At 59.2% G+C, this 57,671-nt stretch carries 49 protein-coding genes and 1 tRNA gene (2 of these 50 cut by a window edge); 28 read left to right on the plus strand and 22 right to left on the minus strand.

The window, feature by feature from the left end:
- The 4 genes in view from DQW91_RS06390 to DQW91_RS06405 are tightly spaced (each overlapping or abutting the next) and all read left to right on the plus strand, a layout consistent with a single transcriptional unit that may run on beyond the window.
- Positions 1–197: the end of an efflux transporter outer membrane subunit gene (locus DQW91_RS06390; protein ID WP_112662750.1), read on the plus strand. It extends 1,225 nt beyond the left edge of the window; 197 of the gene's 1,422 nt are visible here — the last part of the coding sequence; its start codon lies off the left edge, out of view; its stop codon occupies positions 195–197.
- A complete protein-coding gene (locus DQW91_RS06395; protein WP_245410923.1) occupies positions 194–1,435 on the plus strand; it encodes an efflux RND transporter periplasmic adaptor subunit in 1,242 nt (413 codons plus the stop codon). The genes DQW91_RS06390 and DQW91_RS06395 overlap by 4 nt, the downstream gene beginning before the upstream one ends.
- Entirely contained in the window at positions 1,432–4,560 is a 3,129-nt protein-coding gene (locus DQW91_RS06400) for an efflux RND transporter permease subunit (RefSeq protein ID WP_112662752.1), read from the plus strand. Before DQW91_RS06395 ends, DQW91_RS06400 begins: the two co-directional genes overlap by 4 nt.
- Positions 4,557–7,652, plus strand: a complete 3,096-nt coding sequence (locus DQW91_RS06405) for an efflux RND transporter permease subunit (protein WP_112662753.1) — start codon at positions 4,557–4,559, stop codon at positions 7,650–7,652. Before DQW91_RS06400 ends, DQW91_RS06405 begins: the two co-directional genes overlap by 4 nt.
- 3 nt (positions 7,653–7,655) lie before the next feature.
- Here DQW91_RS06405 and DQW91_RS06410 read toward each other — a convergent pair whose 3' ends face one another.
- Both DQW91_RS06410 and DQW91_RS06415 read right to left on the minus strand, forming a co-directional pair.
- Positions 7,656–8,540, minus strand: a complete 885-nt coding sequence (locus tag DQW91_RS06410; protein ID WP_112662754.1) for a DMT family transporter — start codon at positions 8,538–8,540, stop codon at positions 7,656–7,658.
- Positions 8,541–8,643: 103 nt separating this feature from the next.
- Positions 8,644–9,063 (minus strand): MerR family transcriptional regulator, encoded by a 420-nt coding sequence (locus DQW91_RS06415; protein WP_112662755.1) that lies wholly within the window; start codon positions 9,061–9,063, stop codon positions 8,644–8,646.
- Between the two features lie 68 nt (positions 9,064–9,131).
- Here DQW91_RS06415 and DQW91_RS06420 point away from each other — a divergent pair, with 68 nt between their 5' ends.
- Positions 9,132–11,423 carry a heavy metal translocating P-type ATPase gene (locus DQW91_RS06420; RefSeq protein ID WP_157961356.1) on the plus strand — a complete coding sequence of 764 codons (2,292 nt, stop codon included), beginning with the start codon at positions 9,132–9,134 and terminating at the stop codon, positions 11,421–11,423.
- A 48-nt stretch (positions 11,424–11,471) separates the two neighbouring features.
- On the opposite strand, the gene DQW91_RS06425 is transcribed toward DQW91_RS06420, so the two are convergent.
- Positions 11,472–13,976: a heavy metal translocating P-type ATPase gene (locus DQW91_RS06425; protein WP_112662756.1), complete on the minus strand. Its 2,505-nt coding sequence runs from the start codon at positions 13,974–13,976 to the stop codon at positions 11,472–11,474.
- Between the two features lie 146 nt (positions 13,977–14,122).
- Between DQW91_RS06425 and DQW91_RS06430 the strand changes: the two genes are divergently transcribed.
- Entirely contained in the window at positions 14,123–14,326 is a 204-nt protein-coding gene (locus DQW91_RS06430; protein ID WP_245410924.1) for a heavy-metal-associated domain-containing protein, read from the plus strand.
- Between the two features lie 73 nt (positions 14,327–14,399).
- Here the strand turns inward: DQW91_RS06430 and DQW91_RS06435 are convergent, their stop codons facing one another.
- Complete coding sequence (locus tag DQW91_RS06435; protein WP_112662757.1) at positions 14,400–15,665, minus strand: alpha/beta hydrolase; 1,266 nt, start codon at positions 15,663–15,665, stop codon at positions 14,400–14,402.
- A gap of 220 nt (positions 15,666–15,885) precedes the next feature.
- Here DQW91_RS06435 and DQW91_RS06440 point away from each other — a divergent pair, with 220 nt between their 5' ends.
- From DQW91_RS06440 to solA, 3 genes are all read left to right on the plus strand, one after another.
- Positions 15,886–16,626 (plus strand): CBS domain-containing protein, encoded by a 741-nt coding sequence (locus tag DQW91_RS06440; RefSeq protein ID WP_112662758.1) that lies wholly within the window; start codon positions 15,886–15,888, stop codon positions 16,624–16,626.
- Positions 16,627–16,677: 51 nt separating this feature from the next.
- Positions 16,678–17,526, plus strand: a complete 849-nt coding sequence (locus tag DQW91_RS06445) for a universal stress protein (protein WP_157961357.1) — start codon at positions 16,678–16,680, stop codon at positions 17,524–17,526.
- A gap of 126 nt (positions 17,527–17,652) precedes the next feature.
- Complete coding sequence (solA, locus tag DQW91_RS06450) at positions 17,653–18,846, plus strand: N-methyl-L-tryptophan oxidase (RefSeq protein WP_112662760.1); 1,194 nt, start codon at positions 17,653–17,655, stop codon at positions 18,844–18,846.
- A 142-nt stretch (positions 18,847–18,988) separates the two neighbouring features.
- Here the strand turns inward: solA and DQW91_RS06455 are convergent, their stop codons facing one another.
- The 8 genes from DQW91_RS06455 to hemP all read right to left on the minus strand — a co-directional run bounded on the left by DQW91_RS06455 (position 18,989) and on the right by hemP (position 25,815).
- Positions 18,989–19,171, minus strand: coding sequence for a hypothetical protein (locus DQW91_RS06455; RefSeq protein WP_112662761.1), 183 nt, complete (start codon positions 19,169–19,171; stop codon positions 18,989–18,991).
- 736 nt (positions 19,172–19,907) lie between these two features.
- The gene (locus DQW91_RS06465) at positions 19,908–20,738 is read right to left on the minus strand and encodes a MipA/OmpV family protein (protein WP_245410925.1); all 831 of its coding nucleotides are present in this window, start codon (positions 20,736–20,738) and stop codon (positions 19,908–19,910) included.
- Between the two features lie 98 nt (positions 20,739–20,836).
- The gene (locus DQW91_RS06470) at positions 20,837–21,610 is read right to left on the minus strand and encodes a L,D-transpeptidase (protein ID WP_425373379.1); all 774 of its coding nucleotides are present in this window, start codon (positions 21,608–21,610) and stop codon (positions 20,837–20,839) included.
- Positions 21,611–21,970: 360 nt separating this feature from the next.
- Positions 21,971–22,762, minus strand: a complete 792-nt coding sequence (locus DQW91_RS06475) for a pentapeptide repeat-containing protein (RefSeq protein WP_198411804.1) — start codon at positions 22,760–22,762, stop codon at positions 21,971–21,973.
- A gap of 131 nt (positions 22,763–22,893) precedes the next feature.
- A complete protein-coding gene (locus tag DQW91_RS06480; RefSeq protein ID WP_245410926.1) occupies positions 22,894–23,667 on the minus strand; it encodes a heme ABC transporter ATP-binding protein in 774 nt (257 codons plus the stop codon).
- A 5-nt stretch (positions 23,668–23,672) separates the two neighbouring features.
- Positions 23,673–24,755 carry a FecCD family ABC transporter permease gene (locus tag DQW91_RS06485; RefSeq protein WP_112662765.1) on the minus strand — a complete coding sequence of 361 codons (1,083 nt, stop codon included), beginning with the start codon at positions 24,753–24,755 and terminating at the stop codon, positions 23,673–23,675.
- Positions 24,752–25,630 (minus strand): heme/hemin ABC transporter substrate-binding protein, encoded by an 879-nt coding sequence (locus tag DQW91_RS06490; RefSeq protein WP_112662766.1) that lies wholly within the window; start codon positions 25,628–25,630, stop codon positions 24,752–24,754. Before DQW91_RS06490 ends, DQW91_RS06485 begins: the two co-directional genes overlap by 4 nt.
- A gap of 14 nt (positions 25,631–25,644) precedes the next feature.
- A complete protein-coding gene (hemP, locus tag DQW91_RS06495; protein ID WP_245410927.1) occupies positions 25,645–25,815 on the minus strand; it encodes a hemin uptake protein HemP in 171 nt (56 codons plus the stop codon).
- Between the two features lie 376 nt (positions 25,816–26,191).
- Here hemP and hmuQ point away from each other — a divergent pair, with 376 nt between their 5' ends.
- Both hmuQ and hutX read left to right on the plus strand, forming a co-directional pair.
- On the plus strand, positions 26,192–26,524 hold the full coding sequence (hmuQ, locus tag DQW91_RS06500) for a heme-degrading protein HmuQ (protein ID WP_112662767.1): 333 nt from the start codon (positions 26,192–26,194) through the stop codon (positions 26,522–26,524).
- A gap of 10 nt (positions 26,525–26,534) precedes the next feature.
- Positions 26,535–27,062 carry a heme utilization cystosolic carrier protein HutX gene (gene hutX, locus DQW91_RS06505; RefSeq protein WP_112662768.1) on the plus strand — a complete coding sequence of 176 codons (528 nt, stop codon included), beginning with the start codon at positions 26,535–26,537 and terminating at the stop codon, positions 27,060–27,062.
- A gap of 1 nt (position 27,063) precedes the next feature.
- Here hutX and DQW91_RS06510 read toward each other — a convergent pair whose 3' ends face one another.
- Positions 27,064–27,432 carry a DUF488 domain-containing protein gene (locus DQW91_RS06510; RefSeq protein ID WP_112662769.1) on the minus strand — a complete coding sequence of 123 codons (369 nt, stop codon included), beginning with the start codon at positions 27,430–27,432 and terminating at the stop codon, positions 27,064–27,066.
- A gap of 335 nt (positions 27,433–27,767) precedes the next feature.
- Between DQW91_RS06510 and DQW91_RS06520 the strand changes: the two genes are divergently transcribed.
- The 13 genes from DQW91_RS06520 (at position 27,768) to DQW91_RS06580 (ending at position 42,117) form a co-directional block, all read left to right on the plus strand.
- The gene (locus tag DQW91_RS06520; protein WP_112662771.1) at positions 27,768–28,745 is read left to right on the plus strand and encodes a phosphate acetyltransferase; all 978 of its coding nucleotides are present in this window, start codon (positions 27,768–27,770) and stop codon (positions 28,743–28,745) included.
- 3 nt (positions 28,746–28,748) lie between these two features.
- Positions 28,749–29,957, plus strand: coding sequence for an acetate/propionate family kinase (locus DQW91_RS06525; protein ID WP_112662772.1), 1,209 nt, complete (start codon positions 28,749–28,751; stop codon positions 29,955–29,957).
- 15 nt (positions 29,958–29,972) lie between these two features.
- Positions 29,973–30,488: a hypothetical protein gene (locus DQW91_RS06530; protein ID WP_112662773.1), complete on the plus strand. Its 516-nt coding sequence runs from the start codon at positions 29,973–29,975 to the stop codon at positions 30,486–30,488.
- A gap of 33 nt (positions 30,489–30,521) precedes the next feature.
- Entirely contained in the window at positions 30,522–32,876 is a 2,355-nt protein-coding gene (locus tag DQW91_RS06535) for a DUF3141 domain-containing protein (protein WP_112662774.1), read from the plus strand.
- Complete coding sequence (fabI, locus tag DQW91_RS06540; RefSeq protein WP_112662775.1) at positions 32,873–33,679, plus strand: enoyl-ACP reductase FabI; 807 nt, start codon at positions 32,873–32,875, stop codon at positions 33,677–33,679. The genes DQW91_RS06535 and fabI overlap by 4 nt, the downstream gene beginning before the upstream one ends.
- A 42-nt stretch (positions 33,680–33,721) precedes the next feature.
- Positions 33,722–34,369, plus strand: coding sequence for a CoA transferase subunit A (locus tag DQW91_RS06545; protein WP_112662776.1), 648 nt, complete (start codon positions 33,722–33,724; stop codon positions 34,367–34,369).
- A 3-nt stretch (positions 34,370–34,372) separates the two neighbouring features.
- Positions 34,373–35,041: a 3-oxoacid CoA-transferase subunit B gene (locus DQW91_RS06550; RefSeq protein WP_112662777.1), complete on the plus strand. Its 669-nt coding sequence runs from the start codon at positions 34,373–34,375 to the stop codon at positions 35,039–35,041.
- A complete protein-coding gene (locus tag DQW91_RS06555; RefSeq protein ID WP_112662778.1) occupies positions 35,041–35,892 on the plus strand; it encodes a bile acid:sodium symporter family protein in 852 nt (283 codons plus the stop codon). Before DQW91_RS06550 ends, DQW91_RS06555 begins: the two co-directional genes overlap by 1 nt.
- A 100-nt stretch (positions 35,893–35,992) precedes the next feature.
- Complete coding sequence (gene ppk2, locus DQW91_RS06560; RefSeq protein ID WP_112662779.1) at positions 35,993–36,826, plus strand: polyphosphate kinase 2; 834 nt, start codon at positions 35,993–35,995, stop codon at positions 36,824–36,826.
- A gap of 35 nt (positions 36,827–36,861) precedes the next feature.
- A complete protein-coding gene (atpC, locus tag DQW91_RS06565; protein WP_112662780.1) occupies positions 36,862–37,263 on the plus strand; it encodes an ATP synthase F1 subunit epsilon in 402 nt (133 codons plus the stop codon).
- Positions 37,264–37,346: 83 nt separating this feature from the next.
- The gene (locus tag DQW91_RS06570) at positions 37,347–38,450 is read left to right on the plus strand and encodes an efflux RND transporter periplasmic adaptor subunit (RefSeq protein WP_112662946.1); all 1,104 of its coding nucleotides are present in this window, start codon (positions 37,347–37,349) and stop codon (positions 38,448–38,450) included.
- A 4-nt stretch (positions 38,451–38,454) separates the two neighbouring features.
- Positions 38,455–41,637 (plus strand): efflux RND transporter permease subunit, encoded by a 3,183-nt coding sequence (locus tag DQW91_RS06575; protein ID WP_112662781.1) that lies wholly within the window; start codon positions 38,455–38,457, stop codon positions 41,635–41,637.
- Between the two features lie 51 nt (positions 41,638–41,688).
- Positions 41,689–42,117, plus strand: coding sequence for a hypothetical protein (locus DQW91_RS06580; RefSeq protein WP_112662782.1), 429 nt, complete (start codon positions 41,689–41,691; stop codon positions 42,115–42,117).
- A gap of 188 nt (positions 42,118–42,305) precedes the next feature.
- On the opposite strand, the gene DQW91_RS06585 is transcribed toward DQW91_RS06580, so the two are convergent.
- The 3 genes from DQW91_RS06585 to DQW91_RS06595 form a co-directional block, all read right to left on the minus strand.
- Entirely contained in the window at positions 42,306–44,315 is a 2,010-nt protein-coding gene (locus DQW91_RS06585) for a M10 family metallopeptidase C-terminal domain-containing protein (protein WP_157961358.1), read from the minus strand.
- Between the two features lie 331 nt (positions 44,316–44,646).
- Positions 44,647–46,281: a recombinase family protein gene (locus DQW91_RS06590; protein WP_112662784.1), complete on the minus strand. Its 1,635-nt coding sequence runs from the start codon at positions 46,279–46,281 to the stop codon at positions 44,647–44,649.
- Positions 46,282–46,501: 220 nt separating this feature from the next.
- On the minus strand, positions 46,502–48,934 hold the full coding sequence (locus DQW91_RS06595) for a DEAD/DEAH box helicase family protein (RefSeq protein ID WP_112662785.1): 2,433 nt from the start codon (positions 48,932–48,934) through the stop codon (positions 46,502–46,504).
- 519 nt (positions 48,935–49,453) lie between these two features.
- Here DQW91_RS06595 and DQW91_RS06600 point away from each other — a divergent pair.
- The gene (locus DQW91_RS06600; protein WP_112662786.1) at positions 49,454–50,047 is read left to right on the plus strand and encodes a recombinase family protein; all 594 of its coding nucleotides are present in this window, start codon (positions 49,454–49,456) and stop codon (positions 50,045–50,047) included.
- Positions 50,048–50,145: 98 nt separating this feature from the next.
- Here the strand turns inward: DQW91_RS06600 and DQW91_RS06605 are convergent, their stop codons facing one another.
- On the minus strand, positions 50,146–50,358 hold the full coding sequence (locus tag DQW91_RS06605; protein WP_157961359.1) for a hypothetical protein: 213 nt from the start codon (positions 50,356–50,358) through the stop codon (positions 50,146–50,148).
- Between the two features lie 110 nt (positions 50,359–50,468).
- Between DQW91_RS06605 and DQW91_RS06610 the strand changes: the two genes are divergently transcribed.
- Both DQW91_RS06610 and DQW91_RS06615 read left to right on the plus strand, forming a co-directional pair.
- Positions 50,469–52,103 carry an anti-phage dCTP deaminase gene (locus DQW91_RS06610; protein ID WP_198411805.1) on the plus strand — a complete coding sequence of 545 codons (1,635 nt, stop codon included), beginning with the start codon at positions 50,469–50,471 and terminating at the stop codon, positions 52,101–52,103.
- Between the two features lie 26 nt (positions 52,104–52,129).
- A complete protein-coding gene (locus DQW91_RS06615) occupies positions 52,130–52,867 on the plus strand; it encodes a hypothetical protein (RefSeq protein ID WP_112662788.1) in 738 nt (245 codons plus the stop codon).
- Positions 52,868–52,954: 87 nt separating this feature from the next.
- On the opposite strand, the gene DQW91_RS06620 is transcribed toward DQW91_RS06615, so the two are convergent.
- Positions 52,955–53,329: a YbhB/YbcL family Raf kinase inhibitor-like protein gene (locus DQW91_RS06620; protein WP_245410928.1), complete on the minus strand. Its 375-nt coding sequence runs from the start codon at positions 53,327–53,329 to the stop codon at positions 52,955–52,957.
- Between the two features lie 61 nt (positions 53,330–53,390).
- Positions 53,391–53,978 (minus strand): hypothetical protein, encoded by a 588-nt coding sequence (locus tag DQW91_RS06625; protein ID WP_157961360.1) that lies wholly within the window; start codon positions 53,976–53,978, stop codon positions 53,391–53,393.
- Between the two features lie 107 nt (positions 53,979–54,085).
- Here DQW91_RS06625 and DQW91_RS17345 point away from each other — a divergent pair, with 107 nt between their 5' ends.
- Positions 54,086–54,433: a helix-turn-helix domain-containing protein gene (locus DQW91_RS17345; RefSeq protein WP_112662790.1), complete on the plus strand. Its 348-nt coding sequence runs from the start codon at positions 54,086–54,088 to the stop codon at positions 54,431–54,433.
- A 1,663-nt stretch (positions 54,434–56,096) separates the two neighbouring features.
- Here the strand turns inward: DQW91_RS17345 and DQW91_RS06650 are convergent.
- The 3 genes from DQW91_RS06650 to mnmA all read right to left on the minus strand — a co-directional run.
- Positions 56,097–56,173: transfer RNA gene (locus tag DQW91_RS06650), tRNA-Met, on the minus strand.
- Positions 56,174–56,326: 153 nt separating this feature from the next.
- On the minus strand, positions 56,327–56,968 hold the full coding sequence (locus tag DQW91_RS06655; protein ID WP_112662794.1) for a class I SAM-dependent methyltransferase: 642 nt from the start codon (positions 56,966–56,968) through the stop codon (positions 56,327–56,329).
- Between the two features lie 26 nt (positions 56,969–56,994).
- Positions 56,995–57,671, minus strand: partial view of a tRNA 2-thiouridine(34) synthase MnmA gene (gene mnmA, locus DQW91_RS06660; protein ID WP_112662795.1) — the 3' portion only. Its footprint extends 478 nt past the window's final position; only the last 677 of its 1,155 coding nucleotides appear in the window; its start codon lies beyond the right edge, outside the window; the stop codon is at positions 56,995–56,997.

The following is a 57,671-nucleotide window of genomic DNA, read 5'->3' on the forward strand; positions in this document are numbered from 1 at the left end:
ATATCTCGGTGGAGCAGTTGCGGGCGGGTATCATCGACCGTACAACCCTCCTCAATGCGGAGCAGACCTTGTTTTCGGCACAGAACAATCTCGTTCAGGTCCGCCTGTCGCGGCTGCAATCGGTCATCGACCTCTACCGCGCGCTTGGCGGCGGCTGGGAGCGCGGCCCCGCCCTCGATGTGGCGCGCGTGCCATGAAGCGCAAGACCGTCATAGCCATCGCCTGCGTTGCGGCTGTTGCAGCAGCTGGTCTCTACTGGCGCGGAACCTTTCAGGCCAGCCCTCAATCCGCGCAGGAGGCGAGAGGCCCTGCCAGCGGTCCTGGCAGGCAAGGCCCGGGTCCAGGCCGTCGCAACATGGTCGTTCCGGTCCTCGTGGAGAGTGTGAAGAACGCCGATGTGCCGGTTTATCTCGATGGCGTCGGCAGTGTGCGGGCCTACAAGACCGTCACCGTGCAGCCGCAGGTGAGCGGACGTCTGACCAGCGTCAACTTCAAAGAGGGGCAGGATGTCCGCAAGGGCGATGTCCTCGCCCGCATCGACCCCGTCACGTATCAGGCCGCCTACGATCAGGCCGTCGCCAAGAAGGCGATGGATCAGGCGGCCCTCGAAAATGCGCGCCGCGATCTCGATCGCTATACGGGGCTCGCCAAATCAGACTACGCCTCGCAGCAGCAGGCCGACACGCAGCGTGCGGCGGTGGCACAGGCCGAGGCGCTGGTGCGCCAGGATCAGGCCGCCATCGACAACGCGAAGGCCAATCTCGATTACACCACCATCGTCGCACCCATCGACGGACGCACCGGCATCCGGCAGGTGGACGAAGGGAACCTTGTCACGCCGAGCGATGCGGCGGGCATCGTCGTCATTACGCAGGTAAAGCCGATTTCGGTGCTGTTCACCTTGCCCGAGACCAAGGTTTCCGATGTCGCCGCAGCGGCCTCGGCGCGCTCGATCCCCGTCACCGCGAGCACCGGTTCGCAGATGCTCGATCAAGGCGCTCTCGATGTCATCGACAACCAGGTGGACCAGACGACCGGCACCGTGAAGATGAAAGCGACGTTTGAGAACCTCGCGGGCCGCCTCTGGCCAGGGCAGTTCGTGAACGTTCGCCTGCTCCTGAAGACCCTCACTAACGCTGTCGTTGTTCCGGCGGCGGCGGTGCAGCAGGGCTCCATCGGCAGTTATGTGTACGTGGTGCAGGATGACAGCACCGTCAAACTCACCAAGGTCGAGATAACACAGCAGGATGAGGCGCAGGCCGTGATCGCCAAGGGAGTCTCTCCCGGCGAGCAAGTGGTGACGAGCGGCTTCGCTAGCCTGCAGGACCGCTCGCGGATCACTGTCTCCAACGGCAACAGCCCGCAAGTCAGCGAGGAACCCGCGACGCGCCGTCCGCGGCGCGCTTCCTCCGCCGAGCCGACGCGGGCTCCATGAACGTTTCCGCGCCCTTCATCGCGCGCCCCATCGCGACAGCCCTTCTCGCTGTCGCGATCCTTCTCGGCAGTATTCTCGGCTATCGCCTTCTGCCGATCTCCTCCCTGCCTCAGGTCGATTTCCCGACCATCCAGATCACGACGCAGCTTCCGGGCGCGAGCGCCGACACGGTCGCCGCGCTGGTGACGGCGCCGCTCGAGCGGCAACTGAGTCAGATTTCCGGCTTGCAGACCTTGAGCTCCATGAGTTCATACGGCTGGAGCCAGATCACGCTGCAATTCCTCCTCGACCGGGATATCGACGCCGCCTCGCAGGATGTGCAATCGGCCATCTCCGCCGCCAACTCCACCCTGCCGAACGATCTGCCCTACCCGCCGACCTACGCCAAGGTGAACCCGGCCGATCCTCCTATCGTGACGCTGGCGATCACCTCCGACACCGTCACCCTGCCGCAATTGAGCGATATCGCCGACACGCTGACCGGCCAGCGCCTGAGCCAGATCTCCGGCGTCGGGCGTGTGACGGTTCAAGGCCGCGTGCGCCCGGCCGTCCGCATTCAGGTCGACATTCCGCGCCTTGCCTCCTACGGCATTTCTCTTTCGACATTGCGTTCAGCAATCGCCAACGCGAACCTGTCGAGTTCGAAAGGCTCCCTCGACGGCGCGCAGAAAGCGCTTTCGATTTCCGCCAACGATCAGCTTGAAAGCGCCAAAGCCTATGAGAGCATTGTCGTCGCCTCGCCGAACGGCACGCCGGTTTTTCTGAAGGACGTCGCAAAAGTCGTCGGCGGGCTGGAGAACAACAAGGTCGCAGGCTACTACAACGGTAAGCCTGCCATCATCATCGATGTTCAGCGCCAGCCCGGCGCGAATATCGTGCAGACGGTCGAGCTGATTCAAAAACAGCTTCCGTCCCTCTCCCAGTCGATGCCGGCAAGCGCGAGCCTGTCCATCGTCAGCGACCGCACGGGGACGATCCGCGCCTCAGTACAGGAAGTGCAGCTGACCCTCGTTTTGAGCGTCGGCCTCGTCATTCTCGTGGTGCTTTTGTTCCTGCGCACGTTCAGCGCCACGCTCGTCGCCGGCATCACGCTGCCACTCTCGATCATGGCGAGCTTCGGGGTGATGTATTTCGCCGGATTCAGCATCGACAACCTTTCCCTTATGGCACTCACCATCGCCGCGGGTTTTGTGGTGGACGATGCCATCGTGATGATCGAGAACATCACGCGCTATATCGAAAAGGGGCTCTCGCCACTTGAAGCCGCCTACAAGGGCGCGGGCGAGATCGGCTTCACCATCATCTCGCTCACCATGTCGCTCATCGCGGTCTTCATACCGCTCCTGTTCATGACTGGCATCGTTGGCCGCCTGTTTCGCGAGTTCGCACTCACTCTCACCATCGCAGTCGTCGTCTCGGCGGTCATCTCGCTGACCTTGACGCCGATGATGTCGGCGCGCCTGCTCAAGGCCCCGCGCCATCACGGGCACTTCTTCCTCATCCGCTGGAGCGAGAGAGCGCTCGATTCCCTTCTGCATTTCTACCGCATCACGCTCGACGTCGTTTTGCGCCACCGAACGCTGACGCTGATCTCCGCCATCGTCACGCTGGTGACAACGGTCGCACTTTACATCGTCATCCCGAAAGGCTTCATGCCGCAGCAGGACAGCGGATTCCTGACGGTGACGACGGAAGCCGCGCAGGATGTCTCCTTCGAGCGCATGCAGGATCTGCAGGCGAAAGTCGAGGCCGTCATCCGCCGCGATCCCGATGTCGCGGGCGTCGTCTCGCTTGTCGGCATCGGCGCGGCGAACCCGACGCTCAACGCGGGACACCTCGCCGTCTCTCTTAAGCCGCTCTCGCAACGCGGCAGCGCGAAATCCGTCGTCACTCGGCTTCAGTCCGAGTTGGCCACCGTTCCCGGCATCAATGCCAGTTTCCAGATCGTGCAGGACATCCAGATCGGCACGAGGGGAGGCCGCACGCCTTATCAATACATGCTGGTCGGCGCGGACCCGCAGACATTTCCGGAATGGGCCGCGCGCGTCAACGACGCGTTGCTGAACCTGCCTTCGCTTGCAAGCGTCTCTTCCGACCTGCAGAACAATGGCCAGCGCGTTCTCATTAATGTTGACCGCGTGGCGGCAGGCAGGCTCGGCGTCACCATGCAGGCCATCAACGAAGTGCTTTACGACGCCTTCGGGCAGCGCCAGATCTCGACGATCTACGGCCAGGCCAACCAATATCGTGTGGTGCTGGAGGCTGACCCGAAATATCAGACCGACCCGGCCGCCCTGGCGCAGCTTTATGTTGCGGGCGCAGGCGGCGCACAGGTGCCGCTTCTTGCCATTGCGGAAGTCAAGCGCGTCGCTGCTCCGCTCATCGTCAATCACGTCCAGCAATTTCCGGCTGTGACGTTCAGTTTCGATCTTGCGCCGGGCGCATCCCTCGATCAGGCGATCCGCGACATCAAGGCGGCGGAGGCAAGCCTCAACCTCCCCTCGAACTTCGTCGGAAGCTTCTCGGGCGATGCGCAGGAGTTCGCACTGGCTCTTGCGAGTCAGCCCTGGCTCATCCTCGCCGCCATCGTCGTCATCTATATCGTTCTCGGCGTGCTCTATGAGAGCCTCGTACATCCGTTCACGATCTTGACCACCCTTCCCTCCGCCGGCGTCGGCGCGCTTTTGGCGCTCATGCTGTTCGGCATGGAATTGTCACTGATCGGCATTATCGGCATCATTCTTCTCATGGGCATCGTGAAGAAGAATGCGATCATCATGATCGATTTCGCCATCGATGCGGAGCGCAAGCGCGGCCTGTCGCCCGAGGCTGCTATCCGCGAAGCCTGCCTTCTGCGTTTCCGCCCGATCATGATGACGACGGTCGCCGCCCTCCTCGGCGCGCTGCCTCTCGCACTCGGTCACGGGGCGGGCGCGGAGTTGCGTGTGCCGCTCGGCGTCACAATCGTCGGCGGCCTCATCCTCAGCCAGATCCTGACGCTCTACACGACGCCCGTGATCTATCTCGCGATGGACGGCCTTCGTCGCCACGTCATTCAACGGGTCGGCGAATTGCCCGGCCTCGAGCCGGATCCGGAAGCGGAGGCACCGGAGCGGCGGCCATGAATTTTTCAGAGCCCTTCATCCGCAGACCCATCGGCACGTTGCTTTTGTCTGTCGGGCTTCTTCTCATGGGCGCGGTGGCTTACGGTTTCTTGCCCGTCGCCAGCCTTCCGAGCGTCGATTTTCCGACGATCCGCGTATCGGCGAGCCTGCCCGGCGCAAACCCCGAGACGATGGCGGCCACCGTCGCCGCGCCGCTTGAGCGGCATCTGGGAACGATTGCGGGCGTCACCGAACTCACGTCTACAAGCTCCCTAGGCTCGACCAACATCGCCGTGCAGTTTGCCTTAAGCCGCAATGTGGACGATGCCGCGCGCGACGTTCAGGCTGCGATCACCGCCGCGCGCGCCGATTTGCCGAGCAGCCTCTCGCGCGCGCCGACCGTGCGCAAGCTCAACCCCGCGTCCATTCCCGTCATGATGCTCATCATGACCTCGAAGACGCGCGCAGCGAGCGAGCTTTATGACATCGCCGATCTTGTTGTCGGCACCCGCATCGCACAGGTGCCGGGCGTTGCCGATGTCAATGTCGGCGGTTCGGAGCAGCCCGCCTTCCGCGTGGCGGTCGATCCGGGCGCGCTGCAGGCGCGAGGCATCGGGCTGGAGGCCGTTCGCACGGCTATCGTCAATTCCTCAGCGCTTTCGCCGATGGGACGCTTCGATGGCCCCGACACCAGCGTCCTCATCGGCACGAACAGCCAGGTTCAGACCGTTGAGGATTTCAACACCATCGTCCTGAAGGCGAGCGAGGGCCGCATCGTCCGTCTCACCGATGTGGCGAACGTGCAAGCGGCGACGCGCAATCGCCTGAGCGCGGGCGGCTACAACAAACAGCCCGCCGTGATGCTGACGATCCAAAAGACATCCGAGGCGAACGTCATCGAAACCGTCGCGGGCATCAACAAGCTTCTTCCCGAACTCCAGAGCCTCATCCCGGCGGACGTGACGCTTTTTGTCATGAATGACCGGACGAAGATGATCCATGCGAGCATCGACGAGTTGCAGTTCACATTGGGTGCAAGCATCGTCCTCGTGATGTTCGTCGTTTTCGTCTTTCTCCGTCGCGGCGCCGCCATCGTCGCCGCAGGTATCACCGTTCCTCTCTCGCTTGCCGGAACGCTCGCCCTGATGTGGGCCTCGGGCTTCAGCCTCAACAACATGTCGCTTCTGGCGCTCACGATCTCCGTCGGCTTCGTCGTCGACGATGCTATCGTCATGATCGAGAATTGCTATCGCAACATGGAGGCGGGCCTCCGCCCCTATCAGGCCGCCCTTGCCGGAGCGAAGCAAATCGGCTTCACGGTGCTCTCGATCAGCATATCGCTCATCGCGGCTTTCATCCCGATCCTGTTCATGGGCGGCATCACGGGCCGCATCCTGCGCGAATTCTCGCTCACGCTGACTTACGCCGTCGCGGTCTCCGCCGTCGTTTCACTGACCGTCACGCCGATGATCTGCGGAAGGTTCATCAAGCGGCTGCCGAAGCCGCGCGAAACGGCGACGGACCGCATCATCGAGCCCTTCCTCGACGCCGTGACAAGGCTCTACGCCGCAAGCCTGAACAGAGCTTTCAGCCATCGCTGGCTGATGCTTCTCGTTACGCTCGGCGCTATCGGGCTCACCGGCTATCTTTATGTGACGCTACCCAAGTCGCTCATGCCGCAAAGCGACACCGGCCTCATCACGGGCTTTGCGCGCGCCTCGCCCGACACCTCCTTCCAGGCCATGAGCCGTATCGGCGAGCGCGTCACGGACATTCTGATGGCGGATCCAGGCGTCGAAGGCGTCAGCTATTCCGTGGGCGGCTCGGGATTTGGCGCGAACAACCAGGTCCGCTTCTTCCTCAATCTGAAGCCCTTGGAGGAACGTGGCGCCAGCACCTTCGAGATCATCGCGCGCCTGCGGCCGAAACTCGCTGACGTGGTTGAGGCTCAGGTGACGCTTTTCCCGCCGCAGGAAATCATGATCGGCGCGCGCAGCGCGCGCTCGCAATACCAGGTCACGCTCTGGAGCACGAACCTTGACGATCTGACCCGCTGGGTGCCGCAGGCCCAGCAGCGCATCCGGTCGATCACCGGCATTCTCGATGTGAATACGGATCGCGAGCAGGGCGGGCCAGAGGTGTTCGTGCGCATCGACCGCGTGCAGGCTGCCCGGCTCGGCGTCGCCGTGCGCGACATCAATAATGTCCTGAACGATGCTTTCTCGCAGCGCCAGATCGTGACGCTTTACGGCGAGCGCAACCAATACAAGATCGTCCTCGAGGTCGATCCGCGCCTGCAGCGGGAGGCGGCGGGCCTCAACCGGCTCTACGTGACGGCAGGCGACGGCAGGCAGATCCCGCTCTCCACTGTCGCAAGTCTGGAAAACTCTTCCGCCCCCCTCGTCGTCAATCATCAGGGGCAGTTCCCGTCCGTCACCATCAGCTACAACCTTGCCGAGGACATGGCGCTGGGCGAAGCCTCGGACCAGATCGCGCTGGCCCTCGCCGGTCTTCACATGCCCGAAAGCGTGCATGTGCAGTTCGCAGGCGATGCCGCAACGCTGGCGCAGAACCAGGGCAGCCAGGTTCTTCTCATCCTTGCCGCCATCGTCGCGGTCTATCTCGTTCTCGGCATTCTCTACGAGAACCTGATTCACCCGCTGACGATCCTCTCCACCCTGCCGTCGGCGGGCCTCGGCGCGCTCCTTGCCTTGAAGATCACCGGCACGAGCCTGTCGCTGCTCGCCCTGATCGGCATCATGCTCCTCATCGGCATCGTGAAGAAAAACGGCATCATGCTGATCGACTTCGCATTGGAACTCGAACGCAATAATGGCATGCCGCCGGAAGCCGCAATCCGCGAGGCCTGCATCGAACGCTTCCGCCCCATCACCATGACGACGCTGGCTGCGCTTCTTGGCGCGCTGCCGCTGATCCTCACCTCCGGTGCAGGCTCGGAAATTCGCGCGCCGCTCGGCATCACCATCATCGGCGGGCTCATCATGTCGCAGGTTTTGACGATCTACACGACGCCGATCATCTATCTCATGCTCGACCGGCTGCGCCTGCGGCGGAGGACGAACCCGGCTCGCGGGGCCGTCACAAGCGCTTAAATCTCAAGAGACCCCGCGAATCCGCTCGCGATGGGCAGTGTAGAGACCGCTCGCGACGATCACGCCCGCTCCGACCACGGTCCAGAAATCCGGCACGCTGCCGAAGAAGAAGAAGCCCAGCACCGAGGAGGAGACCAGCTGCATATAGGAAAACGGCGCAAGCACGGACGCCTTGGCATGCTGGAACGAGAGTACGACGAGAAACTGCCCGACCGTCGACGTAATGCCGGTGATGAGGGCCAAACTGATCTCGTGCCAGCCGAGCGGCGCCCAGTAGAACGGAACAATAAAGGAGAGGACGACAAGGCCGGTGACAGCCGCATAGGTCAGCGGCACGATCGGATCGTCGGCGGCGCTCACCTTGCGAGTGACAGTCAACGCCACAGCCCAGCTCAGGGCGGACAGAACCGGGAAGAAGGCCGAAAGGTCGAACGCGCCGGTGCCGGGGCGAATGACGATCAAAACGCCGATCAGGCCGACGAACACCGCCGCCCAACGCCTGATGCCTACCGTCTCATTGAGGAGGACAATCGACAGGCCCGTGACGAAAATCGGGGAAATGAAGGAAATCGCCGTCGCCTCGGCCATCGGCAGATAGCGCAGGCCCATCACGAAAAAGGTGGAGGAACCGAGAACGCCGAACCCACGCACGATCTGCAGAAGCGGGCGCTTCGAGCGCAGCGGATTGCCCTTGCCCAGGATCGCAGCGGCGGAAAACATGAGAACCGTGAAGATCACGAACCGCAGCCAAACCGCTTGCACGGCGGGGATCGTCGCCGTCATGCCCTTGGACGCGGCGTCCGAGCAGGAAAAAAAGATCAGCGCGACGAGGAGCAGCGCGATGCCGCGAAGCGGATTGTCTTTGGAAGGCGGATTGGCAGGGGGCATGGCAGCCACGAATCGTTTCACCACATGCGCTTTAGCAGCTTAATCTCTCCCCGTGACCTGCAAAGGTTGCAGGACCACGCTGCATTAGGCCCCCAACATAGAGCTAATGGTGCTCGTGCAGGCATTTCCCGTGCTCGGCGAGAACATCGAGCACCCGGCATTCGCTTATGGTGCCGTGCGCATCGCTGTCGAGCATGCGCCGAATTTCGGTCCGCAGAGCCGTGAGCCGATCAATTTTGGAGTCGATGTTCGCCAGGTGCCGCCGGGCAATGCTGTCCACCTCCTGGCACGGCTTGCTGGGATGGTCGGACATTTGCAGCAGTTGCCGAATGGCATCGACCTCAAAGCCAAGGTCGCGCGCATGGCGGATGAAGCGGAGCCGGCTGACATCCCCCGGCCCATAGGTACGCCGGTTGCTCACCGTTCGGTCGGCCTCGGGTAGAAGCCCCACATCCTCGTAATATCGGATGGTGGGAACTTTTACCCCGGTTTCCCGGCTCAATGCGCCAATCGACAGATTCATCTCAGCAGCCCCTTGATCCTCTAGTGACTAGAGATCGTAACCTGACCTCACGAATCAAGAGGCTTGTCATGTCGACCCACGAAAAGAAAACCGAAGGGGCAACCGCCACCCTGAGCTGGGCTGTCGGTGGCATGGATTGCGCCAGCTGCGCGGCCAAGATCGAGACGGCTCTGGCCCGCATGCCGGGCCTTTCCGACATTTCGGTGAACTTCTCGGGCGAGCGCGTGACCCTCAGGCTTGCCGGGAACGCCGCAACGACACCGGACGAGATCGAGAAGAAAATCCGGGCCCTCGGCTTCGATGCGTCGCGGGCACCCAGCCCGTCCACGCGCCCTTCGTCCGGACATGGACACGAGCACGGTCCATCCTGCAGTCACGATCACGGCGCGCACGAGCATGGACATCATGGGCATGATCATAACCATGACCACGGCCACGTGCATCACGACACGTTGCCAGTGGCGGGCACGGGGAAGCTCGACGCCCCCGAATGGTGGCAGAGCCGGAAGGGAAAGCTTGTCCTTGGCCTTAGCCTGTTGATGGGCATCGCCTACGGCGTCGCGCAATTCTTTCCGGCTTATGCGATCTGGATTTTCGGAGCGGCCGTCGTCGCAGGCGTCATTCCTTTCGCGCAACAGGCTATTGTTCTCGCGTTTTCGGGCTCTCCCTTTTCCATCCAGATGCTGATGAGCGTTGCGGCGCTGGGAGCGCTCACCATCGGCGCGGCGGAGGAAGCCGCCGCCGTTGTCTTTCTGTTCGCGGTAGGAGAACTTCTGGAAAGCGTCGCAGCGACGCGGGCGCGGGCCGGCATCAAGGCATTGTCTTCGCTCGTGCCAAAGACAGCCCTTGTGATCGACCCAAGCGGCGCCTCGCGAAGCGTCCCCGCAGAGGCGCTGCGCGTGGGCGATATCGTTCTGGTGCGCCCCGGCGATCGCGTCCCGGCGGATGGCGTCGTCATCGAAGGATCGACCAGCCTCGATGAATCGCCGATCACAGGCGAATCCATTCCGCGTATTCGCAACAAGGGTGATGACGTATTCGCCGGTTCGATCAACGCCGACGGCGCGGTCCGTGTGCGGGTCACCAAGGTCGCATCCGACAACACCATCGCGCGCATCATTCATCTTGTCGAGGAAGCGCAGGCGTCCAAGGCTCCGACCGCTCGCTTCATCGAGCGTTTCAGCCGCGTCTACACGCCCGCCGTCATGCTCGTCGCCGGTCTTGTGATTGCCGTCCCGCCACTTCTCGCCGGAGCGGAATGGTCCGTCTGGTTCTACCGCGGGCTTGCCCTTCTTCTCATCGCATGCCCCTGCGCTCTTGTTCTCTCGACACCCGCCGCCATCGCTTCCGGCCTGGCTGCGGGCGCGCGGCGCGGACTTCTCATCAAGGGCGGCCATGCGCTCGAAATGATCGGCACCCTCAAGACCATCGCCTTCGACAAGACGGGAACGCTGACAATCGGGCGGCCTACCGTGACGGATATCATCGCCGCCGCCAGTCAAACCGAGCGTGACGTGATCGCCCTCGCAGCCGCCGTCGAGTCCGGATCGAGCCATCCGCTTGCGAAGGCTATCCTCGCCCGCGCGCAGGCCGACGGCATTACAATTCCCGCCGCAGCGCAGTCCTCAGCCGTGCCGGGCAAGGCCATGAAGGCCGTCGTCGAAGGTAGAACTCTTGCGGTCGGCTCTCCGCTTTATGCACAAAGCCTCTCCGCGCTCTCAAGCGAACTTGTTGAGAGCGCCACCACGCTGGAGGAAGCGGGCAAGACCGTGACGGTTCTCCTCGACACTGACCGCTGCGCGGCGCTTGGACTCATCGCGATGCGCGACGAACCGCGCGAGGATGCGCACCGGAGCGTCGTGAAGCTCCGTGATCTCGGCCTGCGTCCGATCATGCTGACGGGCGACAACAAGCGCACGGCAAAGGCTATTGCGGAAAAGCTCGATCTCGATTGGCAGGCGGAGCTTCTGCCCGCCGACAAACTGCGCACCATCGAAGGCATGCGCCGTGACGGCAAGGTCGCAATGGTCGGCGATGGCATCAACGATGCCCCCGCCCTTGCGGCGGCCGATGTCGGCATCGCCATGGGCGGCGGTACGGATGTCGCGCTTGAAACGGCGGATGCCGCCTTGCTGAAGAACAGCATGACGGATCTCGTGCACCTCATCCACCTGTCCCGCGCGACGATGCGGAACATCCATCAGAACATCGTCATCGCGCTTGGACTGAAGGGCCTCTTCCTCGTGACGAGCGTAATCGGCATCACAGGATTGTGGGTCGCGGTTCTCGCGGATACCGGCGCCACCGCCATCGTCACCCTCAACGCCATTCGCCTCCTGCGCTTTCGCGGCGAGCGGTAAGGGACGCGTCAGCGGAACCTCGCGCCACGAGGTTCCGCTGAACAATCTTCAGCCGACCATTCCCGCTTGCGGCGAGAAGCGCCGCAGGCGCAAGGCATTTCCCACGACGAAGACGCTCGAAAGCGCCATTGCCCCGGCGGCCACCATCGGCGACAAAAGGGTCCCGTTCACAGGGTAGAGCGCGCCGGCGGCGACGGGGATCAAGAGAACGTTGTAGGCGAAAGCCCAGAACAGGTTTTCACGAACGTTGCGGATAGTCGCTTTGGAAATCGCAATGGCGTTCGTCACGCCACGCAGATCGCCGGACATCAGCACCACGTCGGCGCTTTCGATGGCGATATCCGTTCCGGTGCCGATGGCGATGCCGATCTCCGCTTCGGCAAGCGCAGGCGCATCGTTGATTCCGTCGCCGACGAACGCGACGGAGCTGCCCCCTTCACGCAGGCGCTGCACGGCCTCGACCTTGCCATCGGGAAGAACCTCCGCAATGACTTCGTCGATCCCCACCTGGCGAGCGATGGCCTGCGCGGTGCGGCGATTGTCACCGGTAATCATCGCGACCTTCAGACCCAAGGCGTGCAGCGCTTCGATGGCCTGCGGCGTCGAAGGCTTGATAGGATCGGCGACCGCGATCATCGCGGCGACCTTTCCATCGATGGCAGCATAAAGCGGACTCTTGCCCTCTGTGCCAAGCCGCACCGCATCGGCACCGAAGGCTTCGATCGCATAGCCGAGCTTCTGCATGAACCTGTCCGCGCCGATCTCGACCTTGCGGCCAGAGACAACCGCCGTCACGCCATACCCGGGTACGGCATCGAACGCCTCGACTTTTGCCAGTTCGAGTGTGCGCGCCTTCGCGGCGGTGACGATGGCTTGCGCAATGGGATGCTCGGAGCGGTCTTCCACCGCGGCGACGAGAGCGAGCACGTCCGCCTCCACGAAGCCTTGCGAAACGATGAGGTCAGTAAGCTCCGGGCGTCCCTTCGTCAGCGTTCCCGTCTTGTCGACGGCGATCACGCCGACATCCTTCAAGGTCTGCAACGCCTCACCCTTACGGAAGAGAACGCCAATCTCCGCCGCTCGGCCCGTGCCGACCATGATCGATGTCGGCGTCGCGAGCCCCATCGCACAGGGACAGGCGATGATGAGAACCGCAACGGCGTTGACGAGAGCAAAACCCAAGGCCGGCGACGGGCCGAAGCTGAACCACAAGATGAAGGTCAGCGTCGCCGCCAGCATGACGGCAGGCACGAACCAGGCGGTGACCTTGTCCACCGTCGCCTGAATCGGAAGCTTGGAACCCTGTGCCGCTTCGACCATGCGGATGATCTGCGCGAGCAACGTGTCGGCCCCGACCTTGGTCGCCTTGAAGGCGAAGGAGCCGGTCTTGTTGATGGTGCCGCCTATAACCGTGCCGCCACTGGTTTTCTCAACCGGTATGGGCTCGCCCGTAATCATGGACTCGTCCACGAAGGAGGAGCCTTCCGTTACCTCGCCATCGACAGGGACCTTCTCACCCGGGCGGACCTGCACGAGATCGCCAAGCCGCACATCCGCCAATGGCACTTCGACAACTTCGCCGTCACGCACCACATGCGCGGTCTTGGCCTGCAAGCCGACGAGGCGCTTGATCGCATCCGACGTCCGCCCCTTGGCGCGCGCTTCCAGCGTCCGCCCAAGGAGGATCAAGGTCACGATCACCGCAGCGGCCTCGTAATAGACGTTCACCGTTCCGGTGGGCAGAAGCTGCGGGAAGAAGGTTGCGACGATGGAGTAGCCATAGGCCGCGCTCGCACCGAGAACTACCAGCGAATTCATCTCAGGCGCGCCGCGCAAGAGAGCCGGAACCCCGATTTTGTAAAAGCGCAATCCGGGCCCGAAGAGTACGATGGTGGTGAGCGCGAATTGCAGATACCAGCTCTGGCGATGGCCGATCGTCTCCATCACCCAGTCATGCATGCCCGGGATGAAGTGAGAGCCCATCTCGATGAGAAAAACCGGAAGCGTGAGAAGAGCGGCAACGAGAAAGGAGCGGCTCAAAGAGGCGCTTTCCGTCTCGCGAAGATGCTGTGTGTGGTCCTCACCCGCATGCGTAGCGATGGGGCGCGTCTCATATCCCACATTGTGAACCGCATGCTCCAAGGCTTGCGCCGTGACGATGCCTGCGGGGTGGCGCACCATCGCGCGCTCGGTCGCAAGATTCACGGACGCTTCCGCGACGCCCGGAACCGCCTTCAGCGCCTTTTCGACACGAGCGACGCAGGACGCGCAGGTCATTCCCTCGATAGCAAGATCCGTCGTCACCTCGGGCACGGCATAGCCTGCGCTCTCGATGGCCTTGACCACATCTGTCGGGCTCGTCGCAGTCCGAAGAACGACATCGGCTCGTTCGGTCGCAAGATTGACGGAAGCCTTTTCCACGTTCGGCAAGCTGGCGAGAGCTTTCTCGACCCGCCCCACGCAGGAGGCGCAGGTCATTCCCTCGACCGGGACGGAAAGGGCGACAGCACCCGTATCGGAATTGCTATGCTCGCGCCGAAAAGTGGCAGTCATGACAGACCTCTTGAACTATTCACGAAGCCGTTGTGAGCCTTCCCACTATGGCAAGGTCAAGCGCTAAATGAAGGAAACGGCCCTCTTGACCTTACAACGGTTGGAAGGGCTATTCCCATTGTCGTGAAACAGGAGGAGCCGGCGAAATGCTGCGTTTCAGCGTACCGAAAATGTCCTGCGGCCATTGCGTCGCCACGATCACCAAGGCGGTCAAGAGCCTCGACCCGCAAGCGGGCGTTCAGGCAGACCTTGGCAAGCAGGAGATCGCCATCATGACCAACGCAACCGCTGAGCAGATCAAGGATGCCCTGACGACGGCGGGATACGAGAGCCAGAAACTCGCGGCTTAAAGGCCGCAAACGCAAATCAAAGTGCAGGAACCCTGCCGGGTCGCAAGATCGGCGGGGCTTTTCATTGAGTGATTCAGCTCTGCGGCTTCTTGCGGCGCGGCGCTGTGCCCTGCCCCGCCGTCTCAACAGGCGCGAGATCGGAACCGTTGTCGGTGGCGGGGACAAGCGCCTCCAGCCGGTCGCCGAGATTGTCCCGTGTCTTCGGGTCGACGACCGCAATAGGCGCAGCGACAACCACGCTCGCGGCGTGGCCGACGGTTGCAGCCGCGCCGGTGATGACGAGGCCGAGATGGTCACCGAGCCCCGCCCGGTCGCCATCGAGCGCCTGGCCTGAGGCGAGCTGCGCGCCGATGAATTGAACGACCTCGGGCGATTGCGCGAACTTGCCGTGATTGAGCGCGTCGCCGGATCTCATGGCGGTAAGGTCGATGACGTTGATGTGGTTGGCTTCCAGTGCGGAGCGATAAGGTTCCTGTCCCGGGTCGATCGCCCCCAGCCGCGCCGTGCTGCCCGCGATGATGCGCGAGATGCCGAGGGCGCGATCATCTTGTGAAACGAAGAGGGTAATGCGCGGGCGCCTGCCGCCCATTCCCATGATCTGCGTGCGGGCCACATCAACGTCCACATCGGGCGCGGCCAGCATGACGTTAGAGATCTTGGCCGGAACGGAACCGTGCCGGATCGCCAGTTGGCGCAAAGCCTCCAGCGTCACCCAGTTCCCCATCGAGTGGGCGAGGACCGCGACCTCCGTCACGCCGGGTTCGGAGGCAAGATCCCGCAGAAGAGACTCAAGTGCGTCGCGCGAGTAGGTCGCGCTCTCCCGGTCATAAGGGTACGCCAGCAATCTGCCACGCGACGGCCATGTGAAAAGAACGGGCACCGCTGCGGCGTTCGAGTCGTGCGAGATCTGCGCAAAGCGATAGACAGCATCGTCGAAGCGGTTGTTGTATCCGTGGATGAAAACCATGACGCGGTTCTTCATGCGCGGCGCAAGCTTGCGAACCTGCGCGAGGAATTCCTTGCGGTCGTAAGGGACCACGCGCGTGGTCACGAAATGGCGGGAAGGGTCGCCGGGTGTCCGGTCGGGCCACTCGATCTCGCCCGCCTTGTGGACCGGCGGAACGGAGATGTCGATCTCGGTGAAGGATGTCCGCGCGCTGCGCTCCCCGGTGAAGAGAACGCCGTCATCCGAAGTTGCGCGCCGCGTCGTCGCAACGAGCAGGGGAACGATGCTGCCTTCGGTGCCCGTGGTCACGACAGGGCGCATCAACCCCTCAGGCCGTGAGCAGCCGACAAGGACAGCCGCGTACAACACGATGAAAGCCAGTTTGCGGATCATGCTGCGCGGCCCCGTCTGACGTCAATACAATCGCCCACGCAACAATGTTCGGAAGCTTGTCAGGGGCCTCTCCGATCTTGGAGCAGAACGTAAAATGATCAAGAGAGAAGGTGCGTTTGGCTCGCAGCAAACAGGTCTTTGATCCTAGTCAATGTGGATGAGCCGGAAACCTGTCACGGTCTCCGCACGTTCCTGATGAGAACGAAGAGCGGGGCTTTCGATGCGCGTTTCCGATATCATGGCGCTGGAGGTTGTGAGCGTCCGGCCGGAGACGCCGCTCGCCGAGGCTGCGGACCTCATGCTGCGGAAAAGGATCAGCGGCCTTCCGGTGATCGATGCAGAGGGCAAGCTGGCTGGAATTCTCACAGAGGGTGACCTGTTGCGCCGGCCCGAACTCGGCACGGACCGGAAGCGGCCGCGATGGCTGGAGTTTCTGCTCAGCCCCGGCAAGCTGGCGGACGAATATGTACGCACTCATGGCCGCAAGGTGAGCGATGTGATGACCCGTGATGTCATCACCGTTCACAAGGATACGCCTCTGGACAAAGCCATATCTCTGATGACGGAGCGGCGCGTGAAACGTCTTCCCGTCCTGCAGGAAGGAATGATCGTCGGCATCGTCAGCCGCGCGGACGTGATGCGCGCCCTCGCGGGAAATCTCCGCGAAAGTGCGACACCGGTCAGCGCAGAGGACGGCGCGATCCGGGACGCGATCTTCGCGCGCCTGAAGGCCGAGAGCTGGGCGCCCATCGCGCTTCTCAACCTCACGGTAAAAGATGGCACCGTCGATCTGTGGGGATCGCTGCTGGACGAGCGGGAGCGGAATGCCGTGCGCGTCGCCGTGGAAAACGTTCCGGGTGTAACCGGCGTGCGCGACCATCTCGTCTATGTCGAGCCTTATAGCGGCTCCGTCGTTTATCGCCCCGACATGCTGGAGCAGGGGCCTGAATCCAAGGACTGACTTTATTGTATGTGCAATCCATCAGCGCGGATTGCCAAGAGGAGAAGATCGATGATCAAGGACATTCTCGTGCATCTCGACGGCACCGGCGACGATGAGGTGCGCATCAAGCACGCGGAAGCGCTGGCCGTATCCTCGCAAGCGTATGTCACAGGGCTGTTCACCAATCCCCTGCCCGACTTCGCCGCCTTCGCATCGATGGATGGCGGCGCGGGCGCAGCCGCTCTTCTCGCACAAATGCAGGACGACAGCCGCAAACTGGCTGACGAGGTGCTCCAGCGTCTCACCGAGCGCTTCGGCAAGCTCGCCGTGCCCAACGAAATCCGGCGCATCGAAGACCTGCCGGGGCAGATCGCGGACCTCGTGGCCTCGGAATCCCGGTGGGGTGATCTCACCATCGTCGGTCAGCCTTATCACGGCGACGACAAGGCCGACTGGGACGACCTGTTCGAGAGCGTGCTGTTCGAGAGCGGTCGCGGCGTCCTGGTCGTCCCGCCGCAACGGCAGCCTGCCGACGAGATCCGCCGCGTCCTGATCTGCTGGCGCGACAGCCGCGAAGCGGCCCGCGCCGTTGCGGAGGCGCTGCCGATCATCGAGGGCGCGACGCGTGCCGACATTCTCGTGATCGATCCTCCGCGCGACAGCGATGCCAGCAAGGGCGCAGCCGCGATAGACATCGCCCGTCATCTCGACCGGCACGGCACGAAGGTCGAAATTACGATTGCCGAAAGCGGAAACCGTGGCATCAGTGACGTCATTCTCGATCAGGCACGGCGCCTGTCCGCCGATCTCATCGTCATGGGCGGGTACGGACATTCCCGCGCGCGCGAATGGATCATGGGCGGCGCGACACGCGACATGCTCTCGAACATGGAATTCCCGATTCTCATGGCGCATTGACCGCGCACAAGCCTTGAAGAAACGGCTGCACAAGGCGGATACCGAACACCGGTATCCGCCTTGTGGACTCTCACGCCTTCTCAGGGCACTTATCGGAACTGTGAGCGTTTTCCCGAAGGGCCCGGCATGGCAACTTCCGTCACCTCTTATGATGTCGCCGTTGTCGGCCTTGGCGCGATGGGCTCGGCGGCGCTCTACCAGCTTGCGAAACGCGGCGTGAAAGCCGTCGGCATCGACCGCTTTTCTCCCCCGCACGATCTAGGCTCGACGCATGGCGAAACGCGCATCACGCGCCAGGCCATCGGCGAAGGCGCTTTCTATGTTCCGCTCGCATTGCGGGCCCATGAGATCTGGAAGGAGCTGGAAGCGGAGACGGGCGAAAGCCTTCTTGTCGAAACCGGTTGCCTCATCATCGCCCCCAAGGACGCCAACCCTGACAGACGTTCGCGCACGAGTTTTCTCATGCGCACCCGTGAGGCGGCAGAGCAGTACGGCATTGCGCATGAGATCATCGGCGCCGATGAAATCCGTCACCGCTATCCGCAATTCGCGGCAAAGGACACGGAGATCGGGTACTTCGAACCGGGCGGCGGTTACGTCAGGCCGGAAGCCTGCGTCGGGATGCAATTGAGACGGGCCGAGCAACTCGGCGCAGCTCTTCGCCGCAACACCATCGTACACAGTATCAGGCAAACGGGCAGCCACGTCAGTGTCGAGACAAGCGAGGGCACAGTTCTCGCGGGTCAGGTCATCGTCTCGGCGGGCTCGTGGGCTCCCACGCTACTTGGGGCACCGTTCAAGACGCTTTTGGAACCAAGCCGCCAGATGATGCACTGGTTCGGAGTCGAGCAGACATTCCAATCTCACTGGGAGCATGGCCCCGTCTTCATCTGGGCCCATGGCCCGGGCGATGACGACCTGTTCTACGGCTTTCCGTCGATGCCTGGAAGTGGAGCGATCAAGACCGCCAACGAGCAATATGGCAGGCCCGTCGATCCCGACACCATGCGGCGGGACGTGAGTGAGGCGGAATCAAGCGCCGTCTACGACGCCCATCTTTCCGGAAGGCTCAACGGCGTCCTCCCCGGCCGCTTGAACGCGGTGACATGCCTTTATACTCAAACCCCGGATTCCGCGTTTCTGATCGATCGTCATCCGGATTTCGAGCGTGTTCTCGTCGTGTCTCCGTGTTCCGGTCACGGCTTCAAACATTCTGCGGCCATCGGCGATGTCGCGGCACAGATCATGACGGAAGGCCGAAGCCGGATCGATCTTTCCGCATTTGCTCTTTCACGCTTCAGCACGAACGCGGGTGCGTAAAGGCCCCGCACGATGAGAGCGTAACGTTCTCGACGATCTGAAATGGAACGGGGTTCGACCTTCCCTCTTGGAACTTGATCGAACCCCACTCCTGCATTCACCAGGAATGATGGCGGCCGCATGAAAACGCGGCCTGTCTTCGTTAGTGGCGTCGTTGCTTCAGCTTGTCCCGCACAGCACGGTTAGCCTCCGCAATGGTGCGGAAAACAGCTCCATCGAGAGCCTTGAAAAGGCGTTCGGCTGTGAAGAAGCGGAAGCCCCCGCGTTCAGCGACGACAATGCCGGCTGTGACATCGCCAACTTCGATGACGTGAGCGGTGCTCATGATTCAATTCTCCTGTCGCCGGTTCGCTATGGAAATCGACGAATGATGTGACGGCTTGAAGACGGTGGGGTGAAGCGGCGTCTAGAACCGACAACAATCGCGCGCGCCACGAAGGCTGCGGCGGGAGAGACGAAGGAAAACAGCGTTCAACAGAGGCACGATCATGGCCGGCGATCCTCATTGTGGACCACGAAGCGCGTGACACGCTCGTGGCGCTTTAGCGTTTGATGACGCGGCGCAAGCTGCACTTCTCAAATCACCGCGGTCCAAGGGGCAAAACGCTTCCTTGACCCGCGCAAAATGGCCGGGATGCCTCTTCCAAGTCAACCGGAAAGTTCTTTTTTAAGAACGATGCGAGGGAGAATATTATTTCAACGATGCCCTTTCTGGTGGGAATTCTTTCAAAACTGATTGAAACTCACTTCAAAACCACACTTTGCGGCAGGAAATTTGAATATCGCAGATATGGATCTTATTTTTTGTTCTTAATATCGAACAAAATCGTTGACACCGGGAAAACCCTGTGTTTTATTGTTTCCATCGCGTGGTCCTGACGACGTGATGGCATCTCATCGATGTTTTCCTCCCTGAACTTCGGGCCGCGCCTCGTGCGCGGCCCTTTTTCTTTGCTCAGGGTGCCAATCCCCGCTTTTCGCCCCCCCGTCTCAGACAACAAAAAACCGCCGTGCGAATGGCGCGGCGGCTTGATCGTTTCTGTCGTTCGCGTGAGAGCTGGTCAGAGACCCGTATCGAAGGAGTACGACACGGTGAGCCCGACACCGATCTGGTTTTCGGATCCGAAGCGTTTCACAACCGGGCTGTCGGCAGCGTCTCCGACCAGGCGCTTGTAGGTGACGAAGGTGGTGGTCGACCAGCGGTCGGACCAGTTGTAGGTCAGCCCTGCCGTCGCGCCCACGGAGGTGATGCCGCCGGACGGCTTGTAGGGCGTCACGATTCCGTTCAGTGACGCCTCATAGGGTGTCACGCCGAAATAGGTTTTCATGAACGAGCTGTCGCCAAAGGACAGGCGCGGCCCGATCGATACGGTGAACGCGCCGTATTGCTGCACCCAATCGATGCCGAGATCGGCGACAAAGCCGTCATGCCCGTTGAAACCACGACGAAGCTCCGCCCGCGCGCGCAGGAAAGCGACCGGCCAGTACTCGACGAAGACGCCGGGCTCGACCGCCCAATTGATCTTCTCGAGGCCGAACAGGCGGTGGTCATCCTTGAGATAGCGCCCACCCTGGAACCGGCCCACGACGCCGAAGCGAAGGCCGGAATCCTCGATAACGGAGAAGCTCAGCCCGTCATCGGGCGCGCTGAAGCGCTGCGGAGCGCCCGCGCGGCTTAAGCTGATGGAGGGATAGCCGATAAAGCCGAAATCGTCCGCGCCCGGATAGCGCGGCCCCACGCGCAGATTGCCCGTCACCGTGGCGATCCAGCCGCTGGAGGGCACGTTCAGGGGCGAGAAAACCGGGTCCGCAGCGAAAGTGGGAGCGGCCGCAACCATGCCCGCCGCGAGGACGACCCCGGACAGGATGATATTGGATGTCGGACGCTTCATCGCTCGCTCCCTCATTCAAAACGAATAGCGGTCTTCTTTTCAGGAGCGGGCAATGTCAAGCAGCCTTTGGCTCCGCCGCCCGAATTTCATGAAATTCGTTAACCCTCGATCGGCTCGGGCATCTCCTCGAAATCCTCGGGCGAGCCGGGCCTCGCAGGCGTCTCAAACCCTGCCGAAGCCTGAAATCTCTGTCCGGGGCCGAGCACCACCACCGGCGCACCAACGGGGACGCGGTTGTAGAGATCGATGATATCCTGATTGAACAGGCGAATGCAGCCGCTGGAAACCGCCTCGCCGATGGACCAGGGCTCCGACGTGCCGTGCAGCCGGTAAAGCGTGTCGCGGTCTCCGTCGTAGAGATAAAGCGCGCGCGCGCCGAGCGGGTTCTCAAGGCCGCCTGCCATGCCGCCGGCCCACGGCCCGTTCTTCTCCGGAGCACGCCTGATCATCGCGGCGGTCGGCGTCCAGCGCGGCCACGCCGCCTTGCGCCCGACGCGGGCGCGGCCGTTCCAGGCCATACCTTCGGAACCGACGCCAATGCCATAGCGAATGGCGCGTCCGTTTTCCCGGACCAGATAGAGATAGCGATTGGCGGTATCGACGACGATGGTACCCGGCTGCTCCGGCCCGCCATACGCAACCTCCCGGCGCAGGAAACGCGGATCGACTTCGGAGATGTCGGTCGCCGGCATGGGATGGAGTTCGTCAGGTCGTTCATCATACATCGCGACATAGGCCGGATCGGGCCCCGGGCGCACATTCTGCATCGGCGGTTGCGCCGTCGAAACGCAGCCCGCCACCGCAAGAGAGAGAAGGACGACGGAAAGGCAGGAAGCCTTCATGCTCGTGACTAAAGTTCCGGCGCGGTTCATCGCCTTGCGAAGCGCATACATCTTAAAGGACTCGTTTTCCTGATTGTTCTTGACCGTTCGGTCCGCCATGGCAGCGTCCCACTGCAAAGGTTCAAATGTTCGGAGGTGGCTGCAAAGTGGATGAGATATGGCCAAACTGTGGCGACCAGCCGCCGTGGCAGAAGCGCCACAGATGCAAGGCTGAGCACGGTTAGATTGCGTGGGGCTTGCGGGAGAAAACTATCCTGACGTGACTTCAGAACGGTTTCAGCCGCTCAAGGTGTCGAGCTCAGCTCTCTTGCCGACATTTGCAAAGGCAATGGCGAGAGGAATGATCACGCATATCGTCGCGAGATCGTGAACGCTACCAATCGCGCCAGGTCAGTCCTCATCCTCAGCGCAGGGCCAGCTCTTGGGGGGCTTCAGGCCCTCAGGCAATCTTGTGTCATCCGTTCCACAGGCCAGGGCAATCTGCTCCTGGGTCAAGCCTTTCGCACCGCTCAGGTCTGCTCCCTGGATCTGGGTGCGGAAGAGATAAGCCCTCGACATGTCGACGTCGCTCAAATCCTGCAGCTGAAGCTTGGCGCGGGAAAGATTCGTGTAGCTGAAATTCACGCCTTTCATTTTGGCGTTCGTGAAAATGGTGCGAGCGGCCTCCGCCCTCGACATGTCGACGCCTGTCAGATCCGCGCCCGTGAAATCCGACCGGTTCACTTCCGCCTTGGAGAAGTTGCTCCCGGCCATGCTGGCATTGACGAAATTGGAACGCCCGAAGTCGACGGCGGAAAAGTTTGCGTTCTTGAGCTTGGCCCCCTGAAAGCTTGAACGCCATCCAACCGCCTTCGACAGATCCGCATTGGTGAGATCCGAGCGGTCAAACCGCGTGCGGCTGAGCTCCGCTTCGCTGAGTTGTGCGCCAGGCAGCTTGGAATCGGACAAGTCCGTAAAGGTGAGGTGTGCCTTTTTGAAAATGCCCCGGCTGAGGTCATCTCCGGTGAGCATGAGCTGCGTCTTCGGGCAGTTCGTCCAATCGACGCCGGGGCCCGGTCCGTCCTGACATCTGGCAAAGGCGGTTCCGGAATAGCTTCCGAGAAGAACGATGAGCGCCAACGGCAGACCTCGCCCCCCAAGCACGGAGCGAATGCCCTCACCAAGACCAGGCAACAGCCGCATGTGCATCTCCGCTTCCCCCGCTAAACCCGCAAGCCTGACAGTCTGTTCCGCTTATGCGCGAATTGCTCGTGAGAATACACGGCCATCTCGTTGCTGGCGCGAAATTGAATCGGGGCAAAGGAAACGTAGTCTTAAGCAAGGCTCCACGGGAAGCGTGGCCAATGGTCGAGCGTAAGCCGGACACCGAAGGCACCTCGAAGACGAGACGGCGTCAGCACTTCGCTCGCGCTCCCGCATGCGACGACCTCACCTGCATTTATCAGGACGAGATCGTCGCAAATGCTCGCCGCCAATTGCAGATCATGCAGAACGGCGACGACGGTCAGGCCGCCATGGGCAAGGCGGCGCGCCTCCTGCAGCAGGCTCAGTTGATGTTTGAGATCGAGACTGGCAATCGGCTCATCAAGGAAGAGCGCCTGGCGCGGTTCGACGGATCTGCCTGTTTTCAACTGAGCCAGAGCCCGCGCGAAATGAACACGCTGCCGCTCGCCTCCCGAGAGGGTCTGGTAGTTACGGTGAGCGAGGTGCACGACATCCGCGCGCTCCAGCGCCTCCAGCGCAATGCTCGATCTCTCGCTCCGGGAAAGTCCGCGCCCGATCCCTTCAATACCGAGATTGGCGATCTCAAGGGCCGTGAACGGAAAACTCAAATCGGAAGCCTGAGGCATCACGGCCCGTGCATGAGCCAGGCGCCAGGAAGGAATGGCCCTGATAGGAGAGCCGTTGAAAATCACTTCGCCGTCTGTTGGCGAAAGCTCACCGGAGAGCAGGCGAAGAAGTGTCGATTTCCCGGCCCCGTTCGGCCCGGCGATGACCGTGAACAAGCCCTTGCCAATTTCAAGGCTGACATCACGCACGAGCGACCGCCCTCCCCGGTTATAGGAGAGGCCTCGCGTTTCGATCATGGCGCTCACAGCATCATCTCCCCGCGCCGACGAAGGAGAAGCCACAGAAAGAACGGTGCGCCGATCGCAGCGGTGAGGATACCGATCGGCAATTCCGCGGGTGCCACAATCACACGCGCAATGATGTCTGCCGTAATCAGTAGAATAGCGCCGAGCAGAGCCGAAGCAGGCAAGAGAAACCGGTGATCGGGGCCGGACAAAAGCCGCAGGATGTGCGGCACGACGATGCCGACAAACCCGATGATGCCGGCGCAAGCAACACTTGCTCCGACAGAGACGGAGACAAGAATGATCGCAAGCGCCTTCACGCGCTGAACGGAAAAACCAAGATGGAACGCTTCTGCCTCGCCAAGAGAAAGCGCATTCAATCCTCGTGCGAGGAAAGGCATCGCAAGAAGAGCGGGGACAATGAAAGGCGTGACGCCCGCAACCTTCGCCCATGTGGCACCGCTCAGCGAGCCGAGCGACCAGAACGACAAATCCCGCAACTGCCTGTCATCGCTGATATAAGCCAGAAGCCCCATCAGAGCATTTGCAAGCGCCCCCAAGGCGATACCTGCGAGAAGCATGGTTGCAATGGATGTTCGCCCGGCGCGGGTCGCAATGAGGTAGAGCCCCAATGTCGTGAAGAGACCACCAAGGAATGCTCCGGCGGGCAATGCGCCGAAAGGCAGCGCCCCGATCAGGGACGCTAGAAATCTGTCGCCCAGCGTGATGGTCGCAGCCGCCGCAAGAGCCGCGCCGGAGGAGACGCCAACAAGTCCCGGATCGGCGAGCGGATTGCGGAACAACCCTTGCATCAGCGCCCCCGATGACGCGAGCGCCGCACCGATGAGCATGCCGAGCAGAAGACGCGGCAGCCGTACTTGCAGGACAATGAGCGCCTCCCCCGTCGGCGCTGCGGTGTCACCATTGATGACGCTTGCCAAGATCGACAAGACCCGCGTCATCGGGATGCCGGTTGCTCCCAGACCTAACCCGAGAAAACTCACGCAGACGAGAAGCACCAGCAACATCCCGAGCGTGATGCGTTGACGGTCTTCCCGATGCAGACGAAGCCCGCTCCGCGTGAAGGCGTGAGCTGTCATGGGCGCAAAGCCTTTTTCGCCTCATCGGCGAGGTCAGGATAAAGCGCCAGCATGAGATCGCCCGCAGCGTTTGGTGTGCGGGGACCAAACCCAAGAAGATAGAGCGTATCCATCACGACGAGCCTGCGCTTGGCCGCGGCCGGTGTCGCGGCGAAAGAAGGCAACGCGAAAGGATCTGCGGCAGCGCCGCCGGGACCGTGACTGACCATCACGATGACCTCGGGGGCGGCTGCGATCAGGCCCTCATCCGACAAGGGCTTCCAGCCCTCGAGGGAAGAGGCCACATTGGTTGCACCCGCCAGAGCAAGCATGGCATCTGCTGTCGTGCCGCGCCCGCCAACGAGCGGGCGCCCGTTCTGTATCGAAAGAACAAACAGCGCCCGTACACCGGATGCAATTTTCGAATGCGCCTGCCCAAGGCGCGAGAAGCCCCGCTCCACGTCCTCAACCAGCGCGGCACCGCGATCCTGTGCGCCAATCGCCTGCGCGATATCCCGGATGCGGCGCACGATTCCTACCTGGCTCGGTTCGTCCGTGATCCGCACCACGGTGACACCTGCCTGCTCGATCAAGCGCAAAGCGTCCGGAGGCCCTGCGGCTTCGGACGCGAGGACGAGCGTTGGAGAGAGCGAGAGAATACCCTCCGCGCCAAGGGTCCGCATGTAGCCGACATTGGCCTTCTTGCCCAATGCATCGACGGGGAACTGGCTTGTGGAATCGACGCCGACGATTTCGGGCTCAGCTCCCAGGCGATAAAGAATTTCGGTCACTGCGCCACCGATGCTGACGATCCGGCGCGATGCGGAAGCGTGCGCTGGAAATGCGAGAGGCAACAGCGATGCGAGCATCATCTCGCGACGGGACAGGCGTGTCATGACGAATGGTTTCTCTACTTGGTGAGGATGAGCTTGCCGTTAGCCGTAATCCGCAGCCGATACCGCTCGCCGCGATGGACGAGTATGGCCTCTCGACTTCCCCCAACCAAAGTCGCCACGTCGATCTCTTTGAGGGCGACGGGCTTCTCGTTCTTCTGATCGGGCGACAACGGCGGATTGGACACGGCGAACTCCATTTTATCGATTCTAATGTATATCGATATACTGATCATGTATTCGCAGTTTAGAATTATGTAAAACTGAGCATTCACAAGTCAGCATTGACGCCGTTACTCGATTTGGATATCGGATGCAAATCTTCCCTCACCCGGAGAGAAGAGATAGCCAGCCAGCGCGAAGAAATTTTCTGCGCAAGCCAGCCATTCCAGAATTAAAAATCTGAAAAGAGACTGAATCGGCAGGACGATTATCTTTCTGCGCGGTGGCTTTGGCGCGCCCGAATGCCTCCGCGAGAGAGAAGAAAGACCGGCCGGTCGCAGCAAACCACGCGGCGCTGAAGGTCCCTCACCTGCGCCTTGCCAGGATACGAAGGAACGAACCATGTTCATCGCTATGAATCGCTTCAAGGTCAGCACGGGAGCGGCAACGGAATTCGAACAAATCTGGCTCAAGCGCGAGAGCTACCTTCACGAGCTTGAAGGCTTCGTTGAATTCCATCTGTTGCGCGGCCCAGCCCGCGAGGATCATGTGCTTTATTCCTCCTACACCCTTTGGGAAACGAAAGCGCATTTCGAAGCCTGGACCCAATCGGAGCAGTTCCGTGTTGCGCACACACGCGCCAGCGCCGGGCCGCAGTTGACTCTCGGCCACCCTGAATTTGAAGGCTTCGAGGTTCTGCAGACCATCGGTCGCCAGCCGCAAGCGGCGGCGTGAGGACCACGCCATGAGTGCAATGGACAACATCCGGACTGCGATCCGGCATGATCTCACAGAGAAGCCCGACGGGATTCTCGAAGCCGTCGCGGAAAAGCACGGCGTGCCGCTTCTGACAGTTCTGGAATGCCTGGGCGAGAATGCAGCCTCCCCGGTTGCGGGCGGCGACTTCGAGAGCGTCTGGAACGAGCTGACGGCCTGGGGAGACATCACTTTCGTTGTCCATACACGGGACGGCGTCTTCGAGACAAAGGGTTCTCTCCCAAATGGAGAAACGGGGCGCGGCTATTTCAATGTTCACGGCGCCAGCCCGATCAGCGGACACATCAAGGCGGACCGTTGCAGCCTCATCTATCTCGTCGACCGCCCTTTCTTCGGAAAGCGCTCATGCTCCGTGCAGTTCATCAACGAAGACGGCGAGGCGATGTTCAAGGTGTTCGTGGGGCGCAACGAGGACCGCAGCCTCAAGGGCGATCAGCTCGCGCGCTTTGAGACCCTGCGCGAGCGCCTGATGCAGGGGGCCCAAGCACTCGGCTGATTCATGACCGTCCGAGCAGGATGTTTCGAAGAGCGACGGCGTTGTTGCGTGTCTCGTCCTGGGCGGCATAGACCAACGTGACGATGCCCTCGCGCGCTACCTTGCGCAGTGCCGCGATGTCGTCAGGGACCTGCCGCAGCTCTTCCGCATAGCGGCTCTGGAACTCATCCCACTGCGCCGCATCATGGCCGTACCATTTGCGCAGTTCATTGCTTGGGGAAAGCGGCTTGAGCCAGACCCCTATCCGCGGATCTTCTTTCCTCATTCCGCGCGGCCACAGCCGGTCGACCAGGACCCGCTGACCATCTTCTCTTGTCACAGCCTTGTAGACCCGCTTCAGCCTGATATGGTCTGGAGGAATATGCGCCATACCTGTCATCCAATGCGCCTGTCTGCGCGGAGAATAAACCGATCGGAATAGGTTGGCCACACGGGCATGCTCTTTAGGGGCGTGATGTCGTAAGCGCCATGAGCTTTAATTGGCTGTTCGGTTTTCCCATGCTGGTTCTGTTCGGGCTCATGCTCGTGCCGCTCACGAACCCAAGCAAGGACGCATCCTCGAGGACCTGCAACCCCTCCTGGATCTGCGAGCCTCCATGGATCGTTAGAACATTACCGCTGAAAAGAATCAGCATTTGCATTTTGCATTGCGGAAACAAAGCGCCGCTTCAGGTGTTAACGGGCTGGGAACCGGGAGAACGGACCATGCCTTCTCATGCCTCGACAAAAGAGGCAGCAGGGCCGGCACGCCGCCATGAAAAATATGAGCGGCTGGTCGCTGTTGCACGCTCTCTTCCGAGGCTGAAGGTTGCTGTCGTTCACCCTTGCGACCCCTCGTCCCTCGAAGCTGTTCTCGAGGCACTTGATCTCGGTCTGATCGAGCCTGTTCTCGTCGGTCCTCGGGACAAGATCATGGCCGCAGCCAGGACGCTGAAGAAAGATCTCGCCGCCTTGATCGTCGTCGACGCGCCGCACAGCCATGCGGCGGCGGAAAAAGCCGTCGATCTCGTTCGTACCGGCGAGGTCGAGGCGCTGATGAAGGGAAGCCTCCATACGGACGAACTCATGGCGGCGGTCGTCCGGCGGGAGGGAGGTTTGAGAACCGCACGCCGGATCAGCCATTGTTTCGTGATGGACGTTCCGAACCACAGCGAGCCGCTCATCATAACCGACGCGGCCATCAACATTGCACCTACGCTCGAAGAGAAAGTGGACATCGTCCAAAACGCCATCGACCTCGCCCGCGCCCTTCGTGTCGAGAATATTCGCGTCGCGATCCTGTCGGCGATGGAAACGGTGAACCCCAAGGTACCATCGACGATCGAAGCAGCCGCTCTGTGCAAGATGGCTGACCGCGGCCAGATCACGGGAGGAATTCTTGACGGGCCGCTCGCTCTCGACAACGCCATCGACCTTGGCGCCGCTCACATCAAGAACATCAGCTCTCCCGTGGCAGGGCAGGCCAACGTGCTTGTCGTGCCTGATCTGGAAGCCGGGAACATGCTCGCCAAGAGCCTGACCTTTCTCGCCGACGCCGATGCCGCGGGGATCGTTCTCGGCGCGCGCGTTCCCATCATCCTCACCAGTCGTGCCGACTCGAAGCTCACCCGCCTCGCCTCTTGCGCTGTCGCGTCGCTGATTGCTGACACGCAGCGTGCCAGGCTCTCACTGCCGGAGGTTTGATCGATGTCGTCCGTCTTTGTCGTTCTCAACGGAGGGTCGTCGAGCCTGAAGTTTCAGATTTTCGATCCTGCAGGCTCGCCCGACCCCAAGATCATCTATCGCGGCATGGTGGAAGGCATCGGCACCTCTCCGCACTTTATCGTGAAGGATTGTGACGGAACCGTCGTGGCGGATATGACCTGGGAAGGGCGCATGCCTTTCGGCCATGAGGAGGCACTGGTCGAACTCGTTGGCTGGATGCAGGCACATCGCGGTGGCTACAAGCTGGGCGCGGTGGGGCACCGCATCGTCCACGGCGGAAGGTTCTTCGACGGCCCCGTCCTCGTCGATGAAACCGTCCTGGAAAAACTCGAGACGCTGAAGCCGCTTGCCCCTCTTCATCAGCCTCATAATCTGGAGCCAATCCACATTCTTAGCCGCCGTGCCCCAGATATTCCGCAAGTCGCGTGCTTCGATACCGCTTTTCATCGCAACCAGCCTGAGATCGCGCAGCTCTTCGCCATCCCCCATGAGATGACGGAGGCGGGCGTGCTGCGCTACGGATTTCACGGCCTCTCTTATAGTTACATCTCGTCGGTTCTCGCGGATTACGATTCCCGCCTGAAAACAGGCCGCGTCGTGGTGGCTCATTTAGGCAATGGCGCCAGCGTATGCGCGCTGAAGAACGGTAAAAGCATCGCAACCAGCATGGGCTTTTCCGCCATCGACGGGTTGCCGATGGGCACGCGATGCGGCGCTCTCGATGTCGGCGTGGTGTTCTATATGCTCCGCGACATGAAGCTCAATGCCGATGAGGTGGAGAAGATTCTCTACACCAAGTCAGGCCTCCTCGGAGTTTCGGGCCTCTCGAGCGACATGCGCACCTTGCGTTCGCAAGCTTCAAGCAACCGAAACGCGCAGCGGGCTATCGACTTGTTCGTTTATCGGGTCACGCGCGAAATCGGCTCCCTGATCGCGGCACTCGGCGGCATCGATGGCATCGTTTTTACGGCAGGCATCGGAGAGAACGACGCGGCGACCCGCGCCGCTATTCTCGAGGATCTCACATGGGCCGGCTTCACGCTGGACGATACCGCAAACAGCTCTCACGCAACGCGGATCACCACCGGGTCGGCTCCGGGCGCATGGATCATCCCGACAAACGAGGAACTCGTCGTCGCGAGACAGATGAGTCAGGTGCTGAGCGCAACAGCGCGCCGGCTGGCATCCTGAACAACGGAGGTCTCTATGGAAACGCTAAAGACACAGGGCATGAAACCACTTCTTGAGGAAGCCCTTGGCGATGAAAGCTTCATGTCCGCCATCGATCTGCGCAACTACATGACCGAAATGCAGATGGCGCGCGCCTCGAAGGCCGTCGACTCGATGGACCGCGCCGCCAAGGCGCGACAAGATATGGTCAAGACATTGACTCAGCCTGTCGACCTTACTCCCGAACGCCTGAAGGAGATCGGCCAGAACCTCCTGAACAAGCTGCGCACTGCGGCTCAGCGCGGCGAAACGGAGCTGATGGTCATGCGTTTTCCTGTCGATCTGTGCTCGGATCACGGGCGCGCCATCAACAACAGTGATCCGGATTGGCCGCAAACGTTGACCGGCCGTCCTCGCCAGGCTTTCGAGCTGTGGCAAAATCAACTCAAGGCGGCTGGCTACAAGCTGAAAGCCCAGATCATCGAATGGCCCGGCGGGATGCCCGGCGATGTCGGCTTTTTCCTGAGTTGGGGAACCGAGAAAGCGCTCTGACGGACAAGGATCGAAACAACAAGGGGACACGACATGCCGCAGCCGACAGCCTCCTCATCTCTTTCCGCTTTGCCGCAGGTGCAAGGCAAGATCGCCGAGGTTTATCAAAAGAGGTGGCAGGCAGCATTTCAACGATACACGGATGCGGCGAGCGCTGCCGGCCAAAGCTGGTCAAAGGCGATGGCCCCGTCGGCGGCCCCGCTCGAACTCTGGAAAGACGCGAGTTCCTATTGGATCGATTTCGGCCAACGCTCGGTCTTGTTTTGGGATACGCTTCGTCAGCGCGGCAACAACTGGATCGAGCATGAGAAGGCGGGCAAGCCTCCCCTCCTCCAGTTCGAGTGGGACATGATTGCCGATGCGCGCGAGTTCGAACACCCCGTGAATTACGCGCTGGTGAGGATCATTCCCCCAAAGGGCGCCGAAACATCGCCTGACCGACGCCCCTTCGTCATCATTGATCCGCGCGCGGGGCATGGCCCCGGCATCGGTGGTTTCAAGCAGGACTCGGAGGTTGGCGTCGCTCTCGCAGCCGGTCATCCGGTCTACTTCGTTATCTTCTTCCCCGAACCCATACCAGGGCAAACGCTGGCCGATGTCTCACGCGCTGAGGCCGAATTTCTGAAGATCGTAAAAAAGCGTCATCCTGAAGCACGAAAGCCCGTCATCGTCGGCAACTGCCAGGGTGGCTGGGCCGCCATGCTCGTCGGCGCGCTCGATCCGGATCTTCCGGGACCCATCGTCATCAATGGCGCGCCGATGTCCTACTGGGCCGGGAATGATGGCGAGAACCCGATGCGATATGCGGGAGGAATGCTTGGCGGAACATGGCCCGCTCTCCTTGCGAGCGATCTTGGCGGCGGGATCTTCGACGGCGCCTATCTCGTCGACAATTTTGAGTATCTCAATCCCGCGAACACGTTCTTCGATAAGTACTATACGCTCTTTTCGAAGATCGACACCGAGCCGCAACGCTTTCTGGAGTTCGAGCGCTGGTGGGGCGGTTACTTCCTGATGGACCGGGATGAGATCAAGTGGATCGTCGAAAACCTTTTTGTCGGCAACAAGCTGGCGACAGGAAAAGCGGAATGGTCTGAAGGTCAAACTTACGATCTGCGGGATCTCAAATCTCCGATCATCATCTTCGCTTCTCTGGGCGACAATATCACCCCGCCGCAACAGGCGTTCAACTGGGTCGCTGACCTTTACCCGACAACAGAGGCCCTCAAGGCCAATGGACAGGTCATCGTCGGTCTGATGCACCGCAGCGTCGGACATCTCGGCATCTTCGTCTCCGGTCAGGTTGCCAAACGCGAGCATGCGCAGATCGTCGATCTGATCGAGTACATCGAGCATTTGCCGCCGGGCCTTTATGGAATGAAGGTTGAGGAAAATCAGGTCGATGGCCGCGTCCAGTATGATGCTCTTCTGACAGAACTGCGGGTCGAGGACTTGCAGACCCTGCAGAAATATCATCGCAACGATGAGGTTCCATTTGAGGCGGTGGCGCAAACCTCTCAGATGAATGCAGCCCTTTATGAAAAGACCGTTCATCCCGTCATCGCACCGCTTGTTTCACCGGCGGCCGCCAAAGTTGCGCGCGGCATGCATCCGCAGCGCGTACAGCGATGGGCGATTTCCGATCTCAATCCCTACATTCTTCCCGTCAAGGCATGGGCGGAATTCGTGCGGGCCAACAGAACCCCACGACAGGAAAGCGGCCCCGCTGCCGGAACTGAGCACTGGCTTGCGGCGATGACGTCGGCTTCATGGGACTTGTTCAGGGACCTGCGCGACGCCACAGTGGAGAACATGTTCTTTTCCACCTACGCCCCCGTGAGCATCGCGGAGCACGGCGGCACGGGCGCAGTACAGCCTGCCGCCGAAAAACCGGTCAAGAACAAAACCATTCGCGAAGCGCTCTCTCACATCGGCGAAGGCAGCCTCACAAAAGCGCTCGTCCGCATGGCGCTTTTGATGAGAAGGGCCGGTCCGGGCCAGCGCCGACTCTCCACGATGAAGCATATGCGTGAACTCGTTGGAGAGGACATTGGCCTCCTGAGCATGCCCGATGACTTGGCGCGCGAGATCATCCGCGAGCAGTCCTACATCGTGGACTATGAACCAGAGCAGGCCTTGGCGACATTACCCAAGATGCTTCTCGCGCATAACGATCGTGAAAATGCGCTCGCCATTTTCAAGCGCCTTGCAACCGGGATTGGAGCCACACCGGACCAGATCGCCCTGTATGAAGACTTCCGCCGCTTGCTTGATGACGGGGAGACGCATCACGCAAGAGCAACGGTGCCTCATCTTGTCCATCCGCAAAAGCGAGAGAGCCCGCATCGCGTTCGCCAGAGCAACAAGCGCGCGAGGACTCACCAATGAACGTCAAGCCGATCCCCTCAGACCTTGTGCCGCAGGAAGAGAGGATTCTGCACGGGCAACGTGCGTTGATCCTCGGCATCGCAAACGAGAATTCCATTGCCTATGGCTGCGCGAAAGTCTTCCGCAGGCTCGGCGCGGACCTCGCCGTCACCTATCTCAACGAGAAGGCGCGGTCGTATGTCGAGCCTCTCGCCAATGAGCTTGGCGCGTCGATCTTCGCACCGTGCGATGTCGGGCGGGAAGGCGAACTCGAGGCCGTGTTCCAGCGCATCCGCAACGAATGGGGCGGCCTCGACATCGCGTTACATTCGATTGCCTTCGCCCCGAAGGAGGATCTTCAGGGCCGCCTTGTGGACAGCTCCCCCGAAGGCTTCAAGACTGCAATGGACATCTCCTGCCATTCCTTCGTTCGCATGGCGCGCCTGGCCGAACCGCTGATGGACAATGGCGGTACCCTTCTCGCCATGAGCTATCACGGCGCCAACAAGGTCGTTCCGAACTACAATCTCATGGGACCGGTCAAAGCCGCGCTGGAATGCGCCGTCCGCTATCTCGCCTATGAACTCGGCGAGAAGAACATCACGGTTCATGCGGTATCGCCGGGACCGCTCAAAACACGCGCGGCCTCAGGCCTCAAGGACTTTGACCTCCTTCTTGCCGAGGCGAGCGAGCGGGCGCCTATCGGCGAGCTAGTGGACATCGACGACGTTGGGCTCACCACCGCCTATCTTGCAACGCCCTATGCGCGACGGCTGACAGGAATGACGATCTATGTGGATGGTGGCCTCAGCATCATGGCGTAGTATGTGGCGCGGCCCCTATCGCTTCCGGAACGAGGCTCGGGGATGAAGACGATTTCACTTCACGACGCGGTAGCGATCATCCCCGATGGGGCGAGCCTGATGATCGGCGGTTTCATGGGCGTGGGAACGCCGGAGGCGGTGATCGATGAAATCCTCCGACAGAAAAAGAGCCATCTCACTGTCATCGCCAACGATACAGCTTCTCCCGGCATCGGGATCGGCAAGCTTGTCACCGCTCGCCTTTTAAGCAAGGTCATCGTCAGTCATATCGGCCTCAACCCGGAAACCCAGCAACAGATGATGGCTGGCGATCTGCAGGTCGATCTCGTTCCTCAGGGGACTCTGGTGGAGCGCATCCGCGCCGGCGGTTGCGGCCTCGGCGGTATTTTGACCCCCACAGGAATCGGAACGGTTGTCGAGGAGGGCAAGAGTAAGATCACGGTCAATGGGCGCGAGTACCTGCTGGAAGTTGCCTTACGTGCGGATTTCGCACTGATCCACGCATTCCTGGCCGACTACATCGGGAATCTCGCCTACGCGCTCACGGCACGGAACTTCAATCCGTTGATGGCGCTGGCCACGGACACGGTTATCGCAAACGCGGATAACATCGTTCCGGTCGGCGTTGTTGCGCCGGACCATGTCGTCACTCCGGCTCCTGTCGTCGATTATCTCATCGCAAAGGCATGACGCATGGACGCGCAAACCATCATTGCCAAGCGCATTGCCCGGGAGCTTCGGGACGGCATGCTCGTTAACCTAGGCATCGGTATCCCGACGCTGGTGGCGAACTTCGTGCCGGATGGAATCCATGTCTTCTTCCAATCGGAAAATGGCCTCATCGGCACGGGTCCGATCCCCGAACAAGGCATGGCACTGCCATGGTTGACGGATGCGGGCGGACGGCCTGTCACGGCGCTGCCGGGAGCATCGACATTCGATAGCGCCATGTCTTTCGCGCTTATCCGCGGTGGGCATCTTGACCTGACGGTGCTTGGCGGATTGCAAGTCGACCGACGCGGGCTTCTCGCGAACTGGATGATCCCCGGCAAGATGGTGCCCGGCATGGGCGGAGCGATGGATCTCGTCACGGGAGCAAAGCGCGTTGTCGTGGCGATGCAGCACACCGCCAAGGGAAAATCGAAGATTGTTGATGCCCTTTCGCTGCCCCTGACATCGACCCGCCCGGTAGACCTCGTGGTGACAGAGCTTGCCGCGATCGCGTTTCAGGATGGCCGAGCGACTCTGATGGAAATAGCGGACGGCGTGAGCGTCGAAGAGGTTCTTGCAGCGACGGAAGCCGATCTCTTCGTGCCTGACAACGTCCCGCGAATGGCACTCGAACCTCGGACAGAGCCCTGATGAACCCGGATCAGGTGATCGGCATTCTCGTCACCGTCACGCTGGTCGAGTTGATGGTCGCGACAGGATTGGGCGTCCAGGTTGAGGCTGTGATTGCGGCGGCGAGCGACTGGCGGCTGATGCTGCGCGCAGGGTTCGCTAACTACGTGGTCGTGCCCGCGATGACTGTTGTACTCCTGCGCTTGTTTCATGCCGAGCCTACGGTCGCCTTCGGCTTCATGATCCTCGCCGTCTGCCCCGGTGCGCCCTACGGCCCGGCGCTGACGGCCATCGCTCAAGGCAACACGGCGACTTCGGTGGGGTTGATGGCCCTTCTGGCCGCTTCATCCGTTTTCATTGCACCGCTGCTTTTGCCCGCCCTTCTGCCACTGACCACCGGCGAAACGGCGGTGACGGTGGATACCCTCGGCATGCTCAAGGCGATGTTCCTGATTCAGCTTCTTCCCCTCGGTATAGGCCTTGCGGCAAGGCACTGGCTTCCGGATCTCGCGGCCCGCCTGGTCAAGCCCGCTGTCACGCTGAGCAAGGTTCTCAATGCGGCGACGTTTACCCTCCTCATCGCCGTTGAGTTTCGCCCACTCCTGCATGTCACGGGTCTTGGAATTCTCGGCATGCTGGCATTGCTCGGTCTCAGCCTCGCTGCCGGCTGGCTGGCTGGCGGCAAGAGAGATCCTGACTGCAAGGCGGTCGCCCTGACCACCGCAATTCGCAATGTCGGGCTCGGCCTGACCATCACGGCGGGGGGCGCCTTTGCTGGCACATCCGCCGCCACCGCCGTCCTGGCTTACGGGCTCGTGCAATTGCTGGGCTCTCTTCTGCCTGCGCTGTGGTGGCGCCGCACGCCGCCCTGAAGCTCGCACGCGGCGCACACGCCCCCCCTTCCTATTATCTCCGGCTGCGCCAGATTCTGAGTACAAGCCACGCTTCAGTTCGCCACACGGAGGAGCAACTATGAAACAGAAGCGTTCCTTAAAAAGAAAGGGAGAGGATGACGATGCTGCCGTGCCCAAGAAGATGAAGCGCAAGGAGTTCGAGAGCGAGCTGAGGAAGCTCCAGACCGAACTGGTGCGCCTGCAGACCTGGGTCAAAGAAACGGGTGCGAAGATCATCGTGATCTTTGAGGGCCGGGATACCGCCGGCAAGGGCGGCGTCATCAGCCGCATCACGCAACGGGTCAGTCCTCGGATCTTTCGGCATGTGGCGCTTCCGGCTCCGACGGAACGGGAGAAGACCCAGCTTTACATCCAGCGCTATGTCGCCCAGTTCCCCGCCGCCGGTGAGGTCGTTCTGTTCGACCGCTCCTGGTACAACCGCGCCGGCGTCGAGCGGGTCATGGGCTTTTGCAGCGATGCCGAATATCAGCGCTTCATCCGCCTCGCGCCGTCCGTCGAGCGTGAGCTGGTGAACAACGGCTTCATTCTCCTCAAGTACTTCCTCGATGTGAGCCAGGAGGAGCAGCTGAAGCGCTTTTCCGACCGCATCGACGATCCGGTCAAGCACTGGAAGCTCAGCCCGATGGACACAGAGTCGGTGCGCCGCTGGTGGGACTACACGGCCGCCTACCAGGACATGTTGCGCGATACCGACACGCCGGAAAGCCCCTGGTACATCGTTCCCGCCGACAACAAGCGGCGCGCGAGGCTCAACCTCATCTCGCACATGCTGAGCATGATCCCTTACAAGAAGATCAAGCTCGACCTTCCCAAGATTCCAAAGTCCCAGCCCAGGCCCAAAGGTGCTTCTGAAGGGCTGCCGGCAATTCACGTTGTGCCGTCCGTCTATTGAGGATGGCAGATGCAACAGGCAAGGAGGCGCCAAGCATGGCCGATATCATGTTCGAGCTGGTATCCCCCGAGCGCGTTATCTTCTCCGGCGTCGTGCGGGCCGTGATGTTGCCCGCAATCGCCGGCGATATGACCATCATGGCTGGGCACGAGCCGACGATCGCAGGGCTGCAGTCCGGGTTCATCACGGTCACTGATGTACGTGAGCATGGGCATCGCGCTTTCATTCGTGGAGGCTTTGCCGAGATTACAGGCGAGAGCGTCACGGTTCTGGCCGATTGGGTTCTTCCGCCGGATGAGCTCACCCGGGAACGCCTGCATGAAGAGGTCGTTCGCCTGGAAACGCTGCGCGAGGTGACCCGCGATGACATCTCGCGCCGCGATCTGGATTTCGCCTTAAGCAGGCTGAAGCAGATGCGGGTGACGCTTTCGTTCTAGCGGGAATGCCGGAATTATGGCCATACTGACGATATGGCCGCAACATACGAGGCCCGAAGGGGCCGATGGTCTTGGAGGCTGTGATGCGTGTTGTCAGTTGCGTCGTTGTGTTGTGTGGACTTGTTCTTCCGGCGCATGCGCAGCAGGCGCCTCCCTCAACCGTTCCCGTCGGCGTCATCATCGCCGAGCGCAAGCCCATCTCCAAGAACGCTGAATTTGTCGGGCGCATCGAGGCGCCGGATCGCGTCGAGATCAGAGCCAGGGTGAAGGGCTTCCTCGAGGACGTGCTCTTCACGGAAGGGGATGTCGTCCGCGCAGGCGATCCTCTTTACCGCATAGAGCAAGGGTTGTTCGAGGCCGATGTTCAACAGGCACAGGGCGCTCTTGAGCGCAGCAAGGCGGCGCACACTCTTTCCGTGATCCAGTTGCAGCGCGCCGAAGATCTTTTGGCGAAGAACGCGGGAACGGCTGTCGCCCGCGACCAGGCGAAAGCCCTCGAAGAGCAGGCTAAGGGAGCGGTTACCTCCGATGAGGCCAACCTGCGCACCGCACAAATCAATCTTGGCTATACCAACATCACCGCGCCGATCGCCGGGCGGATAGGCCGCTCCAATGTCACGAAAGGCAACGTCGTCGGGCCCGACAGCGGCGTTCTGGTAACAATCGTGAGCCAGGACCCGATGTATGTGACATTTCCCATCAGCCAGCGCGACCTTCTGGGGCGAACGCAAGCCGCGCGTCAGACCGACCCGAAGGGCGTCGACGTCCGGATACGCTTCTCCGACGGAACAGTTTACGACCAGATCGGCAGGTTGAACTTTCTCGACGTCTCGGTTGAACACACCACCGACACATTGACCGCCCGCGCCACGATTCCAAACCCGAAAGGGGTTCTTACAGACGGCCAGCTCGTGCGCGTTATTCTGGAATCCGAAGCGCCGGAAGAAAAAGTCGTGATCCCGCAAGCGGCCCTCATCGCCGATCAGGCCGGCGTTTACGTCTTCGTCGTCGAGGACGGCAAGGCCGCCATACGGCGGATCAAGGTCGGCGGTGAATTCGGTTCTGGAATGATCGTCCAGGAAGGTCTGTCGCCGGGCGATCAGGTCATCGTGGAGGGACTCCAGAGCGTTCGCGCCGGCCTCCCTGTGCGCGCCAATCCGATATCCTCGACACCGGGTGGGATCTGAGCCGATGCTGTCAGCGATTTTCGTCGATCGGCCCCGGCTGGCCATTGTCATCGCCATCGTCACGACAATTGCCGGCCTTCTGGCGCTGCTGGCAATTCCCGTCGCTCAATACCCGGATATCGTTCCACCTCAGGTGTCCGTCACCACCAATTACCCCGGCGCATCGGCGGATGTCGTGGACGCCACCGTCGCCCAACCCATCGAGTCGCAAGTCGTCGGCGTCGACAAGATGATCTACATGAAGAGCGTGAGCGGCAACGACGGCAGCTACACGCTGACGGCTTCGTTCGAGCTTGGCACCGACCCGGACATCAATTCCGTCAATGTCAACAACCGGGTTCAGATCGCGCTTTCCAAACTGCCCCAGGATGTTCAGCGCCAGGGCGTCACGGTGAAGAAGAAGTCGTCGGCGCTCCTCGGCGTCATCGCCCTCTACTCGCCAAAGCACACGCATGATCCCCTGTTCATTTCGAACTATGTCACGATCAACCTTCTCGATCAGATCAAGAGCACGCCTGGCGTCGGCGATGCGACACTGTGGGGTCCGCAGGACTACGCCATGCGCGCATGGGTGCGGATCGACAGGCTCACCGGCCTCAACCTGACGACAGGGGACATCATCAACGCGATAAAGGCCCAGAACGTTCAGGCCGCTGTCGGGCGCATCGGCGCGCGTCCTATTTCCAACGATCAGCAGCTTCAGCTCAACATTCAAACGAAAGGACGTCTCAACTCCGTCGAGGATTTCGAGAAGATTGTTCTGCGCACCAATCCCGACGGGTCCGTTCTCCAGCTTCGTGACGTCGCGCGCCTGGAGCTTGGCGCAGCCAATCTCGACCGGGAAACGCTCTTCAACGGCGGCCCCGCGGCCGTGACGGCGATCTACCAATCGCCCGGCGCCAATGCGCTCGCAACGTTGGATGCCGTCAAGAAGCAGGTCGCGGAACTGGCCAAGGACTTCCCGGAGGATCTGGAGTGGAAGGTCACCTACGATCCCACCGTTTTCGTCACCGATACGATTCATGAAGTCCAAAAGACCCTGATCGAAGCCTTCATCCTCGTCGTGGTCGTGGTCTTCCTGTTCCTCGGCAGCATCCGCGCGACATTGATCCCGACACTTGCCGTCCCCGTGAGCCTGATCGGCACATTCGTCGTTCTGAACGCCGTCGGCTACTCTGCCAATTCTGTCTCCCTTCTCGCCATCGTTCTCGCCATCGGCATCGTGGTCGACGATGCCATCGTCGTCGTCGAGAACGTCGAGCGCGTGATGGAGGAGCATCCCGAGTTATCGCCCGGAGACGCCACCAAGAAGGCGATGGAGGAAATCACCGCCCCGATCATCGCCATCACACTGGTGCTCCTCTCCGTCTTTCTACCCGTAGCCTTCATTCCGGGCATTTCGGGAGAACTGTTCCGTCAATTCGCCGTAACCGTCGCGGTGGCCATGTTCCTCTCGGCCATCAATGCCTTGACGCTCTCACCCGCGCTCTGCGGCGTACTGCTGCGCCCTCATCATGGACCGCGCCGCGGCGTGATCGGGTATGTCATGCGCTTCATCGACAAGGTGCGCGATGCTTACGGCAACGTCGTGGCGCGGATCGTCCGCATCTCCATCATCGGACTGGCGATGGTCGCAGTTGCAGGCGTCGGCGTATACGGCCTCTCCAAGATCACACCCACCGGCTTCCTGCCGGAGGATGATCAAGGGGCCTTCTTCATCGTCGTGCAATTGCCGGACGGAGCCTCCGTCGGCAGGACGTCGGATGTGATCCGCCGCGCCGAGGAGGTTCTTCGCGAGGAAGAAACCATTGCCGATTTCACCTCCGTGATCGGCCTGAACTTCATCGACAATTACTCTCAGGCGAATGCGGCATTCATCGTCGTCACGCTGAAGCCTTTTGAAGAACGTCATGATCGCTCCCAGGGCGCAAACGCGGTGATTGCGCGCCTCGGCCCGAAACTCCGGCAGGTTCAGGGAGGAACGGTCGTCCCCCTGGCGCCGCCGCCCATCATCGGTCTCGGTACGGGCGGCGGCTTTAGCTATGTCCTGAAAGACCTGCGCGGCGGCGATCCGAAGGCGCTGGCGCAGGTGCTCCGCGGGCTGACGGTGGCCGCAAACCAGGACCCGCAGCTCTCCCGCGTGTTCAGCACGTTCTCGGCCACGAGCCCTTCCATTTATCTCGATATCGACAGAAACAAGGTTCAGATTCTCGGCGTTAGGCTGGACGACGTGTTCCAGGCCCTGCAGGCCGCGCTCGGCGGATACTACGTCAACGACATGAACCTGTTCGGCCGCACCTGGCAGGTGCAAGTCCAAGCCGAAGCTGTCGACCGCACGAAGGTCGAGGACATCTACCGCATCAATGTCCGCAATGCCGAAGGGCAAATGGTTCCCTTGAGAAGCCTTCTCGAGGCGCGAGTGGTCGTCGGGCCGCCATCCCTGATCCGCTACAACAACCGCCGCGCCGTCACGGTTCAGGGAAGCCCGGCGGCGGGCGTCTCGTCCGGACAGGCACTCGCGGCGATGGAAGAAGTCGCGGCGCGTACGCTTCCCTCGGGCTTTGCCGGCGAATGGACCGACACAGCGTTCCAGGAAAAGCGCGCCGAAGGAAAGACGGGCATCATTCTCGGCTTTGCCGTGCTCTTCGCCTTCCTCTTCCTCGTCGCTCTTTATGAGAGCTGGACAATCCCGATCCCGGTTCTGCTCTCGGTCGCCGTTGGCATTCTCGGATCCTTCGCCGCCATCGTCTTAGGGCGTCTCACGCTCGATCTCTACGGACAGATCGGCATGATCGTCCTGATCGGCCTTGCCGCGAAGAACGGCATCCTGATCGTGGAATTCGCCAAGGAGCAGCGCGAGAGAGGAGTGCCTCTGCTGGAGGCTGCGACGGAAGGATCGCGCCTGCGCTTCAGGCCCGTGATGATGACCTCTCTCGCCTTCATCCTCGGCCTTTATCCGCTCGTCGTCGCAACCGGCGCTTCCGAACTCGCCCGGCGCAATGTCGGCACGCCGGTGTTCGGCGGCATGATCCTCGCCTCGTTCGTCGGCATCTTCGTGATCCCGCCGCTCTATGTCCTGTTCCAGGGATTGCGAGAGCGGATCAAGCGGGCCATCGGCATGCAAGGACCGGAAGCGGTAGCCGAGAAACCAGCCGAAGCGAGGACCTCCGACAAGGCCGCGGAGTGATGATCGCGGAACAGGGCTTCACGGACGTCTTCAACATCGAAGGAGGAACTGATGAGAGTTGGAGAATCCATCCGGGCCGGCGGGCTCGGTTTCGCCCTTGCCGCGTTGGGCGCGGTCCCCTGCGGTATCGCGGCAGAAGCGGGTCTTGCCGCCTACCAGGGCGCGTGGCTTGAGCAGAGCCTCTCGTGCGACGCGGTTTTCTCACGCGCCGGGAAAAGCACCTCGTTCAAAAAGCCGATCGACATATTCGCCCCAGCCTTCATCATCTCAGGCAATCGCCTCAGAACGCCCCAAGCCTCCTGCCGGATCACAGCCGTCAAGCCCTCCGGAAAGCGCCATGTTCTCTCCCTGCATTGCGCAAACGCGGTTGCGGCCAACGACGTCACGGTCCTCATGGGACCAACACCGGATGGCTCTCTGAATCGCTACTTCAATGAAAAGGACGAGACCGGGAGCAAATACCAACGCTGCGACAGATGAGACTTGCGGGGCTGATCGGGATCCTAGGGCTAAAGGCGACCGAGGAGATCGTGGCCACGATGCAGCCACTACAGGAAGCCGGAGCCGCTCGGGAATGCAACAACTGCGCGGCTCGGGCGTCGATGGCTCGAGCCTCCGCAGACAAACGCGGAGGAAAGCCTGCGTCGCCCCCGGGAGGATCAGCGGCTTTAGAGCACGAACCAACTCTTGCTCACATCGAAGGAGCCCTTGAGCTTGATCACCGCCTCGGCTGACGCATCGTTGTCGGTGTTGAGGTAGACGTACGTGTAGCTCGCAGTCTTTTCGAAGCGCACCTCGCCCGCCTTGCTAAAGGTCTTTGCGTCCCCGATGAAGGTGAACTTCTGGTCGCCTCGCCTCGTCGTGTTGGCATCGATGGCGCTCAGGTCGATCTTATCACCCTGCCGGCGCGAGAAGTCGGTGATGTAATCCGCCCTGGTCTTCGATGCGCTCGTCTCGCGGTCGTCGAACACGAAAGTGTCCCGCCCTGTGCCGCCAGTGAGCGTGTCCTGGCCTGTGCCGCCGCTCAGGCGATCATTGCCGGCATAGCCCGTGAGGCGGTCGTTGCCGCCGCCCCCGAGCAACACGTCGGCGGTGCCATCCCCGTTAAGGCTGTCGCGCCCGGCACTGCCTTCTAGCGTATCGGCCAAAGCAATGTTGCGTACCATGCTGCCGCTGGTGAGGTCGAGAGTGTGCGCCACGCTCCAAGTGAGCACACCCTCGATGAGAACAACGGTGGCAGCTTTGGTGCCGGAGCTACCATAGGCATGGCTGAAGGCGGCGCTGCCGCCCACCGGCGTCACGGTACTGCTGCTGCCGTCGCCCCAGAGCACGGTGGCGCTGGAGGCCGCACCGACGCCAAGCGTGGTCTCGATGTAACGGCCTTCTGCAATAGCAGCCGCGTTGGCGTGGTATAGCAAGTCAACCCGGAACAGATCATCGTTCCTGTTTGTGTCTCCGGGCACGAGCGTGCTTGCGCCACTCAAGAAGACAAGATAGCGCCCATCCGGGCTGAACTGAGCGGCCTCCGGAGTATAAGGAACTCCCGCTTCACGATCGACTGTTGCAATTCGCGTGACTGCCTCCGTGACGAGGTCTTTCATGAACAGATCATAGTCGTTGCCGTTGTCGTCGTTCCCCACCAGATTCGTTGCCGCGCTGATGAAAGTCACATAGCGACCGTCGGGGCTCAACTGAGCGGCCAGACTTTCGCCGTTCGCTTGGTTTTCATTTGCATCGATCGAAACGCGGCTGATGCCTCCGGTGAGCAGATCCTTGATGAAGATGTCACTCTGTCCGTTGGTGTCGCCTGCTACCAGGTCGGAGTCTGCGCTTGAAAACACGATGAAGCGTCCGTCACGGCTGAACTGCGCATCAAAACCGTTAATTGGCGTTCCATCAGAGGGCTTGGTGATGGCCTTCACCTCATCGGTCGCCAGATCCTTGAGAAGTAATTTAATCGTTCCGGCAGTTCCGCCGGCCAAGTTGCCTGAGTAACTCTCGAACAGAACATAACGGCCGTCGGGGCTGAAATGCGGATTGAAGTTACTGTCATTGGCTTGGGTCCCATCCTTCTTCGAGGACAATAGGGTCACTTCTCCGTTGACAAGGTCCTTGAGAAAAATGTCCCACTTACCATTGGCATCACCAGTAGTTAGATTGCTTGCAGCGCTGTCGAACACCACGTATCGCCCGTCAGGGCTGATCTCGGATTTGTCGCTGAAATTATTGCCTGGTACCTTGTCTATATTGCTGGAGATGAGGATAACTTCTTCTGTGATGAGATCCTTTCGGAAGATATTGCCGTTGCTTGTTGTCAATCCCGGGATGAGATTGGTGGCGTCGCTATAAAACACCACATAATGTCCATCCGAACTGAACCGCGCCATTTCACTGTTGGCGTTCGCTTGGACGCCGGCTGCGTTCGCCGACACAAGCCTGATCATGCCGGTTGCGAGATCCTTGATAAAGACATCGTTACCGCCGACATCGTCAGGAATGAGGTTCTCTGCGGCACTGCTAAAGAGAACATACCGTCCGTCGGGGCTGAGCTCACCGCCGTGAGTAGCCATACCGCCCGCATGTGGATACGTCGCCTGCGATCCATCGGCAGCAGTTGAGATCCGGGTGAGAATGTTAGCCGTTGTCGGGCGAAAAAAGGATTGGACGGCCAGAAACATGGTGGGACCTTCCACAATGAACATTGAGACGACGGGCGAGGATCTGTGCTCATCAAGAAGGAAGCGATTCCGTTAGGCACCGTGCGAACGGAGGGGAGATGCATCTTTCCGGTTAGTTCGGTGCCAGTTAAGTCAACGAAACCCGCTGTGGGCTGACAGCATCGCAATGTAGCCGCGGCAGCACGCGACTGGGACGCCGCTTAGAGAACAGCACGCGGAGTCCACATCGCGCTGGAGGAGAGATTTGATCCCGGCGGCTCGTGTCGCAGACGTGTTGCAACCGCTCGCAACATGGAAGAGACCGATTCTCAGACAACAAAAAACCCGCCAGTCACTGACAAAGCGGGCTAAATGAATGGTAGCGGAGGTCCGCTGCATTCGATAACCCACTATTCGGCATAGCCGTTAATCCGATTGCCAAAGGTGGAGCCATCAGAGCCGCCAACCTTCCTGCCACTTCAATCTCAAAACCCTGCCTTGGGGGATTTGGATACACTATTACACAATGCACTAACGATCTAAAGCTTTCTGCCAACTCGGTTTCCCCGTCGTCGACAAAGTTTCTTAAGGTCCCAGCTAGGTCTTCAACTTGGGCAAGGTATCTATTGGCCAGGTCCTCGCTCAATGAGGAGTCCCCCAATGCTCGCTCTGAGTTCCATAGCTCAGCCTGGATTTCGGCCTTCCGTGCTCTTAATCGATCAAGCTCAGCCTCGCCATCATCATCAGACAAGTGCCCATTAATGTAGAGTTTTTTGGTTCTCTCATATTGCTTATCGACCGCTTTTAATTCCTCATCCAGCGTATCTCTATTCGTGACCGCCTTCATAGAGAGGCGGCGTCTCTCATTGTTATATTGCTCGATGTAGGCCTTGATGAGGGTTCTATCGTAGAGATGGTGTTTGAAGCCGGATAGAACCGCCTCTTCGATCTCATTTAGATAAATGACCCTATTGTTCGAGCACGAGCCACTCTCTCGAAAAGCGGAACAATGGACCCGCCTCTTTCCAGTCTTGTCGCGATCATGCATCGATATCCCGCTTTGGCAGCATCCGCATTTCAGTTTGCCAGAGAGAAGATGACGCGGCGTTCTCGTCTCATGAGATTTCACTTTTGACTTGCCAGCCTTCCTTGTCTGGGCGGCTTGCCAAGTGTCCTCATCCACAATTCTCAGATGTTCTGCGGGCTTCCGAATCCATTCACTTCCAGGGTTCGGGCGCGATACACGTCGCCCAGTGCTGGGATTCTTGACCATCCGAACCTTGTTCCAGACGATCTGGCCAGCATAGAGTTCGTTGAGAAGAATACCACTTCCGCGTTCAGCATTGCCGTTAAGAGTCGAGGCGTTCCACTTGGTCCTCCTTGGAGGAGGAACCCCATCCCTGTTTAACTCGCCCGCTATCCTGCGCGGACTCTTTCCTTGGATGTAGCTCGCGAAAATGCGTCGTACGATAGCCGCTTCAGTTTCGTTAATTGTAAGAATACCAGGAGCGCCAGGCACTGTGTCATAGCCATATGCTCTACCCCCAGCATGACGGCCCTCACGAAGAACGCCCTCCATGCCGCGTCGCACCTTTTTAGCTGTCTCGTCCAATACCATTTGGTTTGAGACGCTCTGGATCATGAAATTTAAAGGATCGGCCTTTCCCGAATTTTTTGAGTAAAGCTCTACTCCGTAGAAATTGAACTCCTTAAGTAGGGTGTGAGAGTCAGCAATATCACGTGACAAACGATCAAGGGCTTCAACAACCACAACATCAAATGCACCTTTTTTGACGCCTGTCATCATTGCCGACAAACCCTCTCGCCCGTGCGTAGAGGCACCGGATTTGGCCTTGTCCTGGAAGATGCCAGTGACCACGAAGCCATTGTCTTCGCAGTATCGCTTACAAAGGGCGATTTGATCGTCACAGGACCTCTCGTTCTGAAGGTCTGTGGAGTATCTTGCATAAATGGCAGCCCGCTTCATGACGGCACCTCCAGCGTCTCAGCCCCTAGCCCAAATTTGCGATGATCACGACGTGCATTTGCAACGGCAAGTGTTTGGACGAAAATCTTTATGTCACTACCAATTTCCTCATGCGCCTCCCGTGATAGGAAGGCTTCATTTGAGGTCGTATTAGCACAGTAAACTGAATTAGATGAAAATATAGTTGTATTTGATAATAGATTCATTATTATATCTTTTATTAAAATTCGAATTTTTTATAATTGAAGAAAGCCTTTATAATTCTTTTCACCTGCTTTATCCTGTCATTGGGACTTGCGGCTTTTTCGGCTTCGTGAATCAGAATCTTTGCAAGATGCTCTCCAGTGATACCCATTTGGAAAAGCCCAATCGCCAATTTCCAAAGCTCCTGATCGCCCTTTCCCGGCAGAGCGCCGACTGTGCGCCAATGGCACAGGTAACGGGTGAGCAGGGCTTGTTGCTCTTCTGTGAGTTCAAGTTCAAGCTCAACATCAGCCCCAAGCTCAATGCTATTGGGCAGATGTTCGCTTAGGATCGAATGATTGATCCAATCTTCAACAATGAGCGGCTCTCTGAGGCCGCCTTTGTAGTCCCCGAAGAAGCTCGCCTTTTTGTCCCTCGCCTGACACGGTAAGAAGAACAAGTCCGAAGCCTTCAACTTCGAAAGATCAATGCCATGGGCAAGCAAACTCGGTTTTGACAGATCGCGCTTTGGCAATCGCCAACCGCTTTCGATGACATGCTTCAGGATTTGCCCGGTGATGTGCTGATAAACATCGGCTGTCATGACAACGGATGTTGGAATGTACGCCCTCCAGCGCGGGTCTTCGGCAGTACTGCTTGACGTATTGAAGGCAACTATCCTCAAGCGGGGAAACAGATCGGCAAAGTCCCCATGCGTAAGATTGCCGCCTTCGAAATCGAGCCAGATTCCCCTAGCAAACAAGACATTCTCAATTCCACGGTGGGTATCTACCCCCTCAACCGTTTGGAAGTAGGAGGGGCTGAGTAGCCGGTTTGCGGACTTCGGCAGATACGCCCGTTTATGAGCCTTCTTAAGAAGATTGATGAACTCCGATTGGCTCAATGAATGGATCGTGTGGAAACATTCAGTTGAGTATGTCCGGTCCCAAAGGCTTCCATGGAAACGCGAGACGAAATCAAGTCCTATCTTACTTAAAGAGTTTTCGTCGCTCTCTTCATGAGGACCAAACTCATTTTGAGAGCTTGATGCCCCCACTGGATTCAAGTGAGACAACTCTTGAAGCAACCGCTGTCGGGTTTCTTCCCGATGAGCCCGCTTCCTCTCAGCATCGGACCCGTGTTTTCGGGGGCGTCCAGGCTGTCCTTTAGGATCGCAAACTTCATCCAAACCAAGGGATTGAACGGTTGAACCCTGAAAGATGGCTGAAAGCCATTCCGCAGTTGTCTTATCGGGGACCACGAAGCAGACAGGCTGATCGCAGTTAGGATCGCGTATCGAGCAACGCATTGCGGCTTGATAGACAGAGTGCCGGTATGTCGCTGTTTTCACTGTTGCAGCGTCAATGCCTTTCCATTCCAGAAACCGGTAATGCTCACCCCTTGGATTGAGGGCAGACAAGACCAAGACATTCCGATGGCTCTGAAGTCCGTTTAGGCCGAAGGGAGCCCCTGATAGGCGATGAGACTCTTCCCTTGCCCCTATGAGCTTGGAAGAGACATCGTTATTCCCCATCCAGAGGAAATCCTCTGAACCAAACAACTCCTTGGCAGCGTTGATCAGCGCAACCAGGGCTTTTCTGTTGGCACGATTGAGAAAACTCTTCGTCCAGTCACCCTCGTAGCCAAAATGAATCTGGAGCCGCTCACCGCCGGCATGTTCCTGATACCGTAGGTTCTCCTCCAACTCCTGATCACGCTGGAACTCTACACCGTCACTGGACCAAAGCTGATAGAGCAGCGTCTCTTCAAATCGCGCACCGGCAATGGTGACCGATTTGAAGCCTTTGAAAATCTTTGGGCTCAGTACGAGGAAGACGCTTAGATTGCGATCTCTTCCTGTCAGCAAACGGCGATAACGCGCCTCGTGAACATAAGCCTTCCATTTTCCTGATATCAGCTTGCGAGCCAGTTCGGAGAAGGGCTGAATTGCAGCATCATATCCGATATTCTCTGCTACTTTGCGAAGAGCGTTTCGGTCTTGCAAAATGATCTGACTGTAGGTTGCCCCCCGCGTTGTAGTCTCGATAGAGCCGGTGATAGTTGAATGGCTCAAAGGAGCAGGAATCAGCTTATGGTCATGGGCTTGCGGCGCTTCATCGATCAGGACATGCCAATCTTGAGGACGATGGAAGTAAGCGAGCCTTTCAAACGATGCCCACGTGATGATTAGGACATGCGGTTCAGGGTACGGGTCTCGCAGGTAGGCGTGGATTGCTCCCTGTACACTCTGCTTTCTATTCCCGGCCTCTTTGCACCTATCTTCATGAAAGACCTCCACATGCACATGAGGAGTCTCCGAAGCAAAATCCGCGTAGGTTTGCTCGATTAACTGAATGGTCGGCTGCACAAATATGATGTTGCAGCCTTCATTTAATAATTCTCTAGCTTTCTTCCTTAGAGAGTGCGTTTTTCCTGCGCCACATGGAGCAGAACAGTAATTAATTTGCATAAAAGATTCTGAATTTTTTCATATGATTGAACGAAATCCAGCAAAAAATAGATTTTTACAGTGAGTAGGTGTGCTATTTAATATATGAAATAAAGTGCCATTGCCCCTTAATGGCCCGTTTCAATATTGATGAAAGCGCAAGAACTCCCATCTCAGTCAGGCGGCTTAAGACGCAAACATACGCGCCACATCCGCCTAGACTAAGCTATCAAATTATCAGATTTTGCTGGGGCTCTTTGATGGTAAGCGAAAAAGGCGCTTTGCCATCATCTTTATAACGTAACACGATATTCTTCCTCTGTCAACACATATTTTCAGATAGGAGTACAATTCCTTAGGCAACCTGCGGCCTCCGCAAGGCCGGGCTTGCTCAAAAACAGCCCACATTCGTAACAATGAAGTACGCTGTTGTTACCGGCTCGCCTGTTACAGATTCGATGTAACAATAGGATTGCAGGAAATAATTTTGTTACATATAAATCCAAGGGTCGCCCCTATTGTTACAGGACCGCCCTAAAAATGGCCGCTATCGGATATTGCCGGGTAAGCCACCTCTCTCAAGATTACGCATCCCAAGAAGCTAGGCTTCGGGCGCATGGCTGCGAGATCGTCCGCGCCGAGAAGGTAAGCGGTAAAAGCCGGGAGGGACGTGACGAACTGGCCTCCATCCTAGAGTTCATCCGTGAAGGTGATGAATTGGTCTGTGTCAGGCTGGATCGCCTTGGGCGAAGCACCCGTGACGTCCTCAATCTCGTTCATGAACTCCAAGCCAAAGGTGCCTCCCTAAGGATTTTAGAACCGGCTTTCAGCACGAATGAGGGCACCGGCATGATGCTGGTCACCGTGCTAGGCATGGTCGCCGAGATGGAAAGGCAATTTCTGGCTGAGCGTCAGAAGGTCGGCATCGAGGCCGCGAAAAAGCGGGGGGTCTATAAAGGGCGGAAAGCGTCAGTGCCCGTCAATCGAATCCAGGAGATGAAAGCGGCTGGCCACCGACCATCAGCCATCGCAAAGGAGCTTGGGATCAGCCGAATGAGCGTTCACCGCGCCTTGAAGAACCAGCAAGCCAACCTTGCCATCGATTACCTACCGGACACCCAATCCCTTAGCTGAGGCATTATAGCGATAATGGCGATTGGATATTCAAAGCAAAATTAGGCAAAATAAAAGCCCGACGAAATATCGGGCTTTCAACTTTTAATATAGAAAACTTAGAAAGCGTAAACTCGGCGCTGATCAAGGTCTTCGTGGCTAGCAGCCTCTTTCCTAGTCTCTTCTTCTATCGAATAAGGATCATGGGAGAGGAAACTCTCTACTTTCTCTGGATTAGCAACGAACTGCGCGTTCATTCTTTTTGCCATCCGATCCGCGACGGAGACGATTAATTGCATCTGCGCTTTTCTATCAGGACGTTGATCAGTCATGACAAGGCTCCCTGCCGTGGCTCGTATATGGTTTTCTTTAACTTTTTTTCTTATAAGCAGTTCCCTCGCCAAGCTTAGCTTCGCGAGATTAACCAAAGGTTACGCCCATCATGTCTGATATGCTTATGACGTCCAAATTCCCTGAATTGGTCTTTGGCATAGCCGGTCCAATCGGTGTTGACGTTGACGCTATTACAGACAGCCTGACAAACGCACTTAGGGCGGTACGCTACAATGCGCACACAATCAAGCTCACTACCGAGATGCTTGGTTTCCCAGCCACGGTGACGAAACCAACAGAAACAGACTTCTTTAGCGAAGTCTCATTCAAAATTGAGTACGCGAACGCACTTTGCGCCGAACAGCATGATGGGGCAACCTTCGCTCGGATCGGAATGCTCGCTATTAACAGGAAACGCGGCGAGTTAACCGGCAACCCTGAAACCGTTTCCGAGCAAACGGCATTTATCATCCGCCAGCTTAAGCGCCCTGACGAGGTGAACCTCCTTCGTAGGGTCTACGGGAAGCAGTTCATCCTTATTTCAGCTTATGGCTCCGCTGAACAGCGTAAGAAGCTCATTGAAATCAAACTTAAGCGTTCCCTTTCACCTCTAGCGCACTCGACTGAGATCTCTTGCAAGGCGGACATCCTCATCACAAGAGATGCCAGCGAAGAGGGCGAGGAGTATGGGCAGCAACTTCGAGAGACTTTTCCTCTTGCGGATGTCTTCATTGACGGCATTAGCAAGCAGGAAATGGACCTGAAGCTAAACCGCTTCATCGATGCATTCTTCGGCAGAACCGACATCGCGCCATCAAAGGACGAATATGGGATGTATGCAGCGAAGTCCGCTTCGTTGCGATCTTCAGATCTTTCACGACAAGTTGGAGCGGCGATCTTCTCCTGTGACGGGGAACTTATTACCCAAGGCTGCAACGAGGTTCCAAAGGCGTTTGGTGGCACTTATTGGGATCTTGAAGAGCCAGACTTTCGCGATGTGCGCATTGGACACGATCCTAATGAGGTGTTGAAAAAAGAACTTCTCAGAGACCTTTTTGAAAGACTGTCTCGTGCGGAGCTATTGTCTGATAAAGCTAGTAAGCTCGGCTCCCCCGCCGAAATAATTGAGGCGCTAACGCGCAAAGGTAAATCCGGCTCAAGTAGCAATGAAAACGGGGCTCTTGTTGGCGCTCTGGTGATGGACCTAACCGAATATGGGCGCGTGGTTCATGCTGAGATGTGCGCGATCTGTGACGCCGCCCGTCTAGGCCGAAGTCTCAAAGGGGCGACTCTCTACGGCACCACCTTCCCATGCCATAATTGCACGAAGCACATCCTCGCCGCTGGCATCAGGCGCGTGGTCTACATGGAGCCATACCCTAAGAGTCGCGCAAAGGATCTGCATGAGAATGAGATTGAGATCGAACAGGAAAGCCAGACCAGAGTATCGTTTGTGCCGTTCTTGGGCATCTCCCCATATCGCTATCGAGACATCTTCCAGAAAGGAAAGAGGAAGAATTCAGATGGAACGGCAAAGCGGTGGTATGCTGGAGAGCCACAGCCTTTGGTCGATGTTGTCGCTCCGTCATACATCGATCTTGAGTTGACGTCGATCATACCGTTCGTTGGCGCGATAGAAGGCAAACAGGACGGTCAAACTGCGCAGCCGAATGATCCTTCACAATCTGAAAAGACTGAACCTCCCTCTGACACTGCAAACGATAAAGAGCAAATACCTGCATAGACAGGTATGGAGGCAGATAGATCTAGATGGGTGCTTACGTGCTGAGCCTCTCGTTTAAACTAACAATAACTTTTTTCGGAATCTACGGTATGGGGTCGATGGCTCGCCAGAACCCTAAGATTGACGCGGCAATCGCTTTGATCGAAAGCGGGTATGGCTCATTCAACGACCGGCTTAAGAGAGCCAGCATCCAAGAGGGGCTCAACGGACTTAAGAAAGCCTACGGCTGGGCGGCGGTTACTGCTCTGGTCGCGTTCTTCATTTTTAGACGCAGCATCGAGGCGGATAAGCCATCACACCTCATTCTTTCTGTCGCCTTTCTTGCGAGTTTTTTCGGCTGGTTCTCAATCCGGTGGTCTACGGAGCACAAAAAAGAATTGGCTGAATTCAAGCCACTAATCATGGGGCTTTTCGGCCCGCTGGTTCTTGGGATAGTTGACCTTCTGTACGAAACGCATTGGGTCAATATCTTTGCGGACCCCTTTTACATTGCAGCGTCGGCGGGGGGATTTAATCTCCCTCGCATCGATAATCACGCCATACTCGGCGGCATTGTCTCAGCGATTTTCGCTGTCTCACTCGCTGTCATGTACCTTCTGACGTGGCTCCTAGTGGCTCCTATAGCCTTTGCATCCGTTGCGCTTATCGCCTTGCCGATTTGGTTCGCGAGATTGGTTGATCTTGTCGCACCAAAGAAAGCGTTTCCGGGCTTCGTCATAATTATCCTTATAGCCGCGACCTTATGGGATTGGGCATCGCAATGATGGCCCAGCGAACAAGCAATTGTGCCCTTCGCCAATGAAAGCATGAGCAACCCTTGTTGATGCCGGGTGCTCATGCCCTCTCAAAATCTATTTCAGCGGGAAAGGTGCAACGACCTTTGCAGCGTCTATAAGCTGGCCAGAAGCGTCCAGTGCTTCGACCGACCATTGGTAGCTGTGAACACCAGGAGGGCACGGACCCGTGTAGCGGAAGGCTGCCTTTGGCAACTGTGCTTGCCCCTTGTAAGCGACCTCTCCACCACCGTGGGGATAGTTCGGCGCATCTAAATCGATCATGTTGAGGCGCAGCTTGACGGCTTTCTTTGGAACATCTTTGAGCCTGAAAATTGGAGATTCAGTGTCAAAGCACTCTGAAGTTCCTTTCCAATCAACACTCACGCTCATCGCGTGTGCGCCTGTAGTGAGTCCGATAGCGAGGACTCCCGATATCAAAATGGCTTTCATGGTACCCCCATTAGGTTGCAGGAAAGCGGCAGGATTGCCGTGAACAAGACGTGCTGCGGCTTTACGCTTCAGCGGTCTGACTGATGAGCATTCGGCGTTCCATGACGCGCTCGCCGTTGATCATTCTTGAAGCCAGCCAGACGAAGAAGCCTAAGACGAGAAAGATAGGCCAGTTGCGGCGCACATCGTTTGCTGAGTCAAAATACAACCAACAGCCGCCTATCGCCGCGATGAGGATGGGAACAATCGCGGTCAACTTTAGGGCCACAATGAACAGGCCGGCTAGCAGTCCGTTATTCATGATCGTGCCGACAATCGTGATGAACACGCTTCTGAGGAAGAGAAGGGACGTGACGCAACACACGATGGTGGGAAATAGGTAGGTCGTCACCAGCATTGGGAACGTCACGTCACCCAGCTTCATGCCCTCCCCAAGCGGTGGGGTGATCGTAGCGAAGCCAATGCCAGCGACAATGATGGTAGCGATGGGGAAGAGAACGATTCCTGCCGTCCAAAGTAGGTCGCTCTTGTCGCTGAAAACTACAAACCGTGAACCGGCCCCCAATACGATAAGCAGGAAGATAGCGACCCCCGCTGGCCACAGGATCATGGAAAGACCGCTTGTCTCTGCTATGGCTGAAGTTTCCATGCCTTGCCCCCCAAACTTAAGATCAAGAAGTTTAACTTCTGTAATTGCATTTCATTAAAAGTCAAACTTCATGGCAAGACCGCGCTGTACCTCGCACTTTCAGGAGCATGGTCAGCGATCTTAAAACCCTTATCGGCACTCGAATTCGGATAGCACGTGAAGTGGCAGGGATGTCACGAGAGCAGTTGGCGGCCCTTATAAGCCGAACACCTGAAGCTCTCGGCAATATAGAGCGAGGAGCTAGCCTCGCACCCTTAGACACACTTGGCCTGATTGGAGGGGCACTGAGTATCCCTCTTTCCGACCTCGTAGGTGAGGAACCTCAAGCGAAGTCAAGAAGGGTGGAGATTGAGACACGAGCAATTGCGCTAATACGTACGCTGAATAATTCCGAGCTAGAGCTTGCTCTAGAGATAATTGAAGTTTTGAAGCGCAGAGCAACGAATGCTCGATGACTTATCTAACACACGGTGAGTAGACTTGTAGTCTGCCCCCATTTCTTGATCATTAAGCTGCCACAGGCCGAAAATTCCATAGTTCTATAAGTTTGAGAGCGGCCTCGAACGACGACACCTTCCCAAGAACATGAATTCCCTTCAACTCTGGCGTGTCATTGGCTTCAAACAGAAAATACCCATTAAAACCAAGGTGTTCGACACCGGACTCTTGTAGGGTTTGACGTGAAAGCGTAGCTATATGTACGCTCTGTCCAGGCCCAATTTCAACGCTTGCGAGTATCTCGTCCATGGCCCGTACCCCAACTATTCAACGGTCATCACCACGTATATCGGCAAACGATCTAGCGCAGTTCATGGTATCTTCGGACACAGCCAGATTGGCAATCGTCAGAAGGGCTAAAAATCCCATAAAACCACCAATTATTCGTTACCGAGACGTTCGGCAGCCGATCTGTATCTATTTAGCAGACTCCAACCGCCGCCTGAATCCTTTGCTGGCAACCGAAGAATTACTAGTTCAACGGGCGTCTGACAGTTCAGTATCGGCCCTGCGCCAAGATGATGCCCGTAACTCCATCGAAGTGCTCCATGCGATCCAGAGGATGTCCAACGTCCTTGGCAATTTCGATTTCTCGCCAGCACCTAATACGCAAGCAAAGCTGACGCTTGCAGGGGTTGAAGTATCTGTCCGCGCAGACCTGCTTGTTCTGGCCTCTAATCGAGGGAAGGAGCAGTTTGGAGCCGCCGTCTTGCGGATGACTCAAGATGACGCTGATACTGACATGGCTCGGAATCGACGCCGTGAAATGGGCCTCCACGTCGCAACCCTAGCGAGGCTACACGCGGACCAAAATCTGCCTTCAAACCGACAGGCAGCAAACCGCTTATGCATGTCCATCGACATCCAACACGGAGAGGTTTTTCAAGCGCCAGACTCGAATACACGACGAATGAACGACATAGAAAGTGCATGTCGGTTCATTGCCGCCTTATGGGAGGCCGCATAGTGGCTGCCCTATATTATTCCTTGGTACATTGGTCCCGAAAATTACCGTGACTCTCCATCTGTTCGGTAATGGAGCATTCGAGTTCTCAGCATGGCAAACGCCTTTCGAGAACTCTCATGTTTCAGTTCTTGAAGTTGCGTTTGGTCGAACTCGGCTCTGGTCAGAGGGCAGGGAGCCCTCCCCAAATCGACCTCTCTCAGAAGCAATTCACCCGGCGGAACTCGTCATACGAGTACATGTCCACGAAGAGGCTTCCACCTACCGGCTTAGCTTTAAGGAGGTGTCCGCCTTCCGTGTGCTCGATGAGCACGGCCTTATACAACTTTGGCAAAAGACGAAAGAACTCGGAGGGCGACCGGGGCAAACGACCTTCCGCGTGAGAAACCATCTCTGGTCGGAGGAGAGCCCCCTATCCTTCCTTGGAACTCAAGATGGCTGGTCCTTCGTGATCGCGACCGATGACGACTGCATTGAGATCGTTGCAAGAACACCGCCAGAGATTGAGCTTGAAGAGCCCTCTCCTCAATAAAGGTCTCTTTTTGAACGGGAACCACACCGTCCCACCACATTTCGGGATGCGTCGAGCCTAGCGGCGGGATTTCCCGCTCTTCACTCGGAAGGTGAACAAGGGTTCTGGGATAGTGGGTTTGAGGTGGTAGCGGAGGAGAGATTTGAACTCCCGACACAAGGATTATGATTCCTCTGCTCTGACCAACTGAGCTACTCCGCCCCAGGACCGGGAGTCACCCCGCATCAGGCTTGGGCGATATAGGGAAGGTTGCCCGCCGGTGTCAAGAATGACTGTGCGCGTCATTCAGGCAAAATCGGCATGAGCCCGCCGCCGTGCTTGTCGGAGAGCCCTCGCCCGGGCCTACCGCTACGCTCAAGCCCTCTTGCGCAGGCGCATGAGCTTGAAGAAGCCGAAGGGGAAGAGCGGGCGCAGTTCAACGACTTCCATGCGCCCCGTGGTCCGCGCCCAGGCCTCCACCCGTTCGGCCTTGAAGGCCGAGCTCCAGCCGATGGCCTTGACGAGGGGGGAGGCCAGTTCCTCAAACGCCGCGATGGGGCCGGAGGGCTGCCCGAAATGGTTGGCGAGAACGATTTCCCCGCCAGGCTTCAGCACGCGGGCGAACTCGGAGAGCGCCGCCTCGGGCTCGGGCACAAGGGTAATGATGAACTGGGCCGTGACCGCGTCGAACATTTCATCGGGAAAGCCGAGCCGGGTCGCATCCATGACCTGCAGGCTCTTGACGTGGCTAAGGCCCTTCTTCTCGACCTTGGCCTTGGCCCTGCGCAGCATGGCTTCCGACAGGTCGATTCCATAAACCTCAGCGGTCTTCGGGTAGTAGCCGAGGGCCAGGCCGGTTCCGACGCCGACCTCGAGGATGCGCGGCCCGCATGCCACGCAGGCCTCCACCGCCGCGCGGGCGGTCGGTGCGGTCAGCTTGTCGTAGACGACGTCGTAGATGGGGGCCCAGCGGGCATAGGCCTTTTGCATCAGGGCCGTGGTCGGTCCATCCGTCATGGAAATCCTTCGAAGGTCAGAACGTCTCAGGCTGCGGCAGGTGTAGCCTCGGCCTGGGAACGAGCGATTGTGCCGCCCCCGAGCACACGGGCCCGAGGATCATCGCTCTCATAGATGACACAAGCTTGACCGGGTGACACCCCGTCCTCTGCCGAAAACAGCTCGACAATCGCCCCTGCCGGGGTGACGCGCAGCAGGGCCGGACGCGGCTCGCGGGTGGAGCGGACGCGGACCGCGATCTCCATCCCGGCCTCGCCGATGGCCTCCAGGGGCTTGTCGCCCAGCCAGTTGATGTCGGTGATGCGGATCTGGCGGGTGGCGAGCGCCTCCTTCGGCCCCACCACGACGCGGGCCGAAGCGGCGTCGAGCCGCACCACGTAGAGCGGTTCGCCGACGGAAAGGCCGAGCCCTCGCCGCTGACCCACCGTGTAATGGATGATGCCCTCGTGCCGTCCGAGCACGCGCCCGTCCACATGCACGATCTCGCCGCCCTGCGCCGCGCCGGGCTTCAGGCGCTCGATGATATCGCTGTAGCGCCCCTGCGTGACGAAGCAGATGTCCTGGCTGTCCGCCTTGTCGGCGACGGTCAGGCCGAATTCGCGGGCAAGGGCGCGGGTGTCGTCCTTGGGCAGCTCGCCCAAGGGGAAGCGCAGCAGGTCGAGCTGCTCCGCCGTTGTGGCATAAAGGAAATAGCTCTGGTCCC

Origin of the sequence: Microvirga flavescens (assembly GCF_003290125.1) — a bacterium.
GTDB classification, from domain to species: Bacteria; Pseudomonadota; Alphaproteobacteria; order Rhizobiales; family Beijerinckiaceae; genus Microvirga; species Microvirga flavescens.

Coding starts and splice junctions, on each gene's coding strand:
- DQW91_RS06395 (WP_245410923.1), top strand. CDS start 194: ATGAAGCGCAAGACCGTCATAGCCATCGCCTGCGTTGCGGCTGTTGCA.
- DQW91_RS06400 (WP_112662752.1), top strand. CDS start 1,432: ATGAACGTTTCCGCGCCCTTCATCGCGCGCCCCATCGCGACAGCCCTT.
- DQW91_RS06405 (WP_112662753.1), top strand. CDS start 4,557: ATGAATTTTTCAGAGCCCTTCATCCGCAGACCCATCGGCACGTTGCTT.
- DQW91_RS06410 (WP_112662754.1), bottom strand. CDS start 8,540: ATGCCCCCTGCCAATCCGCCTTCCAAAGACAATCCGCTTCGCGGCATC.
- DQW91_RS06415 (WP_112662755.1), bottom strand. CDS start 9,063: ATGAATCTGTCGATTGGCGCATTGAGCCGGGAAACCGGGGTAAAAGTT.
- DQW91_RS06420 (WP_157961356.1), top strand. CDS start 9,132: ATGTCGACCCACGAAAAGAAAACCGAAGGGGCAACCGCCACCCTGAGC.
- DQW91_RS06425 (WP_112662756.1), bottom strand. CDS start 13,976: ATGACTGCCACTTTTCGGCGCGAGCATAGCAATTCCGATACGGGTGCT.
- DQW91_RS06430 (WP_245410924.1), top strand. CDS start 14,123: ATGCTGCGTTTCAGCGTACCGAAAATGTCCTGCGGCCATTGCGTCGCC.
- DQW91_RS06435 (WP_112662757.1), bottom strand. CDS start 15,665: ATGATCCGCAAACTGGCTTTCATCGTGTTGTACGCGGCTGTCCTTGTC.
- DQW91_RS06440 (WP_112662758.1), top strand. CDS start 15,886: ATGCGCGTTTCCGATATCATGGCGCTGGAGGTTGTGAGCGTCCGGCCG.
- DQW91_RS06445 (WP_157961357.1), top strand. CDS start 16,678: ATGATCAAGGACATTCTCGTGCATCTCGACGGCACCGGCGACGATGAG.
- solA (WP_112662760.1), top strand. CDS start 17,653: ATGGCAACTTCCGTCACCTCTTATGATGTCGCCGTTGTCGGCCTTGGC.
- DQW91_RS06455 (WP_112662761.1), bottom strand. CDS start 19,171: ATGAGCACCGCTCACGTCATCGAAGTTGGCGATGTCACAGCCGGCATT.
- DQW91_RS06465 (WP_245410925.1), bottom strand. CDS start 20,738: ATGAAGCGTCCGACATCCAATATCATCCTGTCCGGGGTCGTCCTCGCG.
- DQW91_RS06470 (WP_425373379.1), bottom strand. CDS start 21,610: ATGAACCGCGCCGGAACTTTAGTCACGAGCATGAAGGCTTCCTGCCTT.
- DQW91_RS06475 (WP_198411804.1), bottom strand. CDS start 22,762: ATGCGGCTGTTGCCTGGTCTTGGTGAGGGCATTCGCTCCGTGCTTGGG.
- DQW91_RS06480 (WP_245410926.1), bottom strand. CDS start 23,667: ATGATCGAAACGCGAGGCCTCTCCTATAACCGGGGAGGGCGGTCGCTC.
- DQW91_RS06485 (WP_112662765.1), bottom strand. CDS start 24,755: ATGACAGCTCACGCCTTCACGCGGAGCGGGCTTCGTCTGCATCGGGAA.
- DQW91_RS06490 (WP_112662766.1), bottom strand. CDS start 25,630: ATGACACGCCTGTCCCGTCGCGAGATGATGCTCGCATCGCTGTTGCCT.
- hmuQ (WP_112662767.1), top strand. CDS start 26,192: ATGTTCATCGCTATGAATCGCTTCAAGGTCAGCACGGGAGCGGCAACG.
- hutX (WP_112662768.1), top strand. CDS start 26,535: ATGAGTGCAATGGACAACATCCGGACTGCGATCCGGCATGATCTCACA.
- DQW91_RS06510 (WP_112662769.1), bottom strand. CDS start 27,432: ATGGCGCATATTCCTCCAGACCATATCAGGCTGAAGCGGGTCTACAAG.
- DQW91_RS06520 (WP_112662771.1), top strand. CDS start 27,768: ATGCCTTCTCATGCCTCGACAAAAGAGGCAGCAGGGCCGGCACGCCGC.
- DQW91_RS06525 (WP_112662772.1), top strand. CDS start 28,749: ATGTCGTCCGTCTTTGTCGTTCTCAACGGAGGGTCGTCGAGCCTGAAG.
- DQW91_RS06530 (WP_112662773.1), top strand. CDS start 29,973: ATGGAAACGCTAAAGACACAGGGCATGAAACCACTTCTTGAGGAAGCC.
- DQW91_RS06535 (WP_112662774.1), top strand. CDS start 30,522: ATGCCGCAGCCGACAGCCTCCTCATCTCTTTCCGCTTTGCCGCAGGTG.
- fabI (WP_112662775.1), top strand. CDS start 32,873: ATGAACGTCAAGCCGATCCCCTCAGACCTTGTGCCGCAGGAAGAGAGG.
- DQW91_RS06545 (WP_112662776.1), top strand. CDS start 33,722: ATGAAGACGATTTCACTTCACGACGCGGTAGCGATCATCCCCGATGGG.
- DQW91_RS06550 (WP_112662777.1), top strand. CDS start 34,373: ATGGACGCGCAAACCATCATTGCCAAGCGCATTGCCCGGGAGCTTCGG.
- DQW91_RS06555 (WP_112662778.1), top strand. CDS start 35,041: ATGAACCCGGATCAGGTGATCGGCATTCTCGTCACCGTCACGCTGGTC.
- ppk2 (WP_112662779.1), top strand. CDS start 35,993: ATGAAACAGAAGCGTTCCTTAAAAAGAAAGGGAGAGGATGACGATGCT.
- atpC (WP_112662780.1), top strand. CDS start 36,862: ATGGCCGATATCATGTTCGAGCTGGTATCCCCCGAGCGCGTTATCTTC.
- DQW91_RS06570 (WP_112662946.1), top strand. CDS start 37,347: ATGCGTGTTGTCAGTTGCGTCGTTGTGTTGTGTGGACTTGTTCTTCCG.
- DQW91_RS06575 (WP_112662781.1), top strand. CDS start 38,455: ATGCTGTCAGCGATTTTCGTCGATCGGCCCCGGCTGGCCATTGTCATC.
- DQW91_RS06580 (WP_112662782.1), top strand. CDS start 41,689: ATGAGAGTTGGAGAATCCATCCGGGCCGGCGGGCTCGGTTTCGCCCTT.
- DQW91_RS06585 (WP_157961358.1), bottom strand. CDS start 44,315: ATGTTTCTGGCCGTCCAATCCTTTTTTCGCCCGACAACGGCTAACATT.
- DQW91_RS06590 (WP_112662784.1), bottom strand. CDS start 46,281: ATGAAGCGGGCTGCCATTTATGCAAGATACTCCACAGACCTTCAGAAC.
- DQW91_RS06595 (WP_112662785.1), bottom strand. CDS start 48,934: ATGCAAATTAATTACTGTTCTGCTCCATGTGGCGCAGGAAAAACGCAC.
- DQW91_RS06600 (WP_112662786.1), top strand. CDS start 49,454: ATGGCCGCTATCGGATATTGCCGGGTAAGCCACCTCTCTCAAGATTAC.
- DQW91_RS06605 (WP_157961359.1), bottom strand. CDS start 50,358: ATGACTGATCAACGTCCTGATAGAAAAGCGCAGATGCAATTAATCGTC.
- DQW91_RS06610 (WP_198411805.1), top strand. CDS start 50,469: ATGTCTGATATGCTTATGACGTCCAAATTCCCTGAATTGGTCTTTGGC.
- DQW91_RS06615 (WP_112662788.1), top strand. CDS start 52,130: ATGGGTGCTTACGTGCTGAGCCTCTCGTTTAAACTAACAATAACTTTT.
- DQW91_RS06620 (WP_245410928.1), bottom strand. CDS start 53,329: ATGAAAGCCATTTTGATATCGGGAGTCCTCGCTATCGGACTCACTACA.
- DQW91_RS06625 (WP_157961360.1), bottom strand. CDS start 53,978: ATGGAAACTTCAGCCATAGCAGAGACAAGCGGTCTTTCCATGATCCTG.
- DQW91_RS17345 (WP_112662790.1), top strand. CDS start 54,086: ATGGTCAGCGATCTTAAAACCCTTATCGGCACTCGAATTCGGATAGCA.
- DQW91_RS06655 (WP_112662794.1), bottom strand. CDS start 56,968: ATGACGGATGGACCGACCACGGCCCTGATGCAAAAGGCCTATGCCCGC.